The 57,671-nt window shown below is 42.3% G+C and carries 45 protein-coding genes (2 of these 45 cut by a window edge); 30 read left to right on the top strand and 15 right to left on the bottom strand.

The window, feature by feature from the left end:
• Positions 1–70, top strand: partial view of a winged helix-turn-helix transcriptional regulator gene (locus tag ZX61_RS03180; RefSeq protein ID WP_049843261.1) — the end only. Its footprint begins 269 nt before the window's first position; the window shows 70 of its 339 coding nt (coding positions 270–339); its start codon lies off the left edge, out of view; the stop codon is at positions 68–70.
• A gap of 98 nt (positions 71–168) precedes the next feature.
• Here the strand turns inward: ZX61_RS03180 and ZX61_RS03175 are convergent, their stop codons facing one another.
• Positions 169–1,071: a LysR family transcriptional regulator gene (locus ZX61_RS03175; RefSeq protein ID WP_049843260.1), complete on the bottom strand. Its 903-nt coding sequence runs from the start codon at positions 1,069–1,071 to the stop codon at positions 169–171.
• A 101-nt stretch (positions 1,072–1,172) separates the two neighbouring features.
• Between ZX61_RS03175 and ZX61_RS03170 the strand changes: the two genes are divergently transcribed.
• The 3 genes from ZX61_RS03170 (at position 1,173) to ZX61_RS03160 (ending at position 3,162) form a co-directional block, all read left to right on the top strand.
• The gene (locus ZX61_RS03170) at positions 1,173–1,781 is read left to right on the top strand and encodes a short chain dehydrogenase (RefSeq protein ID WP_049843259.1); all 609 of its coding nucleotides are present in this window, start codon (positions 1,173–1,175) and stop codon (positions 1,779–1,781) included.
• A gap of 20 nt (positions 1,782–1,801) precedes the next feature.
• The gene (locus tag ZX61_RS03165; RefSeq protein WP_049843258.1) at positions 1,802–2,698 is read left to right on the top strand and encodes an SMP-30/gluconolactonase/LRE family protein; all 897 of its coding nucleotides are present in this window, start codon (positions 1,802–1,804) and stop codon (positions 2,696–2,698) included.
• A gap of 119 nt (positions 2,699–2,817) precedes the next feature.
• Positions 2,818–3,162 carry a YajD family HNH nuclease gene (locus tag ZX61_RS03160; protein ID WP_004744035.1) on the top strand — a complete coding sequence of 115 codons (345 nt, stop codon included), beginning with the start codon at positions 2,818–2,820 and terminating at the stop codon, positions 3,160–3,162.
• 20 nt (positions 3,163–3,182) lie between these two features.
• On the opposite strand, the gene ZX61_RS03155 is transcribed toward ZX61_RS03160, so the two are convergent.
• Entirely contained in the window at positions 3,183–3,611 is a 429-nt protein-coding gene (locus ZX61_RS03155) for a winged helix-turn-helix transcriptional regulator (RefSeq protein WP_049843257.1), read from the bottom strand.
• Between the two features lie 99 nt (positions 3,612–3,710).
• On the opposite strand from ZX61_RS03155, the gene ZX61_RS03150 reads away from it, so the two are divergent.
• The 5 genes from ZX61_RS03150 (at position 3,711) to ZX61_RS03130 (ending at position 12,102) form a co-directional block, all read left to right on the top strand.
• The gene (locus ZX61_RS03150) at positions 3,711–4,361 is read left to right on the top strand and encodes a glutathione S-transferase family protein (RefSeq protein WP_049843256.1); all 651 of its coding nucleotides are present in this window, start codon (positions 3,711–3,713) and stop codon (positions 4,359–4,361) included.
• Positions 4,362–5,157: 796 nt separating this feature from the next.
• Positions 5,158–7,956 (top strand): AAA domain-containing protein, encoded by a 2,799-nt coding sequence (locus ZX61_RS03145; RefSeq protein ID WP_049843255.1) that lies wholly within the window; start codon positions 5,158–5,160, stop codon positions 7,954–7,956.
• The gene (locus tag ZX61_RS03140; protein WP_049843254.1) at positions 7,953–9,068 is read left to right on the top strand and encodes a hypothetical protein; all 1,116 of its coding nucleotides are present in this window, start codon (positions 7,953–7,955) and stop codon (positions 9,066–9,068) included. The genes ZX61_RS03145 and ZX61_RS03140 overlap by 4 nt, the downstream gene beginning before the upstream one ends.
• 3 nt (positions 9,069–9,071) lie before the next feature.
• Positions 9,072–10,673, top strand: a complete 1,602-nt coding sequence (locus ZX61_RS03135; RefSeq protein ID WP_049843253.1) for a phospholipase D-like domain-containing protein — start codon at positions 9,072–9,074, stop codon at positions 10,671–10,673.
• A gap of 4 nt (positions 10,674–10,677) precedes the next feature.
• Entirely contained in the window at positions 10,678–12,102 is a 1,425-nt protein-coding gene (locus tag ZX61_RS03130; protein WP_049843252.1) for a sigma 54-interacting transcriptional regulator, read from the top strand.
• 134 nt (positions 12,103–12,236) lie between these two features.
• Here the strand turns inward: ZX61_RS03130 and ZX61_RS03125 are convergent, their stop codons facing one another.
• Positions 12,237–13,112, bottom strand: a complete 876-nt coding sequence (locus tag ZX61_RS03125) for a WYL domain-containing protein (RefSeq protein WP_049843251.1) — start codon at positions 13,110–13,112, stop codon at positions 12,237–12,239.
• A 284-nt stretch (positions 13,113–13,396) separates the two neighbouring features.
• On the opposite strand from ZX61_RS03125, the gene ZX61_RS03120 reads away from it, so the two are divergent.
• From ZX61_RS03120 to ZX61_RS03105, 4 genes are all read left to right on the top strand, one after another.
• Positions 13,397–17,155 carry an ATP-binding protein gene (locus tag ZX61_RS03120; protein WP_160316783.1) on the top strand — a complete coding sequence of 1,253 codons (3,759 nt, stop codon included), beginning with the start codon at positions 13,397–13,399 and terminating at the stop codon, positions 17,153–17,155.
• Positions 17,152–17,793, top strand: coding sequence for a condensin complex protein MksE (locus ZX61_RS03115; RefSeq protein WP_049843249.1), 642 nt, complete (start codon positions 17,152–17,154; stop codon positions 17,791–17,793). The genes ZX61_RS03120 and ZX61_RS03115 overlap by 4 nt, the downstream gene beginning before the upstream one ends.
• Positions 17,794–19,032 carry a hypothetical protein gene (locus ZX61_RS03110; RefSeq protein WP_049843248.1) on the top strand — a complete coding sequence of 413 codons (1,239 nt, stop codon included), beginning with the start codon at positions 17,794–17,796 and terminating at the stop codon, positions 19,030–19,032. It abuts the gene before it with no gap.
• 230 nt (positions 19,033–19,262) lie between these two features.
• Complete coding sequence (locus ZX61_RS03105) at positions 19,263–19,892, top strand: DUF7281 domain-containing protein (RefSeq protein ID WP_049843247.1); 630 nt, start codon at positions 19,263–19,265, stop codon at positions 19,890–19,892.
• Between the two features lie 51 nt (positions 19,893–19,943).
• On the opposite strand, the gene ZX61_RS03100 is transcribed toward ZX61_RS03105, so the two are convergent.
• A complete protein-coding gene (locus tag ZX61_RS03100) occupies positions 19,944–21,566 on the bottom strand; it encodes a TIGR04141 family sporadically distributed protein (protein ID WP_049843246.1) in 1,623 nt (540 codons plus the stop codon).
• A gap of 305 nt (positions 21,567–21,871) precedes the next feature.
• Here ZX61_RS03100 and ZX61_RS03095 point away from each other — a divergent pair, with 305 nt between their 5' ends.
• The 3 genes from ZX61_RS03095 to ZX61_RS03085 all read left to right on the top strand — a co-directional run bounded on the left by ZX61_RS03095 (position 21,872) and on the right by ZX61_RS03085 (position 25,802).
• Positions 21,872–22,843 carry a hypothetical protein gene (locus ZX61_RS03095; protein WP_235431286.1) on the top strand — a complete coding sequence of 324 codons (972 nt, stop codon included), beginning with the start codon at positions 21,872–21,874 and terminating at the stop codon, positions 22,841–22,843.
• Between the two features lie 101 nt (positions 22,844–22,944).
• Complete coding sequence (locus ZX61_RS03090) at positions 22,945–24,633, top strand: AAA family ATPase (protein WP_049843244.1); 1,689 nt, start codon at positions 22,945–22,947, stop codon at positions 24,631–24,633.
• Positions 24,630–25,802 (top strand): hypothetical protein, encoded by a 1,173-nt coding sequence (locus ZX61_RS03085; RefSeq protein WP_049843243.1) that lies wholly within the window; start codon positions 24,630–24,632, stop codon positions 25,800–25,802. The genes ZX61_RS03090 and ZX61_RS03085 overlap by 4 nt, the downstream gene beginning before the upstream one ends.
• Before the next feature lie 260 nt (positions 25,803–26,062).
• Here ZX61_RS03085 and ZX61_RS03080 read toward each other — a convergent pair whose 3' ends face one another.
• From ZX61_RS03080 to ZX61_RS03055, 6 genes are read right to left on the bottom strand one after another with little or no spacing between them, the layout of a single operon-like run.
• Positions 26,063–26,677, bottom strand: coding sequence for a hypothetical protein (locus tag ZX61_RS03080; protein ID WP_049843242.1), 615 nt, complete (start codon positions 26,675–26,677; stop codon positions 26,063–26,065).
• A 1-nt stretch (position 26,678) separates the two neighbouring features.
• Positions 26,679–28,271: a TnsD family Tn7-like transposition protein gene (locus ZX61_RS03075; RefSeq protein ID WP_049843241.1), complete on the bottom strand. Its 1,593-nt coding sequence runs from the start codon at positions 28,269–28,271 to the stop codon at positions 26,679–26,681.
• 3 nt (positions 28,272–28,274) lie between these two features.
• Positions 28,275–29,189, bottom strand: coding sequence for a TniQ family protein (locus ZX61_RS03070; RefSeq protein ID WP_082173359.1), 915 nt, complete (start codon positions 29,187–29,189; stop codon positions 28,275–28,277).
• Positions 29,182–30,576 carry an ATP-binding protein gene (locus ZX61_RS03065; protein WP_049843240.1) on the bottom strand — a complete coding sequence of 465 codons (1,395 nt, stop codon included), beginning with the start codon at positions 30,574–30,576 and terminating at the stop codon, positions 29,182–29,184. Before ZX61_RS03065 ends, ZX61_RS03070 begins: the two co-directional genes overlap by 8 nt.
• 1 nt (position 30,577) lies before the next feature.
• Positions 30,578–32,743 carry a Mu transposase C-terminal domain-containing protein gene (locus tag ZX61_RS03060; RefSeq protein WP_049843239.1) on the bottom strand — a complete coding sequence of 722 codons (2,166 nt, stop codon included), beginning with the start codon at positions 32,741–32,743 and terminating at the stop codon, positions 30,578–30,580.
• Positions 32,744–32,747: 4 nt separating this feature from the next.
• Positions 32,748–33,593: a heteromeric transposase endonuclease subunit TnsA gene (locus ZX61_RS03055; RefSeq protein WP_049843238.1), complete on the bottom strand. Its 846-nt coding sequence runs from the start codon at positions 33,591–33,593 to the stop codon at positions 32,748–32,750.
• A 1,274-nt stretch (positions 33,594–34,867) separates the two neighbouring features.
• Between ZX61_RS03055 and ZX61_RS03050 the strand changes: the two genes are divergently transcribed.
• Both ZX61_RS03050 and ZX61_RS03045 read left to right on the top strand, forming a co-directional pair.
• A complete protein-coding gene (locus ZX61_RS03050) occupies positions 34,868–36,814 on the top strand; it encodes an ATP-binding protein (protein WP_049843237.1) in 1,947 nt (648 codons plus the stop codon).
• 134 nt (positions 36,815–36,948) lie between these two features.
• Positions 36,949–38,886 (top strand): DUF4209 domain-containing protein, encoded by a 1,938-nt coding sequence (locus tag ZX61_RS03045; RefSeq protein ID WP_200904208.1) that lies wholly within the window; start codon positions 36,949–36,951, stop codon positions 38,884–38,886.
• Positions 38,887–38,965: 79 nt separating this feature from the next.
• On the opposite strand, the gene ZX61_RS24645 is transcribed toward ZX61_RS03045, so the two are convergent.
• The 4 genes from ZX61_RS24645 to ZX61_RS03030 form a co-directional block, all read right to left on the bottom strand.
• The gene (locus ZX61_RS24645) at positions 38,966–39,097 is read right to left on the bottom strand and encodes a hypothetical protein (protein WP_268808136.1); all 132 of its coding nucleotides are present in this window, start codon (positions 39,095–39,097) and stop codon (positions 38,966–38,968) included.
• A 157-nt stretch (positions 39,098–39,254) separates the two neighbouring features.
• Positions 39,255–42,119: an aminomethyl-transferring glycine dehydrogenase gene (gcvP, locus tag ZX61_RS03040; protein ID WP_049843236.1), complete on the bottom strand. Its 2,865-nt coding sequence runs from the start codon at positions 42,117–42,119 to the stop codon at positions 39,255–39,257.
• Between the two features lie 120 nt (positions 42,120–42,239).
• Positions 42,240–42,620 (bottom strand): glycine cleavage system protein GcvH, encoded by a 381-nt coding sequence (gene gcvH / locus ZX61_RS03035; RefSeq protein WP_049843235.1) that lies wholly within the window; start codon positions 42,618–42,620, stop codon positions 42,240–42,242.
• 36 nt (positions 42,621–42,656) lie between these two features.
• Complete coding sequence (locus tag ZX61_RS03030; protein ID WP_049843234.1) at positions 42,657–43,952, bottom strand: serine hydroxymethyltransferase; 1,296 nt, start codon at positions 43,950–43,952, stop codon at positions 42,657–42,659.
• A 370-nt stretch (positions 43,953–44,322) separates the two neighbouring features.
• Here ZX61_RS03030 and ZX61_RS03025 point away from each other — a divergent pair, with 370 nt between their 5' ends.
• The 6 genes from ZX61_RS03025 to ZX61_RS03000 all read left to right on the top strand — a co-directional run bounded on the left by ZX61_RS03025 (position 44,323) and on the right by ZX61_RS03000 (position 51,750).
• Positions 44,323–44,946: a helix-turn-helix domain-containing protein gene (locus ZX61_RS03025; RefSeq protein WP_049843233.1), complete on the top strand. Its 624-nt coding sequence runs from the start codon at positions 44,323–44,325 to the stop codon at positions 44,944–44,946.
• A gap of 259 nt (positions 44,947–45,205) precedes the next feature.
• Entirely contained in the window at positions 45,206–46,324 is a 1,119-nt protein-coding gene (gene gcvT, locus ZX61_RS03020; protein ID WP_049843232.1) for a glycine cleavage system aminomethyltransferase GcvT, read from the top strand.
• Between the two features lie 109 nt (positions 46,325–46,433).
• Positions 46,434–47,396: a S1 family peptidase gene (locus ZX61_RS03015; RefSeq protein WP_049843231.1), complete on the top strand. Its 963-nt coding sequence runs from the start codon at positions 46,434–46,436 to the stop codon at positions 47,394–47,396.
• Between the two features lie 73 nt (positions 47,397–47,469).
• A complete protein-coding gene (locus ZX61_RS03010; RefSeq protein WP_049843230.1) occupies positions 47,470–48,483 on the top strand; it encodes a S1 family peptidase in 1,014 nt (337 codons plus the stop codon).
• A 149-nt stretch (positions 48,484–48,632) separates the two neighbouring features.
• The gene (locus tag ZX61_RS03005) at positions 48,633–49,301 is read left to right on the top strand and encodes a LuxR C-terminal-related transcriptional regulator (protein WP_049843229.1); all 669 of its coding nucleotides are present in this window, start codon (positions 48,633–48,635) and stop codon (positions 49,299–49,301) included.
• A gap of 160 nt (positions 49,302–49,461) precedes the next feature.
• Positions 49,462–51,750, top strand: a complete 2,289-nt coding sequence (locus ZX61_RS03000; RefSeq protein ID WP_049843228.1) for an ATP-binding protein — start codon at positions 49,462–49,464, stop codon at positions 51,748–51,750.
• A 21-nt stretch (positions 51,751–51,771) separates the two neighbouring features.
• On the opposite strand, the gene ZX61_RS02995 is transcribed toward ZX61_RS03000, so the two are convergent.
• Positions 51,772–52,035: a DUF3012 domain-containing protein gene (locus ZX61_RS02995; RefSeq protein WP_049843227.1), complete on the bottom strand. Its 264-nt coding sequence runs from the start codon at positions 52,033–52,035 to the stop codon at positions 51,772–51,774.
• Positions 52,036–52,344: 309 nt separating this feature from the next.
• On the opposite strand from ZX61_RS02995, the gene rbsD reads away from it, so the two are divergent.
• The 6 genes from rbsD to ZX61_RS02965 form a co-directional block, all read left to right on the top strand.
• Positions 52,345–52,764 carry a D-ribose pyranase gene (gene rbsD, locus ZX61_RS02990; RefSeq protein WP_049843226.1) on the top strand — a complete coding sequence of 140 codons (420 nt, stop codon included), beginning with the start codon at positions 52,345–52,347 and terminating at the stop codon, positions 52,762–52,764.
• A 24-nt stretch (positions 52,765–52,788) separates the two neighbouring features.
• Complete coding sequence (gene rbsA, locus ZX61_RS02985) at positions 52,789–54,294, top strand: ribose ABC transporter ATP-binding protein RbsA (protein ID WP_049843225.1); 1,506 nt, start codon at positions 52,789–52,791, stop codon at positions 54,292–54,294.
• Positions 54,291–55,274: a ribose ABC transporter permease gene (rbsC, locus tag ZX61_RS02980; RefSeq protein ID WP_049843224.1), complete on the top strand. Its 984-nt coding sequence runs from the start codon at positions 54,291–54,293 to the stop codon at positions 55,272–55,274. The genes rbsA and rbsC overlap by 4 nt, the downstream gene beginning before the upstream one ends.
• Positions 55,275–55,334: 60 nt before the next feature.
• Positions 55,335–56,213, top strand: coding sequence for a ribose ABC transporter substrate-binding protein RbsB (gene rbsB / locus ZX61_RS02975; RefSeq protein WP_004745594.1), 879 nt, complete (start codon positions 55,335–55,337; stop codon positions 56,211–56,213).
• A gap of 142 nt (positions 56,214–56,355) precedes the next feature.
• Positions 56,356–57,276 (top strand): ribokinase, encoded by a 921-nt coding sequence (gene rbsK, locus ZX61_RS02970; RefSeq protein WP_049843223.1) that lies wholly within the window; start codon positions 56,356–56,358, stop codon positions 57,274–57,276.
• 29 nt (positions 57,277–57,305) lie between these two features.
• Positions 57,306–57,671, top strand: the start of a protein-coding gene (locus tag ZX61_RS02965) for a substrate-binding domain-containing protein (RefSeq protein WP_049843222.1). Its footprint extends 639 nt past the window's final position; only the first 366 of its 1,005 coding nucleotides appear in the window; the start codon lies at positions 57,306–57,308; the stop codon falls past the right edge of the window.

Below are 57,671 nucleotides of genomic sequence, written 5' to 3'. Positions count from 1 at the left end.
TAAAGGCAAAGAGCTTGCTAATGTGGTTGATCTGATCGTACAAAAAGCGCATGGTTGGGATGATATGTAGTTCATGTGAGAATGGGCTTGTAACCTTGTTAGGGCGACTCGCGCATTGAGAGATTTTTACCTGCTAATTGAGTACTGCGGAGGCTAGCCTTTATTAATCTACCCCAATATCATGTATGAGTTTTTAGACTCCAACCATTGTTTTACAGCAAGATTAAAAGTGACCAGTTTCTTGGGGGTAACTCGCCTCTGTGCATATATGAGACTTAGCTTTTGAGCCTTTACAGACCACTCAGGAAGAACGTGGACAAGTTTGCCACCCTTAATAAGGTCTTCGACTTGATAATATGGCAAGCTAGCAACCCCCATTCCCTGTAGTGCTAACTCTAATATCGAACTGTATGTATTAGAGCGAAGGCTTCCTGTTACTTCAATATTATATCTTTGTTCGTCTCTGATAAGGTCCAATTGATTCCAGCACTCATTTTGGCTGTTAAGAATGAAGGAACACTGATGAATATCTTCAATAACAGCGACCCTGTTCTCTTTTTCATAATTACCGCTGCAAACTAGTACATTTCGGATGAAGCCCAAGTCTTGTGCTACAACATCGCCTGGCAATTCATCATAAGCTCGAAAAGCGACATCATAATCACCAGACTCAATTTTCTTCTTTATGGGGCCGAAATCGAGGATTAAATTAACCTTCGGGTACTGTTGCCTAAAGGGAGGGATTACATGGTGACAAAGAGCACGTCCAAACTCAATTGGAGCTGTTACCTTTAGGTCTCCAGTGACCTCTTGCGTCATATCATTTACACGCATTTCCGCCTCAGTGGCGAGTAACTGAATTTGCTTTGCCTTTGAATACAACTCTTCTCCTACTTCAGTCAGGCTGATAGAGCGAGTCGTTCGATGAAACAGTTTAGAATTCAATGCTTCTTCGAGTTTTTGTACATGGCGAGATACTAAGCCTTTCGAAACATCTAACGCTTCCGCTGCTTTGGTAAAGCTTTGCTCTTCGGCCACAGCCAAGAAAGTCTGTACATAAGTTAAATTCATGATTAGACCCATTTTGTAAACAGTGAGGTCATTTTCTGTTGTTTTTCTCGCGGGTTCAACTAGCTAAGATTCAAAATGTAAACACAAGGGAGAGAAATACTATGAAAGTTCTTGTAATTGGTGCATCGGGCACAATCGGCAGCGAGGTTGTAGAAGCTCTAGGTGAAATACATGAAGTTATCAAAGCCGGCAAAGGTAGCGGCGATGTCCAGATTGACATTACCGCCCCCGGCTCTATTCGCACGGCACTTGAATCAATAGGCCAGGTGGACGCAATCATCTGTGCTACTGGAGATGTTGCATTTAACGCTTTCACAAGCTTATCGCGTGACGACTGGGATGTGGGCATTAATAGCCGACTTATGGGGCAAGTGAACTTGACGCAGATTGCTAGTGAGTATTTGAATGACAACGGCAGTATCACTTTGACAAGCGGTATTATCGCTGATCATCCAATTGCTTATGGCACTAGTGCAGCAACGCTTAACGGCGCAATACAGCATTTCGCAAAAGCAGTATCTAACGAGCTGCCGCGTGGTATTCGCATAAATGTTGTAAGTCCATCAGTCGTCACCGAATCGCTGGGTACTTATGGAGACTACTTCCCTGGGTTCCACTCCATCGATGCAAAAGATGTAGCCAGATCTTATATTCGATCTGTATTAGGAGTTGAATCGGGAAAAACGTTTAAGGCCTTCGCAGGCAACTGAGTTAGTAAGAGGTATTTAAAATGAATAAATTAATGTTTATGGCCGCCGTCACCGCCTTCTCGATTGGCGCTTCTGCTAGCTCTTTAGTGGAAGGTGATCCGACTCTTGTGGGTGATTCTTTTGGGTTTGTTGAAGGCCCCGTGTGGGATGCAAAACACCAGCGTTTCTTGTTTAGTGATATCCCAAACAACAAAACGTATTCATATGTTCCTGATGGTAAGCTGAGTGTTTTCGACAACAACTCTGGTTATGCCAATGGTCTTGCTATTGATTTGAAGGGCAACCTTTGGGCAGCCCGTCATGATAGAAAACTATCATACCGTCAGGAAAGTGGAGAGAAGGTCATTGCAGCCGCGACATACAACGGAAATTTGCTCAATAGCCCGAACGACCTAACCGTTAACAGCGATGGAAGCGTTTGGTTCACTGATCCTCCATTTGGTATCCAAGGGTACGGCCCTGCTAAGTCGGAGTCAGAGCAACCCGTCAATGGTGTCTATCGATACCTAGATGGTGATCTAAAGCTGATGACTGGAGAGTTAGAGTTACCCAATGGTATTGCTTTTTCTTCTGATGAATCTTTGTTATACGTTGCCGATACTTCTGATGGCTGGGTATACCGATTTGATGTCAATGATCAATCAATCAGCAATAAAACTCAGTTTGCTCAGGTGAAAGCAGCCTCCGGTTCTGAGCCTATGGTCGACGGTATTGTTGTGGATTTTCACGACAATCTTTTTGTCGCAGCACATGGTGGTGTTGGTGTGTTTGATAAACAAGGTAAACAAATTGACTTCATTGCTATCGACGCGGACCATATCAGTAACCTAGAAATTGGTGGCGAGCAACAAGACTTACTGATGGTGACCGCATACAACAAAGTGTTAGTGTTCAAAATTAAGTCATCGACAAACTAATTTATGGACAAAAGCAGGGATTGGTAGATACACCAGTCCCTTTTTATTAGGCCTGATCATTTTTTCCCAACAGTGTCCATGCTAGCATCTGACTGAATCAATGCCTATGAGGTAGCAAAATGTCTTCAGATTTTTACGGAACCAGTGCTAGCTATGCACGCAAAGAAGCTGATTATCGGGAAAAAGCGTTAAAACTCTACCCTTGGGTATGTGGAAGCTGTGCTAGGGAGTTTGTTTACTCAAATTTGCGTGAGTTGACAGTTCACCACAAAGATCACGATCATACGAATAATCCAGAAGATGGAAGTAATTGGGAGCTGCTGTGTCTTTACTGCCACGATCATGAGCACAGTAAATATCTAGAGCATGATCGTTATGGCAGTGAGATAAAACCAGGTCAAGATGATCATCAAGGGGCGACCTACAATCCGTTTGCAGAACTCGCGAGTATGATGAAAAAATAATCCAACCATTTTTGTTGCACTTAATTATTTTTCGATTCTGTAGTTAAGCCTTCTCGCAACTTTTGACGCAAGCGTTCAGGCTCTCCACGTAGTGTGCGAATGAAATCAGAAGGAACTTCGGTTTTGGTGTCGTATTTTTCGGACCAATCGATCATCGCTAGCATCATAGGTAGCAAATCTATTCCTTTGTCGGTCAATGTGTAGACGAACTTAGAACGCTTAACAGTATCCCGTTTTTTACTGATTAATCCGTTTGATTCTAAATCCGCAAGTCGGCTCGCCAAGATGTTAGTAGAGATACCTTCACCTGCCTCTAAAAACTCTTGATAGTAATGCCGACCTTTAAACATCAAGTCTCGAAGAATCAGAAAGCTCCATTTATCTCCGAATTGGCTCATGCCAAAACGAACCGGACAGCCTGACCACTCTTTAGTTTTTTTATCTACCATTCATTAATCGTACTCGTTTTAAATTTAACTTGCAAAATGAAAGTTAATTTTCTAGGGTTATTTTACTTGTAAAAAGCAAGTTAAATTCAAGGAGGATATATGAAGCTATACGCAATTGTAGGATCACCCAACTCTCGTAAAGCATTGGCGGTCATCAATCATCTAGGGCTAGATATTGAAATAGAGTATCTAGATTTGTTTTCTGGAGAGCACAAACAGCCGCAATACCTGAGCTTAAACCCGAATGCCATGGTGCCAACGCTTATTGATGGTGATATTTCACTATGGGAATCTAACGCTATTATTCAGTATTTGGCTGAGACTTCAGGCATCAATGACCTATATCCAAACGATCAAAAAGTAAGAGCGGATATCAATCGCTGGTTATGTTGGGAACTTGCCCATTTCAATCAAGCCTTTGGAACTTTAGCTTTAGAAGCCGTCGCCAAATCCGAATTTATGGGTACAAAAGGAGATGATGCTGTCATTAATTGGGCCAGTCAGAACCTAGTTCGATTTGCTGGAATACTGGATCAGCACTTAGAAGGGCGTCAGTTCATGGTTGGTGATGCAATAACATTGGCGGATTACGCAATGGTGCATGTCGAGTTCTTTAAAGAAAGCATCCCTTTTGATTGGGAACCCTATCCCAACGTCAACGCGTATTTTGAGCGCATGCGTAAGGCTCCGCATTGGGCTGCCACGGCCCCAAGCAAAACTGAAGAGATTGGTAAGTCGACGAAAAGGTAATCCATTACTCGAAGAGCGCTGAGGCATGAAATAAAAAAGCGAACCATTTGGTTCGCCTTTGACTTACTGTAAATGATCACAGATAACTAAGATGGAAACTTGCCAGCTTTCTAAATCAACGAGCTGGAATACTCTTTAACGATAACCGAGTTGGAAACTCCAGTGCTTCATGGCTAATGAAGGCAGCAAGTTTGGATAACTAAGTTGGAAACTCTCTCTTTAGATTAATTACTCAGTTCGTAAAACCCGAACCGTACTTTGCGAACCGCACTTTAGGAACTGCCAATTTTCACTAAACAAGCAGTTCCCTAACAGCTTAAGATGCACTAATTTTGTCTTTCTTTTGGACAACATCTCTATCCTTAGTCACGATTTCTATTCTAACCATGCTTCACTCTGCTTGAAGTTCAATAGAACAATTCCGCATTCGAGCATGTCAAGATCGAATGACTTTGCAGGATTTTGTCTCTCAATCAACAAGCTAGCCTCTCCAGTCCGTTTGTCTGACCGATACCAGATTCTTGAGATATAGGCGAAAGTATCATGAACTGGTTATTCATCTATCAAATTGTTTCATTTGAGAAATATCAATTTAATAAGTGCGTTGTTGCATTCGTTTTGTGAAAGGTAGTATAAGTAGAAGCTAATGTCGGAAATTATCTTCCTATTTGGTGTGTATTTACCGATTGTATGGAATTTTTGTTATTAAACTACTCAATTAAATCATTGGGTTACGGTGTTGTTTTGTTGGCATGCCAATTGTAAAGGAGTATCAACACAACGATAAGGATTGGTTATGGCACTACTACACTATGCAAATCTAGAAGCGCATCGCCCAGATATTCTTCTTCAACGGACATTTAATGGACTGACTGATTTTCACAAGTATCTAGAAAATACGAAAAAATTTCTAGAAAGCTCTGAAGCTGTTAAACGACTTCGATGGAAAGTAATAGACAAAGACGTCGTGCCTGTAAATGCAGGGAAGGAAGCAAAGGGAGTTTGGATACAACTTGTCGAGGTGGATGGTTCGACACATGAATCGGTATTTAAGTCTTTTCTGGATGAAAACAATGAAGACATATATGAAGCAGATAATGCGAATTGGAAATTCGTAGGGAGCCCAGCAAGTGATTGCCCTGCTTGTACAGATCATGGCGGTAAACCGAAAATGGCATATCAGACCGAAGAACATGCACTGGAGGTTGCTTCAAACTCTCAAAAGCCATTAAAAGTTTATGAATGTGAAGAAGGATACGGTTGGCATCTGACAAAGCGGTTTGATGCCAGTCGAGTTAGGTTTAACGTAAGCAATAAGATATCCATTCTAGATAGAGACCCAGAATCAGAGCAGCTCTTAGTCGATAGAATTCCTCGCAAAGATTTTATTGTTTTACGCCCAAATACCTACACTTTGAAGTGCCAGATCGGTGCCATTCAAGCACTACAGAGTTCACCAAGTGTTTTTCATAGACCTTTACTTAGGCTATTTGAATCAAATGATCACGCGAAATGGGGCAAACTTCCGAACCTAGATAGTTCCAGTTTTGTTTCTTCGTTTGAGGCTCACTTAAATCGAACGACTTTTGTAGATAAATGGTATGTGCTTACTGATGCAAGTCGCCCAGGAACATTAGAGCAGCGCAAATTCGTTGAAATTGCGCTTGATACGCCAGATTTTGCATTTATGGAGGGGCCTCCAGGCTCAGGAAAAACGACCGCAATACTAGAGCTAATTATTCAATTAGTTTTAAGAGGAAAGCGAATCTTACTGTGTGCCTCTACCCACGTTGCTGTTGATAATGTGCTTGAAAGAATCATTGAAGAGAACAGTGAAGTCCGAGATGCCATTATCGCTCTTCGTATTGGCGATAAGTCGAATATTTCGGAAAAAGTTAAACCGTATCAATTGGAAAGATTCCTATCCACAGAAAGGAAAAGATTGCAATCCGAGCTTCAAAAGCTTTCTAACTTATCAGAGGCCCAGCAGCAACTTTTGGTTGAGCTGAATAGAGGTAATAGCACTATTCAGCGAATGGCGCTGGAGTCGGCAAATCTCATTTGTGGAACTACTATTGGTATTCTCAAACACCCTGACATTAAAGATAAAAATGCATCTACTCCCCAGTTTGATTACATGATCATTGATGAAGCGTCAAAGACCACTTTCCAAGAGTTTTTGGTTCCAGCTCTTTTAGCAAAGCGATGGGTTTTGGTTGGAGATAAGAAGCAGCTTTCGCCTTATGTTGATGATGAATCAATGGCTGTGAATATTTCCCCTTGTTTACCAGAATCGTATAAGCGTGAGGCGTGTTTAGATGTATTTAATGCCTCTGATCAAGTAGGAGCAGTAAGAAAGCGGGTTTCATCTCTCGTGCTTAATGACAGTGATATTGTCCAAGACTTTTATAGAAAACAAGGCGAAGTTAATGGTGTGTTGGTCGCTACACCCAAAACCGATAGCGAATATATTCCGTATTCGTCCTTAGTGGTCGGAGATCAGCAGTTTTTAGGGGAGCGAGAGAAAGTGTTACCTTTGGATATTATACATATCCGAGGGAACTTGAAGAATGCTCCGCATTCTGTTGGATATCGGAAAAGTGCGATTGAGTCTAAAAGTCGCCATCACCAAAACAGTGATAGTTCATGGGAAAGCGAGATTGCTTGGCGTATGGCTAGGCAGTATGAACAAAGACTAAATGGTGATGGAAATGATGAGAAGATATCCACTTCACAAAAACTATCTAACCATATAGAGGCGTTGCTACCGTTTGATGGCAAAAGAGGAAGAGATTCAGTTTATGAACAAATCAACAGAGTAAAGAAAGTTGCTCTTCCTTCTATATTGGAATCTCTCCAGTCTGGTTTTCAGAGAACTAAACGTCAGCGTAATGGTACAGCACTATCTGACGGGCTTCCTGATCATGTGCTCATGGATAGGGTTATAACCCTAAAATTTCAGCACAGGATGCATCCAGATATAGCAAGCTTCTCCCATCATAGAATTTATAACCAAACTGCGTTGAATACACCAGACCAAATGATTGAAAAGAGATTCTGGAGTTATAGACCCGATAGAAAGCGTTCATTATGGGTTGATGTGAAAGATGGCCGTGTAACGAGTGGTAATAGAAATCCCAAGGAAGCAGAGCAACTGATAGCTGAACTCGTTAATTTTGATAAGTGGGCCATGAACAACCCCAAGAAAGATGGAATACCATGGGAAGTTGCAGTGCTTTCATTTTATCGAGGTCAGGAGCGCGAACTTAGAGCTCGCTTGAGAAGATGGTCGAAGAACCCTAGAGCATTCCGTCACTTTTCTAAAGGTGATAAACGTTCTCCGTATATCGATGTTCAAGTTTGTACAGTCGACAAATTTCAGGGGCATGAAGCGGACTTAGTTCTCCTGAGTTTTATGAATTCACATGCGACAAGCTTTCTCGAAAGCCCAAATAGGCTCAATGTTGCAGTCACACGGGCAAGGTATGCACAAGTGATTTTTGGTAATCGAAATGCGATGAAAAGGGCCTCTGGTGTGTTAGCACACTTAGCCGAAGATACTAAATGGTCACGTACTGTCGAGGTGATGCAATGAAAATTATGAAAAATGATCTAATTCTAGAGAGAAATGTTCAACTAGAAACGTGGATTGTCTCCGCAACAATTTTAAAAGCAGAAAAGCGTCCTGAATATGATTTGGTTTTGAAATGTATTCGTGATGGTGTTTGCTCTGAAGAACAAGTTGCGCAGCACCTTTTATTTGACGATAGAGCACGTTTAGGGATTGCTCAACGCCTGCTTACTAGAGCGCTAGACCTAAAGTTGGCTGACAAAAAAGCAGGAAAATATGCGTTAACCAATGAGGGGCATGAGGCAATTAGAAAGCAACAGATTTTTGTTCCTGAAGAGGGGAACTGGATGATCACGTTTAGTAAAGATCCGCTGCTGCCGTTTCCCATTATTGCTATTGAAAAGCATCTTGAGCCAAATGCTATGGATGAAGCAATGCAGCGCAACAGGCAAGAAAGTGAAAAGCGAGCGGCTAATTTTAAAACCATTCCCAATTGGATAAAAAAGCGAGTTCAAGGTGAAGCTGGTCAGCCATGTACAGGTGGAGAGCCAATTCATATAGATGAGATTAAGCCGAAGGGAGAGCATATTGCCTCGCCATTTAGTCTCTCGGTTAAGTGGAACGTTATGAAACGATCTTTAACTTTATACAAAGGCAATAAAGAAGTTAGTAGGTTTAAAGCTCCTGATCGAGATATTGACGCTGTTTGGCATGAATTGTTGCTGGGGAGTAGGAAGATCGACTCATGGAGAAAAGATACATCAGAATTTGAGGAGTATTTCGATAACATTCCAGATAGCTCTAAAAGTACTATGCGGATTAACCTTGAGTTTCCTAGACCATCTGTAGAAGGATTACAGCGGTTTAATGCCGTTACGGCAAAAGGTGTTCGTTTACGGCCTAAAACCGAAGAGTGTGCTCAACAATGGTCTGAGTGGTTACTACTTTCACACATTGAAAACTATGCCACAACTGAAAAATTTGAAAAATGGCGAGAGGAGGCAAAGCAGCCATTTCGCGACTTTGACATAAATCTTCCGTCCAGAGATGAACTGGCAAATAACGTAAGTGCAGAACAGAAAAAACGCTCTAAAAGAGATTGGCATATCGTGGCCGCAGCAGATTGGGGATTATAAAAGATGGGTAATATTCAGAAGTACACAAAGCATGTTAGTAAAATTATCGACCAATCAAATGTTCAATTGCCCCCAGTGTGGAGTCGTAACAATGTTGTGAGCCGTGGAGTCGTAGCGGAAACTCAAAGCGAACTGTTTGTTTCAGGAAAAAAGCGAGAGTTGGCTAATTATGTTATAGAACTCATAAATAATGCTAGGAATACCATCGTTCTAAGCAGCTTTTTGTTAGCTGATGCCGCTTTGGAGGATGCAATCTTTGAAGCAACGACAAGAGGTGTAAGAGTCTATTTGATGTTAGCTTGTGAAACGAGGCTAGAAGGTGATGTTCCTGATGATGATTTTGGTAAGGAATGTCTAAACCAGCACACTAAAATGCTTAAGAGATTAGGCGGTAGAGTATTGATCCGCTCTGCTCCCCATTATCACTCGAAGGTGGTTCTAGTTGATGCACTGCAAAGCAGCGATCTACCTTTTGCTAAAGGGATCTTGTTGACAGCAAATCTAACCCGAGAAGCATTTGAAAGAAATGAAGAGCTTGCGGTCTGCCTTTCACCTGAAGAAATTGTTGAAACAGTTAAGCTTGTTAAGTGGGCGATGTTTGAGTATGCAGAGCATGAAATGTTGGATAATGTCGAATTCTCGACGACCAGTAAGCAAGATCTGATAGCTTATCCAAATGAACTAAATCGCATCGTTTGTACCACTGATAGCCACCATTCTTTAAGAGAACATGTACTGAACTTGATTAATGAAAGTTCTCAAGAGTTGATTATTTCAAGCTTTGGTTGGCAAGAAGATCATGAAGTCATTGAGGCTATTTGTTCAAGAGCCAAGCAAGGTGTTAGCGTGACCATCTTATCGAGAGTTAGGCTAAGTTCGATGCCTTCTCTGGTGAAAATGGTTGAAGCTGGGGCTAAGGTGTTTGGATTTAAATGGTTACATGCCAAAGCAATTTGGAATGAGCATAATCATGGGATGATTATGTCCGCAAATCTACAGGAGCATGGACTTGATAGTGGGTTTGAGCTTGGTGTGTTATTGAATGGGGATCGAGCAAAGCAGCTAAAAGAATGTTTAGTCGCGCTTTCAGCTAACTCAACTAGTGATATCAAAGAGTTGGTGCTCAACAGTACGCTTTGCTCACACAAAGGTGAAATACAATATTGGCAGGGAGGGACGCTCCATACTGCTTCGGTCTCAGACTCCATGACAAAAGAAGTGCCAGCATTAACGGCTGAATGTTTGACTGATTTAGATCTAGAACCAGTGTTACCTAAAACAAATTGGAAAAATACTCCTAGTTGTCAAGTCGAGTACAAGTGGCAGGTTTTGCCCCCTGAACTACCAGCCAATTGTAAGGAAGTAATGTGGGAAGAAAAACAAGAAGTCCCTGATAAGGCGGAAGATTCAGTGAGTAACAAAGCTAATCGCAAAAAGAAAAAACCTAAAGTAAATGTGATTAAGCACTCATACGATCCGAAAGTCTATCAAGTTGGAAATCGTAAGCTAATTGCGGTAACCGAAAGCGATAATTTGTTAGGGGCTATACAACTTAAAGCGAAAAGCTTCCCAGGGGCTTGTATTGTTCTAAAGAAGGCGGGGTAAGAAGATGAAAAGGGAGCATGTACTTCTATGTTGGCAATCAGTTAGAGCTGGTGATGACGTTTTGATTAATGCCGTCAAGAAGTTGGAATCAAAGTTTGATACTCGGATTAGCAAGATCATGCTCCTTCAACAGCAGGAGCAACCGCGCAACATTAAGGGAGACCTTACTGAACGAGTCAACACTGAGTTGATCGAACTCTCTGACCCGACCGACCATACTGAGGTGTATCATAAAGTCGTCGAACAAGTTTTACCCCAAGTTAACGGTATTGCGAACCTGCATATCAATATTTCTCCTGGTACACCAGCAATGCATTCCGTCTGGTTAATTTTGCATGCTGGTGGACGCTTCCCGCCAACAACAAAACTTTGGTCGACTCAATGGAACCCTCACACCAAAAGAACCAGCCTGAAGCGAGTCGACTTTAATATTTCGACTTACATGTCAGAAATAAGGGCACTGTCTTACTGTGAGCCAAATTTGGCTATCTACGAAGTAGAGTCAAAATCAAAAGCGAGAAGAGAAGCGTTTGAACAATTAAAGCGGTTCACGTCGATTCCCAATGTTCCTTTGTTGGTCTTAGGTGAGAGGGGGACGGGGAAAACTAGGCTGATTGAGACCTTTGTGAGAGCGACCAAACAAAAGGAAATTGTCACCCTTGCATGTGGTGGCCTTGATTCTTCTGTAGCAGAAAGTTTTATCTTTGGTCACAAAAAAGGCGCTTTTACTGGAGCGATATCTGAGAGGGAAGGCATCCTCAAGATAGCGAATGGAAAGGTTTTGTTTCTAGATGAAATACAAGACTTACCCCAGACTGTTCAGCGCAAACTAGTGAGGGTATTGCAAGACCATCAACATCGTTACAGGCCTGTAGGTGCGGATACGGAGGAAACATCAAGCTTTGAACTTGTGTGTGCATCGAATAAGAGTTTTTCGGAGTTGGAGAACGTTTTGGATGCTGATTTCCTAGACCGCATTTCAATGCTAAAAGTTACAGTACCAGCTTTGCGCAATTGTCGCCCAGATCTGCATTCAGACTGGCAACAAGTGTGGCACGAGCTAAATACAGGAAGCCAATACCCAAAAGTTGCTCCAATGAGTGGCGATATTGAAGCATTATTTCAATCTGATGAATTAGCGGGAAATATCAGAGATCTTCAAAAGCTAGCCGTTCTAATTATGGCTTACTGGGAAGAGTCTGATGCACAGAATTGTATAAAAATCGGCATTAAGCACTGGAAGAAAGACAGAACCCGTTTTGTTGGGCATCCTATCAGTGACAAGGCTTCTTTATCAAGAGATGAGCATTTAACTCAGTTTAAATATGACTTAGCAAATTGGGCAAGGGAAACCTACGGAACCTGGGAGAAAGCCGCTGAGCATTTAGGTTGTACAGAAAAAACTTTGCGTAATGACGTAAAGATATGACACAGCTTAGGTCAAAAACTCAGTTCGTAAAACCCGAACCGTACTTTGCGAACCGCACTTTACGCACCGCGAATTTGTAATGAATCAGCCGCTTGTTTGTGTAAACAACTCAATATGCTCAGGGCTCACTTACCTCAAGCTTTATCATCTTTGTTCTGTATAAATCCAGGTACTAGGGCTCGAATAGAGTCAACATGCTCTAGCTCGTGTCTATTCATCAACTGCAAGTTGAAGGCATGCGGCGGCAAAGAAGCATTAGGCGTGCAGTCTACGTGGAGGTCATTGAGCACGTAACCAGCTAACGCTTCGCTGGTTGTAATGTTTCGCACATATTGACCCTCCATACCAAGATCAATAGCTAAGTCATTTCTATTTTCATGTTTAGAGTGCGGTGCAACACTTAGGACAACGTCACGGTTCCAAAGAGTATCGTCCTCTATAGTCTTGTCGTATGAGCAGTCGGTTTGCTGAGCCTTAAGAATTCGACTAATTCTAAAGCACAGGAACTTACGTCTTTTACTGTCCCAAGCACGGATGTGCCACGCCCCTAGTCCTTTGAACAGAGAATGAGGAGTCAGTGTTCTCGTCTCAGTACTGGTTGAGGAACTATACAGGACAGAAATACAGTGCTTATTAAGGATCGACCTTGTGACTTGAGAGACGATATCAATGGATAGTGAATCCAACACTGTCGCAAAGCTGCTTACACCATAAGTTGTTACTGGAATGGAGTTAAGCTCCTGACCCCATGCTATTAACCTCAGCGCTGCTTCTGGGTCATGCTCAAAAGCTGGGCTAAACGATGCTGACCTCATGTATGCTCGCAAGCTTTCGTTGAAAACCGTGTTGTCGGGAAAACGTTCTTTGTAAGCATTAAAAGAACGGCTTGCTGTAGCAACGGCAATATCACCATGCTGAATAAGGTCGGAGCGATTCACTTTCCCAAAGAAGCAGAGATAGAAATCAATAAGCCTTAGTCGTTTGGTTTGCGGAGATTCGACACAACGCATAATGATTACCCTTATCAAAATGAACTGTACTAATTTACTCTAACGAATCATTTGATTCCAGTGTAATATGACACTAGTTGATTCTTTGACCACTAGTAGACACGACACACGTGGCTCTTTTGGGTGGTGAGGCATTTCTATTTTAAATGCAGCCTCTTAACTCTGGTGGAAGTTAGAAGCACAAATAATGGATTTACTTAGTGGCAGCCGAGTCAGTAAGTTTGTTGTAGATCATTCACTAACCGAGGGGTTGAGAATATCTCTACCGCACTGTGATGAAAGAAATGAATAAATCTGAAACAAAAAGTTCAAAACTACTAGGGATCGTACTTTTTCACTCATTTATCCCTGGGAAACTATTCAAGGTCAAGGCTATCGGGCATAGCAACAATACGGGTGATAACGGAGCTGGTAAGTCCACTTTGTTAAGTTTACTTCCAGCGTTCTATGGAGCCGATCCGAGTAAGCTGGTGGATAGACAAGCGGATAAAGTTTCCTTTGTTGATTACTACTTGCCCACCCCAAAATCTGTCATCGTGTTCGAATATGAAAAGCTTGGTGAGAGAAAGTGTTCTGTAATGTATCGAAATGGCTCCAGTGTCGCTTATAGGTTTTTGACAGGAACCGCTGAACAATTGTTTTCTCAGCATTTGTACGACGAGCTAATTAAGCAAGGAAGTGAAACTCGAACATGGCTTAAAAACCTTGTGTCTCAGTCAATGTCAGTAAGTTCGCAAATTGAAACTAGTGTCGATTACCGCTCAGTAATTCTAAACAATAAAAAGCGTTTGGCCCAAAGACGTAGTACGGGTAAAAACTTAGTTGCAATCGCCCATGAGTACTCGCTGTGTTCTGCGAGCCATAACATGAATCATATCGACATTTTGACGGCGACAATGATGCGCCACAAGAAAATGTTGAGTCGTTTTAAGACGATGATTGTGGACTGTTTCTTGAATAACACATCGATGGACGACGTTCCTTATAAGAAAGAGTATAGCGAGTTAATAAACAGCTTGGATGTCTTTGTTCAGCTAGAAACTAAAAAGAGTAAGTTCGATGAAGCAGTTGCCAATAAAGATAGCCTTGATGAGTACATCAAGCAATTAAACTCGTACCGAGCCCAAATCTCTTCTTACCTGCGTCAACTGGCATTTAGTGACACTCAGTTATCAGACAAGATTCGCTTGCAGAAGGAGCTTTACAGCTCTTTGGTTAGTGAGAGGAAAGGTCAACTGCACACGCTCAACACTGAGTTAAGCATTCATCGGACTGAGTTTGAAAGGAAATCCAAGGTTATTGATGCTATTTACAATAAGCGTGACAAGTATGAGAACGAAGATGATATTTTAGGGAAAATCACGCTTTACAATAGCTTGAGCGACATACTGAAGGAAGCGGAGTCTGCAAAGAAACATTACGACAATTTACTGGAAGATGTAAAAACAGAAGAAAGTACATTTAACGCTCAGGTACAAAAACTGGAGCTCGAATGTTCTGATTTCCGCTCTCGTAAGCAGCAAGAAATCAATAGCATACTTAAAACTAAGGAAGAGATATTAGAGCACAAGTCCGACCGTTTAGAGGCGATGCAGAGTGACCTCAACCTTGAAAAGAAAAGGTTGCAAGATGGGTTCGATGAGCAGTCTGAGAAGATAAGACAAGAACAGCTTCGACTTGCAATTCTTGAAGGACAATCTCTTGAGTTCACACCAGAACAAAAGGGGGAATTACGCAGTCTGGAAAATGATCTTGAGAGTAAGCGCCAAGACTTTAATGCTTCGCAAAGTGCTGTAATTCATTTGAATGAGCAACTACGTCAGGCAACGAAAAATCATGAGACCAGCCTTTCGGCTTACCATACATGTACGTATGAGTTGAAAGAAATTTCAGATGAAATAGCTTCTGTAAGTCGTGCATTGTTACCAGCAAAAGGCTCGCTCAACGAGTATTTAGAACAAAGGGTGCCTGATTGGCGTTGCAATATAGGCAAAGTAATCGATCCTAGTTTGTTAAATGCGAAGAATTTGAAACCATTTTTCGACCTAGATGCTATCGAGTCGATTTTTGGTCTCCATTTGGATCTGGATTCAATCGCACTTCCTGATTTTTGTCTCAGCGAAGAGAAGCTTTCAGAGCGATTAGATACTCTAAAAATTAAGGAGTTAGAAGTAGAAACTCGTGAAGAAAAAGCTAAGAGTCGAGCTAAAAGTGATGAAAAAGAAGCAGACAGGCTGCAAAAACAAGTAAAAATTCAGAGTCAAAGGTCGAAAGTTTTTGAGGATGAATTGGCCAAGCTTAACCTCCTAAAAGATCAGAAAATTGCCCAGTTTGAAAGTGACGCTAAAGAGCGTGCATCCGAAGTTAAGGAACAGAAAAGCAAACTAGAGTCAGAGGCTTTTGTACTAAAGTCCGAATTGAAATCAAAACTTGAAAGCGAAGAGCAACGCCACCAGCATGAACGTGTACAGGTGAAAGCTAATTTCGATTATCGCTTGTCAGAAGAAGATGCTAAAAAAAGTGCTATCGAGACTTTGATTAAAGACAAAGGAAAAGTCACTTCAGACCGAATCAACGATTATAAGTCAGCCTTCAACCAAGCGCTGATGAATAAAGGTGTGGATCCAGTCAGTATAGAAAGGGCTAAGTCGAAGTGGGAATCTCTCGATACACAGTGTGAAGAAATAAAAGCTTTTCAAGCTTTAATTCTCGACTACGACACTTGGCTAGAATCAGAATGGAAATACATTGATACCTATAACTCTGAGAAGTTGGCTTTAGAGCGGCAGATCACGAGGGGTGAAGCGAAGAGAGACGACTATGATAAGTCGGTGAGCAGAAAAATAGATGAAGTATCGTCTTCAATCAAGTTGGATGAAGCGGAGCTCATTACAGTTAACGAGGCTAAAGGGCAGCTTACTACTTGTGTCAATAACTTGGAAAAAGCAGTCGATGAATCAGATTTAATGAGCTTAGAAGATACCTCTATAGAATTTGAGTTTCATTCTGTCGAGCATGCCGTGAGTCTAGTGAGGGATAAAATCACTGCTATTAACACGCTCAAAAAAGAAATTGTTAGTAAAGTTAAAGATGTAAGTAACACAATCTTAGGGTTGGATGACAACAATGAAATAAAGATAATGTGGGAACAGATGCGCTCTGCAACCATGACGAAGCTTTCAGAAAAATATGACTATGCTATCAACTACGATAGTCCTCAGTTTTCTCTCGCTTGCTTGGGAGATCTTGAAGAACTTGTCCTCAACGTCATTCCAGATGTTAGGGACGTTAAAATTGAAACACTTCGTTCAATATCGACTCAAATATCTAACTATCATCAAACTCTTAAACAGGTGAATAGTAAGGTCGATTCAGTTTCAACCACTCTGGATAAGTCGATTGAAACGGGCAACCCTTTTCCTGCTATCGACAGCATACACATAAAGCTATCAAGCAAGATCCATACTTTTGACCTTTGGAAAGACCTCAATCTCTTTAGTGTCGAATTGGATAGATGGTCAGGCGAAACCTCAAGAGGCCTACCTTCCAAAGCGTTTCTTGTTTCTTTCAAGCAATTGTTGGCTTCATTTAAAGAAGCACAGATATCTAAAAACCTAGAGTCTTTGGTCGAGATGGAGATAACGATTGTTGAGAATGGACGCCCAGCAGTGGTTCGAAATGATGAGGATTTGGAAAAGGTCGGTTCCGAAGGGATTTCCAAACTAGCGATTATCGTAGTTTTCTGTGGGATGACTCGATTCTTGTGTCAGGACGAAGATGTCGCGATTCACTGGCCGCTAGACGAATTAGGGAAAATCTCTATTTCTAACCTAGCAATATTATTCGACATGATGGCTCAAAAAGGTATTTGCTTGTTTACTGCTCAGCCAGATCTACATCCAGCCACTTACAAGTACTTTGCGACTAAGAATCACATAGTGAAGAATGTAGGTGTTAAATCATTTATTGGAGGACGTAGAAGCAGAGTCAATCCATTGCTTTCTGAGTCGAAGCAAAATCAGTCTACGGAGGTGGTTGAATGAATAAGTTTGAATCGGTTTTCCGACTGCTCATGAGTAAAAAAGTGATCTGTGAGTATGCTACTCCTATAGAGTACACATATTTATCCGATGCTAGAAATCGAAGTGATATGAACCAATACCTGTCTCGAATAAGCATGACAACAGTCAAAACACAAGATGGGCTAGGTTTTTACTGTGGATACGAGAACATAGATAATACTCGCAAGAAAAACGAAGTTCTCAAAGACTTTGAAGCTTTTTCACAGACAATGGAAGGGATAATCGCTTGGCTAAAACTAGCCCGAAATATTGACTCAGACTCAAGACCTATAATGGCTGGTGGCAAGCTCTCGGAGTCAGAGTTACTCGCAGCAATAGAGGAAAGTAACTCTCTTCAAAATCAGCTTGACCATATTGCACACAAGCTTAAAAGAGCTCATAAAAGCAAAGAGAGTAAAACGAAGCTGAGGTCGATCTTAGATTATCTTGTCCAAGAAGGATACTTTGTGTCTCCATCCTCAACTGGTTCTCTGTTTATCGCTACGGCGAAATGGTCGTTGCTGTATGAGACCTTAGAGTTTATTGCTGCTAGTGAAGGGATGCTGGAAATCGAGGTCGATGCCGAAAATCAACTAGATACTCAAATGGGGTTAATTTAGATGTCTCGACAAGTGGAGTCAAAAGAAGCTGTACGAGCTCTAAGTACTCATACTGAGGTAGTCGACGAGGCTTGCTATGAGCAAGCTGGAGTACTTCATCATAGTGAAAGCAATAAAGCTGCAATCGCTGCGCTTACAAAGCATCAGTTGGCCTATCACTTAGATGATGAGCATGGAGTCCAAATCCATTCGTCTGTTAAACGTTTACTGGATAGGGTGACTAGCCGTTATAGATTCAGAGAACGTCATGGTGAGTTTTCTAATCAGATTGAAAACTTAGACTATGCCGTTGATAGTTACCGACGAGTTAAGGATTTCAATGATGATAAAAAACAACACTATTTAGATGAAATTCGAGAGATAACCGTCGAGATAAATGACGCCTTGGTTGAGACTGTGTCTTCTTTTCATCGGATCGTTGCGGATGAATTTAGTATGGTCACGGATGTTGATGACAAAATTCGCCAAATCGGTCGATGCAAACGTGAGATCGGTAGAATCAATGATATCTTCGAGCATTTAAGTGTTAAGAAGCTCAGGGAGTGGGTACAAACTGACGTTGATCTTGAGCGAATCCTTCTGAAGATACTTAAATCTAAAATCGATCTAGCATTGAAGGACTTAAATGTATCAAACAAAAAAATGGTCGATATGTTGGCAAAGCTTCAGCGAGATAAGAAATCGTCCAAGCTTAATCGCATTATTGATGTGTTTGCAGCTAAGTTCCAAGATGACAAAACCTTTTCTCCATCAATAGATTCAATTGAATGTTTGCCTAACTGCTTATCTCAGATGTCAGCGACGAATGTCCGAGCGTATGGAAATACTAACAGTGAGATCCAAGCCGATGACTTAATCGAGTTAGCTGTGAGGGCTCTTGCTAGCGGCGAGCGGAAGAAAGGCAAAGCCTCCGATTTAGATAGTATCGAAGTCATGGATGTCCGTGAAGATGAGGAAGAGTTTGAACTTAATGAGGTAGACGAAGCGTTGGAATTAATGTTTGAGGCAATAAAAACTGATCCTAACATTCTCCCTCTGTCTGCTGCGCAAAGCTATACGATGTTTGATCTTGATATAGAAGTAGAGGACTGGCTTTTATTGGTAGATGGATACATTAGTGCGCAAAAAGTCGGTTTGAAGAGCATTGTCCAAATTAAGGAAGAAAGAGAAGTAGTACTTCCTTATGACGGTAATGTGATTATTAGTGACATTGTTTTTGAAGCAATCGGTGGTGCTTAATGATGCTATCTCTATCGCTAATTAATGCAGCTAAGAGGATTGTTGCTAATTCAAGGGAGAGGATACCTGCCAACAAGTCCAATACTGAAGTTTGCAGACTCGTGGAAGTTGGGTCTGTTAGTGGCAATTCAATTCTTTTATCCCGATCAGAATTGAGGGAAATTGAAAAGTATTTTACTTCTGCATTGGGACAAAATCTGCTGACCTTTCAACAGAGTAGCAACTCTCGAATGGACGCAGCAGGCCCTGGTATTAGTGAGAAGTCAGCCAAAGGTGGTGTGTTTCAGCAACTTATTAGCTTAGCTGGTAATGTGGATATCCCTTTAAAGAGCCAACCAGATGTACCAAAAGAAGCCAGATATGTAGCTTCTGTAGAGTTGGATGACCTAGATATCCAGCGTTTTAGTCGAGTCCTCATTATCGAGAATGGTGAGCTTATGGTTCGATGGAGAGATGTCGTACTATCTTTACCTGAGGAATGGCAATCCGCAGTGCTCGTCTACCGTGGTCACGGAAAGAACCAAAAAGACCTACCTACTTTGATTGAATGCTTTGACAACAATGATGTTGAGGTGGGGTTTTTCTATGATTACGATCCAGCAGGCTTAGATATGGTTGAGCAGCTAAGCAATGAGAAACACTATTGGATTGTCCCTGTCCAAAATCTGGAGTTGTTTCGAAGTATCAATAAGCTAGATGAATTTTTGAAGCAACTAGAGCTGCTTGATAGGCTCAAGAACAGAGCTGTCAGCGCATCAATACGAGAGCATTTGACCTTTATTGAGGCCAATACACTGGCTATAACGCAAGAGCACTTGATTAGAAACCAATGCTCCTTGGTTATCGAAAGGCTTATGTAATACACATCTGTTTGTTGAGTCTCGGTCGGATAAATCAAACATGCACCAATGCTAAGCTACTCGTTTCTTAGGAGGCTTTTGTGGTTTGCCTTTACCTAAAAGTTTCGCTCCATTGTTGATATCAATTTTCGCAATGGACACATTGTAATTCATTGCTTTGAGGCTTTGATATGCATTCTTTAACGTTATCTTCGAGAAAAATGGCAATTCATCAGGTAATATTTTGTCCGTATAGATTGCATAAACTACTTCATACATGGTTGAGTCAGGTGTAATAGAGGTATCCTGCAACGAGATAGAGGTGGGTAATTTCTTGTTTAAGTCCACCCTAAATTGTTCGCTTTTTTTGAATGCTTCGGCTGAAACTAACCCCTGAGAAAAGAGGTGAGATAATGTACTTGAGCCAGAGTACTTTTTGACGTGTATCAACGTAAACTCGTCTTTTATTAGGTCACAGAACTCAACTCTACTAGAGCCCGTACCCAGAGGGATAAGCTTTTTATCCATCAGGTCAAACCCATGGGTTTTGGCCACTGATTCGTTGTAGTCACCCTCATCCGAGTGATTGAACTGGGGTAAAGTGCCACTATATAATGGGATTTGTGCGACTTCTAAATCAATAGATTTAACAAAGTTGTCGTCAACTTTGTACCAAATGGAATTTCGCAGTATATACGTTTTCCCGTTTACCGTGATTTCAGCAGCTAGGCATCGGAAACCACTCCAAGTCATCTGTGTTTCATGGAGCGCATTTCTTACGTAGATAGAACTGCCTTTGAGATCATCAATATCAATAGTTGTTTTGCTAGTTGTTAGGAAGTCATAGTATTTATCAATACAGAGAAACTGATAACGAGCTGCTTTCTGATTCCCAGCGAAGGAGTAACCATCAACTTGAGAATAATCTACTATTTCAGGCTCTATGAGTGCTACTTTAGAGAAATTCTTGAAGTTGATGTGGCTGACTAGTTCATCGTTGAGATCTGCAATGAGGTTGGGATCTTTAATTTTTCGTACATTGTCTACCCACTTGAAGTCATTGGGTAGAGGAGTTCCATAATAGACGAGTGCTTTGCGTAGAATGTTTGGAAGGTCAGAAAGTGAAGCTTTTACGTTAATCTGAAATGAGTCCCTTCCTGTTACAGATGAGCCAAACGTTCCCTCTGTACTTTTGCCTGTGATGGCGTAGAGCAGGTCTTTATCAGGATCAACAAGCATTTCGTACAAATCAACGCCTAGTCCACTTTGAGTTCTTGAGCTTAAAGGTGTTCTCTCGTTTGTTGCTTTGTCCAAACTATGGATGTCCTCTGGAGCAATCGAGTTTAACGCGACTCTAAGTCCGAAATCTCGTTCAATAGCTTCATCATTCATTAAGTGAAAGCCTTGCCCCAAAGTAACTAAAAATGTCGATTCAGGTAAATTTATGACAAGAGCTGCACCAGTACTTCTGCCAAAGCCTATTTGCTCATTAGATACCTGTCCCGTTGATGTGAGGAGAGACGCCCATTGCGGTGGGTTATCTTTCTGCTTTTTGATGTAAAGGGAACAATTACCTCCAGCTAGCTCTAGGCTTATGGGTTCTTCTGCGCTGCCAAGCCCGATTATAGAGGAATGCTTGGCATTCTTGTCTTTAACTAAATAAATAGTCAACTTTACTGTCTTTGCCTTGTTCATTATATTCAACATTAAGATTAAATTGATTGCATATACATTACATTTTACGTGGTTATGATTCAATCAGTTGTGTCATGGAGTAGTTATCCTTGCCCTAGATATAGCTATTTTCAAACTCTCGCCATTTGCGAATGTTATACAAAGTGGTTGTAAAGTTAGGTGGGAATCGTGTTGTGAGTAACATTGGGAGTACTCAGAAATCATCAAGTTGAGGTATTAAAATGCGACTAGAAGAAATGCCTGGATACTCATTACCCACACTCGCGGTATGGCCCCAGCCTTGGTACGAAGGGGACAGATGGCAGATGTATGACCTCAAACTTCAAGACGATACTTCACTTAAATGGTACAAGAGCTTCGTAGATACGGAATCAGGTCATGTGAAAGCCGAAGTTTATGACAGTTATAGCTTGGCTAAAAGCGCTGCGGAGGAGAGGAACAAAGGCTTAAATACAGTTGGTGAACAAGTTCACTTAGCGCAAATAGAGCGAGATTCGTTGCGCTTAAAGGTTGAAAAAGCAGTAGTTCGACAAAGTCGTTTGTTTGCTGAAGAAGAGTTGATGTTGTTGGAAGGGAAGCGTCGCAACAAAAACTATCCCAAGCCAAATGAGAAGGAGATTGTTTTACCTCCGAACTCTCAAGCACTCCTAGCGCCTTTGCTAGATCTCTTAAATGAGATGCCTTACCTAAACTTTGTTCGATTAAAGCATCATGGTGTCAGCCTTAAAAGAAAAGGTGATAGTGATTGGTCAACAAAGATCAAGGATAACAAGCAAACTGCAAAATACTTTTACCGAGAACAAATTGCATCTGCTTATCAGATGAAAGGAGAGTGTCATTGGGGGAAAACTAAAGCTAAGATTCGTAAGTTGCTACTGCCACAAGCAAATAAATTACTTCAATTAGCGAGTGTTAAAAGAATGCTGGCAGAAGCGGAGTTAAAAGGCAATAAGGTAGTTGTTGTATCAGGGTTCGTGTTTTGGTTTGAAGATAAAGATGACATAGGGTGGGTAGTCAAAGAGGCCAGCTATAACAAGGTTGATGAGAATGGTAATACACTTTGGAAAACAGGGAGTATCCTTTCTAAAAACCATGGTCGCATCGTTGTCTTACCATATATGAAGGAAAATGGAGAGTTCGTGCAAGGGCACACTAAGAATGCTCCGTTTGATGGAAAAGCAATTCCTCGGCACCCTAAGGAATATTTAGAACTCCCATATGAAATTCTCGAAGATGATTTGATGATAGGTTTATTTGGTGAACTAAAGTATGATTAGTAAGTACTTTAATTGTTTGATTTTACTTTAATTTTACTTTGATTTGCTGGCTTATGTTCGCCACAGATCTGCAATAGCTAACTCTAGCAGATAGAATAATTATGAAACTAGCTTATGTGTACGTAGAGCAACACAATGTCCTTGAAGATATCGGGGTAAGTTTGTCAAACTCACACCGAATAACTTTCGAGCATGGAAAGCTTTGCCTTAGTAGTGTTGAGAGTAATCTAGATTATTACTATGGAATTCAAAGCACTGCGATTGTAGGTAAAAATGGTACTGGCAAAAGTACCTTACTGGATTTCATAGAGTCCTCGTATGAAGCTACAGACTCATCTGGGTTCTTTGTGTGGTTCAATGAAAAGGAAAAAATCTACCACCTTTGTCCTATTAACTATGACATTGATTCTATTGAGGTTGAGTCTTTAAACATAGTTAAAGTAAGCAGCAACTATCGAAGGTTTCTTAATTATCATAAGGTTAGGTTAATAAAAGCGAATAATCTGTCAGGTGGCGAATCAAGTACTATTTCTAGAAGGGCAAGAAAAAATGTGTTCTCACATGATTTGTCTTTAGCGCAATACAAAACAGGCAGTCCGACTAAACTTGCTCAGAGAATATCACGGTTGATGAGTTTTTTTGCAAACAGTTCTTGGATGGCAAAAGAAAAGAATATTAAAGTAGAATTTGAGTTTTTCTTTAAATCATCTTCGACAACTTATTTGAAAAACTTGTTGTCTAGGGAAAATATCAAGGAGGAGTTTAGCCTTTCTGATAATGAGTTTGAATTGCTAAATCATATGCTTCTACCTAGACCAGTATTCGTCTCAGATTCAATTGCAGATCCACGTGTGTCATTAATATCCGAATTGACCCGCGCTAATCTCCTATCGCTATTAAGGCATGCTACGAAGTATTCAGGGTTTCGCCCAAAGCTACAAGACTTCATGTTTTTGAAACTATTGGCGGGGTTCTTGTCTGGAAAGCCTTGTCTGTCAAATCCCGACGCAGTGCATGAACTTCTAGTCAATAGCGATTTTTATGAACATTCTGACTTGAAAGGAGTGTCTAGCGCTGATGCTCTCATTGTATTGAAAAAATTCCATGAAGCTTCAAGTGTAATTGAGGAGATATCCCAAATTATCATAGACCACAGTTCAGATATTAGTGTTAAAGACAAGGACAGAATCGCGTCTTATCAGGCTGCTTTCATTATTGATTTAATGATGTCTATATCTAAACTGCCAAGTAACGTGGTTTCGAACTTTCACTATGGCTGGAAAGGTTTTAGTACTGGAGAATTTGCAAAGCTAAACTTGTACGCGGAGCTTTTTTATTACATCAAAGACGTTAAGCGAACTAACAAAGAACATCACTTGATAGTGATGGATGAAGTTGACTTGTACTTACATCCTGACTGGCAAAGAGAATTTCTATCTGATACGTTGAGTTTTCTGAAAGTTGAATACCCAACCGATAGTGTTCAACTAGTTGTCACATCTCATTCACCGATTATCATCGGTGATTTCCTGCCTGAAGACATTGTGTCTTTGTATCGAGAACCGACTCAGTCTCCTCAACTTGGGGATTCTTTTGGTTTTGGTACTCAGATTTTGCAACTTTATATGGATGGTATGCACCTCAGTTCGACATTCGGTAGCCATTCTAAATCTCACATCGATAGGATTGTGCGCAACAAGATTACTGATAGTCAAACAGAGTTTGATAAAGAGCTGGTAAGTAAAATAAAAAATTCCAATATTAGGCGTATGTTGGGAGCTGATGAATGATCCAGTTAAATACACTATATTCCGCTGAATTTATTGGAAGATATCTGAATTTTTGTCTTAGCTATATGCGCCCAAGATTAGATGCAACTTTCGAGGGATTGGAAGGTGAATTGCGGCTGAAGCTTGATTTGTTTTTTGATGACGCTGGTCTTCGACTTCTTCTATCTTCCGATGCTTCGGTTCTTGAAGTCGCATGCGAAGAAATTTTTGATAGTATCCCAACTCTGGCAGAGCGTTTTAATCCTAGGTATTTTTTCAGGTCTTTGAATGTAAACACTAATTGTGATCATTTAAACCTACAAACAACACAAGGCAAACGGGCGATCGAAACCATCAAGAGAGATGTGTTAGTTCATGTGACCGATTTTATTGCCACAAAACCTTCGATCTTACTCAGTGAATTTGTTGAGAACATGAACGGAACAACTAGAGCTGGTGAAATCAAAGCTCTGCTCCGAAAGCTCGACAGTATGGTCTCTGGGACAGTTCAGGCTAACGACGACTTCAAGGCTAAGTTCCCTGTTTGGTTTGAAAATCTAGCTAGTGCCTTTAATTATGATCATGTTATAGGTAGTTTTGGTCGTGAGATAGTTAATCTGATTGATTTGCATTACTGTCCATATTGTGGCGACGAAGGTATTGAGCCCATGACACGTTACAGGCCCGCTATCGACCATTACTTTCCTCAGTCTAAGTTTCCTTTTTTAGCGCTATCACTTAATAATTTTGTTCCGTCAGGAGATAGGTGCAATAGCCGATTCAAAAAAAATAATGAGATGATAGGGTATTTTAATCCTGCCCTTGATGAATTACCCAACGAAGCTCTCTTTGGCTTTGAGCATCCTTTAGGATGCGACTTTTCTGAAGATGATATAGTGGTGACTATAAATAATGTATCTGAAAAAATACATGCAAACTCAACGTTGTTTGATCTCGAAGATGTATACAATAAATTCGGAACACGTAGGGAGTTCAAGACTCTCTACGATAGAGTTAGTATGTTAGAGGGGCTTGGGGGAGATACAGTGTTAAATGATCCTGAACGAACAAGGATTTTGCTGAATGTCGACTTAACTTTGAGCCAGAAAAAGGTTAGATATCAGAAATTCCTTGTCGACTCTTTAAATTTCTTGGCAGGAAGCGATTTAGTTGTCAACAAGAGTGGGTAACTATCCGATCAGGCCTGAAATAGTGCAATTTAGAGCCAAGCGAACTGCCATCTCTTGGTTTTAATCATTTTTAGACCTCAGCCAATCCTCAACTAATGGTTCATTGACTAAATTACAGGGCTGGTGGTTACCCATATATGGTGTCTAATTTTTTCTGAAATCAATTTGGCGTAACTTTCTAAATCATTGTTGTATACGCACCAGTGCTGGTGGAGCAACAGCTCGCTCCACCAGAACCAACTTTTCTCAGGTGGCCCGCGCTACTGGTAATGTCGATTGTAGAACACATCATTTTCATCGTCGTATTCATCTTTGATGATATTGCTGTCAGCGATAGCCGCTTTATGCTGTCTCTGCTTTTTCTTGTATTCTTCAGTCTGTTGATAAATGCGGGACACCTCAGCAAACCAAACAACCCACTCAGTAGTTGGTATCTCTCTGCTCTCAATGGAAACTGCGTTAAACGTGCACATGTAATCACAGTACATGTTGAATAGTTTGCCGTTGTCATTTTGTTTGAGGAGTGATTCAGGGCTAGCAGTTAGATAGTTATGGCTTTGCTCAAACAATTCTAGTGCCTTTAGATGGTGGTTAAGCCGCTTATCAATAAGTTCTTTATAGTCAGGGAGCACTTTATAATCCCAAACCTGGTAAGTTTTGGGGGTAAGGAACCACTTTACCGCGTTATGACGCTTAATTAACTTTATGAGATTTAGGCGTGGCGCTAGATAAGGGTGAATGTCTCCATTCTCATTAAACTGCTCTCGTGGGTAGAGCTTTGCACCATTTAGAGTTACAAACATTGAAATATCACGTAAGTGAGGTTTAACTGCGTGAGTTTCATAAACTGGTCGGAATGTACCGAATAACGTCATTCTACTGTTCCTTATTTTTTGAATTAGTAACGATCTGTTCTGCCTGCCTAATTGATAGCGGCAGGCGTTTTCTGTTTTTAATTAACGAATGCTGTGAGTCCATTTGTCTCTCGACATGCGACACGGAGCTAGCGCTCTTTACCTGCTTCCTAATTTGTTTAGCGAGCTTTTTGTCCACCTGATTCCAGTCGATAGATGGGTGAAACGTGGGAGCTACTCTTTTTGGTAGGTGCTGGCTTAGCCAATCTTTGTCATATCGAAATAGCCAAATGTAGCAACTGCTGAGGTGCTTAATCTCTGTTCGAGTTATTGCTGGGTTCTGGCAAATGATCGATTTGAGATCTTGTCGGCATTGATATCTCTTCTTACAAAACCAGAGTCGCTTTCTCCAAGTGGCTAAGCCTGATATTGAGTTGATTTTTTGTTCTACGGTTCCAACGCTAACATCACATAATTTCGCGATATCTCGTCGGTGAAGTCCACGGAATGCGAGCCTTATTATCCTATCGACTAGCGAGTTGCTTAGTCGTTTGAATCGATGATTAACCGTTATCCCATTTCGCTGCGCTAGGGCTGCTAGATAGCCCATCGAATAGCCCGTCGCCTTGGCGACAGAACGAAGCGAGTTTCCTGATTCAAGTTCTGATAGATGGACGCGAGGTTCGTGTAGTACCCGTTTACAAGGTTGCGCCACCTGTTTAAATTGCTCAAAGTAGCAACTGGCATTTTCAGCAAAGAACCCACCAAGTAGTGCATGTTGAATGTAATGACTGTTGTGATGGCTGCTCAGGAGGTTTCTTAAAAAATTGAACTGATAAAGTTTTGAAGGCAGCAGCGTTGCGTCAGCAAATAGAGGAACCCAAAACTCTTGTAGTCGGCTTATTGCTTCTACCTGCCTAATGTGTCCATTAGGAGTTAGGAGGTGAGCCTGACTCATCCAAAATGAGTGAGTTGCGGCAACATCATGTCCGCTCCTAAGTTGGCGTTCATAGTCATGCCAACTACTGATGAATAACGCTAACCTCAATGCTCGCTCTAAACAGAGTTCAGAACCATGGAAATTGGTGGCGTAAGGCGTAGGAGGGAGTTCAATACGCTTGTTAAGACCATCAGCATCTGTCGTTGCGTATTGCAACCAACATGCATGCTTTGGGCAAACGAACATACCGTGATATTGGTGGATGGTATGCCAAATGGCATGTCCCCTGTTACGCAAATCTTCCTCTAGACACTGTCGACAGCACTTTAGTCCACTGTTAAACCTTAGCCTAGAAGCGGTAGCTCGTGATAGAGCCGCGATATGACTGCCATCATTGCTTAGCATGTGTAGTTTAAGCATGGCCGTGCTTTCACTACGTTGGATAGAAGCCGCAACGACTGGGTAACAAGTACCGTAGTACAAAAGATTATCCACATCTATCGAAGTTTGTTCTGAAATTTGTTTGAGCATGCATGGAAGTTGTGGGTTAATTCGAACATCGGTGCGTCCAAGAAGAGCTCGGTTTTTTTCGCGTAGCGAGCGTCTCGGTGAGGCAAAGTGGCATCGTGCGACTAGGCTATAAACAGCTTCTCCTGCGATATGGTGGAAGTACATAGCTTAAAGCTGGCCTGTGGCGACCAGCATCAGAATGTAGATTACTGGAGGACTAAATCTGTTTGTAGACGTCGATAAAAATAGACGTGTAGTTCGCATAGTGGGAGACATCGTGTAGCCATTCATTTTCTTCGTGTTTGAGAAGTACTGCTTTAGAGCGTCCTTACCTACAGTCGTAAAAATGTCTTTGTACCAATCGGCACAGGCTCTTTTGAACGCTAATGTTTCAGTTTGCTCAAGCGTAAAGCCCATATGAGTTAAGGTGCTTTGTTGTATGTGTTCAAGGCTGAGGGCAAGCTTTCCATTGTTTAAGGCAATCATAAGCCGTTCAACCTTCAACATTGTTTCATCAAAATACACTTCCTGATCTGTCATTCTGGAATCACAATTTGGACAATCTAACGTTGGTGTTGGCATTCGGCTGACGTTCTTCAAGCGGTAATCACATGAAGAGCAGGCGTTGATAAGTCTCGAATCGTGCTTGTAACAGTGAAACACACCTTGCAGTTGGTGTGGTTGGTGGAAGTACGTTACACCATACGTGTCTTGATCTTCTTCTATGCAGTCTTTGCAGTAACGCCATGTTCGGTTGTGCACTGTTTGCGAGTGGATAAATTCAATGTCATACGGCTTTCCTGTAAGAAATAACGGTATTTGCTGATTCTCATGTTCGTTTAGGAATGGTTCTATGAGGTTACCGTTCAAATGCATTTTCCAAACTGCACGATTGTCAGTATGGAGTGTGTCCATCAGCGAGTGATCGAGTTCAGACAAGACCGTGACTGGAGAAGCACTAAAGTTAGCCAGCCCTATACGTCGCGCTGTAGTACTAAAAGTACCAAATGGAGACATAGTATGAATTCGATGAAGGTAACTTCTCAGATGTTCGTTAGGAAGCACATTTAAGATGTTATTCATACTTGCGAGCCTGTGCCAATAGAGCTTCAGGAGTAAGGTTATCAAGCATTTCCTTATCTTTTTCAGTTAGATTCAATTGTGAAGATGAATTTTGGGTTGCTTGTGCTTTGATCGCTTTGCCGCCAGCATCGACATTGTCATATGAAAACAGATCTTCTTGAACCGAGTGCAAATGAGATAAAGGATTACAATCTTCATATTTGTAGAATTGGCCTCGCTTAAGGGCAGTTAGCGCTCCTGAAACCAAAACAAACTGCTCTTTAAATACATGATCTAATGCAGCTATGCTCAGGTCTTGATTGTTTGGCGTTAGATAGGTCAGATAAGACATCGTTGCTTTAATTAGACTGCTTGCGATAGCAGGAATACCTGCTGATAAGTAGTGAATATGGCGCGTTAAAGTATCTGTGTCAGTTGTCTGATTCTTAAGCAACTGAGTAGGGCACATTTGCTTAATGAAGCGTTTCCAAAACGAGCTTTCAACATCACATTGTTCTAAGATTAGCGAACCTGTTTTTCCGATACGCCTAGCGGCAGTCATCTCTTTGGAAAACAGATTGAGTGTTGATAATGTCCCGACGAGTAATAGCGGAACACCCACCTTGTTAAACAACTCTTCCACGAACTTTAGTGTGGCGTTCTCGTTGTTACCGACTTTTTCATATTGTCGAGTCTCCGATAGGTTTTGAGCTTCATCTAGAACGATAAGCCCAACGCCATGAATGAGCAGCGCTTTACGAACAGCAATCATTAGCGCCGTAACTGAGCTTTTCTGATGTGATTCGTAATAATTCTCGCCAGTTACACTATCAATAGACTCAAGGATCCTCCAGAGCAATGCCCGTTGGCCTCTCGCTGTTGGGATATCGACCTTAAGCCAGACAATCTGTTCGTAGATGAACCTTTGCCCTTGATACTCTTGATGAGAAATGACTTGAGGAATGGCTGACAAGATGCTTTCAACCATCGCAGACTTGCCACGACCAGATAGACCCGCCACCAAGAAACTCTGCTGATTAGCTGTTTGCTTTAGAGTGCGCTCTTGCCCTTCAGGTATTTCAATAGAGTCGGCGAATTGCAATTGTTTAATATCACCATACACCAAAGGGTTTCGGTAGATGTAACCACGTTCCATCATACGGAAGATAATGTCATATAGGCGAGGAGCTTCATCCTGAACTACATAGCACTCAGAGAGATTATCGATGAGTGTTCTTGTGTAGTAGCCTTGGTGCTCAGGAGGAATTGCATCTACGTCGAGCGACAATTTTGGCGATTGTGTTGTCGCCTGAATAAATTGCTTGGGTAGCAGTGGAAATCCAAGTGCTTCAATCAGCGGGTTTCCAGCCATCTGAGAGTTAGGGTGAGGAATATAGTTAGCTTTCATATTAGTCGTCATCACAGTCGAAAAAGTCAGGTGATTCCAAGTTTTGGGGTTTAAGTGTGCTGCTTGATTTAGCGCTTTCTTTAGAGTTTAAAGTGGCTGCAATTCGTTCTGATTGCTTGCTACGTTCGATGGACGAAACAATACTCTTACGCTCTTTGATACCTTTCTCGATAGACTTAGCAGAGGATGTTTTTAGGAATCGAGCGTCAGCTTTGGCTTTTTGGTCGATTTCGTCCATTTTGTTTAAGAACTCGATTTTGTTTGAAAATGCACGCTCTTGATGATGGCTTTGCTTTTCTTTAGTCAATTCGATTTCATGCAAAGTGGATTGCCAAATCTGATTGCGATATTTCTCGGAACGGTCTGTAAGTTCTAATGTAATCAGTTCATTAGTTTCAGGATCTTTACACCAAATCCAATTGGTTAAATTTTGGTCGTATCGAACCTCTACTGTATAGCGTCCAAAGTTTCGAGCATTATCTAACCATTTTTCTTGGATGATTTTGTTTGAACTGTAATAAAGTCCCCTGAAGTGAATCCCTTCCATTCTTACAGTCGCCTTGTCTGCGGGTAGTAATGCGAAGCGAAGTTGTGCTTCGGGAATCTGAGCTGGAGGGAGCATCATTTCTTCTAGCCCATAGACGTATAGATCTCTAGGAGAATAACCAACGTCATCGCGTGACATTTCAAAGGTATGGTTGTTGATACGCATACGATTATTATTTGTGTACAGAATTGCTTGAATTAGCCTTTCCATAAACAGTTCGAAGGAAATTGAGGCTTTTCTAGAAGCGTGTTGTTCTTCCTTGTTGGGTATTTTCATTACTTGACCAGGTACAAACTGAACAGCATTTTTATGAAAGATATCAAACGCTTTCTCCACCGTACCTTTACAATCACCGCGATGGTAGGGAGCGAAACTAGCAACCGATAAGCCTATTAACCCCTTAAGCATGCTTTCGATATTACGGTCTGTATATTCTGAGCCTCGATCCATCACGAGTTGAGAGCAAACATGATGACAAGGCCATTCGTTCTCTGTGATTTCTACACCATAGCGTCTTGCAAATTCCACCTTATCGGTAAATGCGTTGAAAAGGGCCTGCGATGCGCCAGTCCAGTCTGGCCCATGAAAACATGCATGTGTGCCGACGATCATACCTGACCAAGTATCTACAACTAAATAGATAACAGGTCGACCTGTCGCTAGTTGATTGGTTTTGTCATAGGGGTAGCGGATGTACAGGTCGACTACTGTTGCATCTATTTCATACCGACTAGTGGGGCCTCGTACACCTTGGCGAGCGAGCCCTGAACGACCTCTGTGGTCTTTTTGGTAATTGATTGTACCAACGGATTTTCGAATCAATTCAAGCTGATCAACGTTCTTCATGAAATGATATCTAAAGCTTGTGGGTGAAATCAGCTTGGCTCTTGGAACGGGTAATGAAAGTTCTTGAGCGCCCTCTAACATAGGTTTGATCTGTGCATACATAAATTGGCGCGTAAATAGGCCGTAAAGGTCACTTAGTCTCGCTTTACTGCCATTTGGAATGCCTTTAGAAAACAGTTTGATGTTGGCAATATCTTTCTTAGTAGCTCCTCGGTATGGATTACCATATTTGGTTCTAGGCCCGTTTTTCCCAAACTCTGGATCTTGAACTGATTCAGGTGAGTCAGGTAGGGATTGGTTAGTACCGCAGTTTCGCCATAGCGGTAACAATGCATTGATGTGAGAGCCATAGTACCAATAACGATTTAAAATTTTTGCCACATAGCTACGGCTGCGACCCGAAGCTTCAATCAAGCTATGTAGGATTGAATTGCTATCCACAAATAGATAGTTGTAACGCAGCTCGTCATTATCGATTAGTGGGGCAATTATGTTGTAGCTGTTGTCTCTGCGTTGTAGCCATTTGCCACGCTTCTTGTCCGTCAGTAACTCTTCGTCCGACATAAAAAGGAAAGGGCTAAAGGAATGCTCTAGCACTTTCAATTTGCCCAGTCTTATTTGGCTCAGCGTATCTGTCAGCACTAGTGTTTGAGGTCTTTTAGGACGCTCAACGTTGAGCTGAGTGACTGCAATTAAATCGAGTTCATAGCACATATCTACGATGAGGTATTCCATACTTTCAGTGCCATCGACTAACTTCTGATTAATTCTCATCGCGTTATGGAACCATTTTTACTTTGCGAAAAACTTCAATGCGTTCATTCTGGTCGACCTGTAGCTGTCCAGAATACGCTGAGTGTTGAAATATCCTTAACGCAGCTAGTTGAGTAATGTTGTGCATTCTTGCTGTATCACTCAAATGTTGCTTGAGAGTGAGCTCTGGGGACTTTTGCAGCCTCTGACTAAGAGTCAATCGAATGCGTTGAAATTGACTTTCCTCAAGCTTGTTTTCTTGGGCATGATGATAAGCTTCTCTAAGCCACTGAAGGTTATAAGTTTTGTTAGGGTGTAGTTCGTTCTCCGTAACTTGTACTAGCTGATAGTCATGTCGTTCCCAATACATTTGCTCAATGCGAAATTTCTGTTGAGTTCGAGATACTTTTCGCGTCGACTCCAACTTAGGGTCAAGAGACGAACTAGGTTTGTAGTTGAATGGCTGTAAGAACAGTTGGCCGTTGGCATCGCGAAGAGTAGCTACAATGTCAGTTGTCATCGTCGCAGCAGGAATTTCACGTCCTTTGCGTTCTTTGTATTTTGCAGGGTGACGAATATTTAACTCTACAGCGCATTCGAGAGTCTCATCTAATGGCAGCGGGTATTGTTCATGGATATCAATAACATCTGGGTTGTGTTCAAGGTGCAAAAATAGCGCTAACTCTCCAAGGCTTAATAGATGATGGCAACGGTTTGTTTTGTGACTGAAAACAATGTGAGACAGACCAACGCTGTTTGATTGTCTAACGGTAATGAAAGGTTTGTGTGCGCCATTTGAACGATCTCTTATGTATTTCGAGATGCGATTTAATTCTCTTTTGGTAATTAATGGTTGAGTGGCTACTTTCATATGTTTAATCCTCAGTGATTAATATATTAGTAGCGTCTATTTTGTACGTTGTCTAGGTGTTTTTATTCTAAGGTATTGTATTTAAAGGGATATATTATAACTTATATAAATCCTAAATTTATAATTCAGTATAGGTAATGCCTTAATTTTCAATGTAATTATTAAAAAATGACTGTGGTTTTTATTTTTTAAGGTTTGGATTGTATTATTACTTATAAAATTACGTTATTAATTTATATCTATATTTATCTGTCACTTACGTGGCTCTAGTTTAATATTTGAGCGTTTGAACAAATTCGATAAAAAATTTAGATAAAAATCTCATTGATATTAGTGCGGTTGTATATTTTTAGCGCGGATCTATACGAAATATAATTCTCTAGGACGATGGCTGAGCTATACGATTAGTTGGAATGAATTCATTCGTAGGATTTTACTGTGAGACACTTAATGGGAGAGCAATCGAATAAAGGTTTCTCGAAAGTGTACGCTTGGTTCGGATAAGAATATTTAATGCAAATCTTGATTATTAGTTACCAAAACTACACTTTTCCCCGTGAATAAGTGTACTACCTCTACACTTTTTCCCACGAATAAGTGTTGGACATCCAGACTTTTTGCCACGAATTTATGTACCAATGAAATGAATTTTGATTCTATTCATTTGATCTTAAATGAAAATTTAATACTACTTGTAATTTGAATTCGTGAGGAAATTAAAAAGGTTGCCAAGCATTAAATAAAGTAATCTCAAATCTTATGCGTAGCTCATATCTCGGACGTTCGAACTATTTGAAAGTAGCTTGCATATGATTGGTTGAAGGAAAAGAAGAGGCTATGTAGCTGTTTGCGACTTTGGAACATTGTAGACGCAAAACACTAGTCATCTTTGAAGGAGCTGACGCGCTAGCACCTTTGGAGTGTAATGAGACGTTCTGGCTGAGGGCATGTTTAACAGTTGGTCAGGATAATCAGTTAGTGACGATTTTTTCATCAGACCTTTCCAGCACGTTAGCTTTGTATAAAAACTATTTAGCGCCATTTTATGAATCTGCTTTATTATTAAATTGACATCACTTTCAGTGCTCTTTATCAAAATAATCGCATATGCGAATATGAAAACAATACAGTATAGGTAAACTGTGTATTGTAATACGAACAAGGACTTGCAGGTTACGACTGTGCGTTTGTTGTTTAACTATAGAATTTTGCGTACCTGCCAGACTTAGTCAGGAAAGAGTATGCTCAGATAAATATTGTTGGCTGGAAAACTGATGGTTAAGTCCGTAACTTATGAAGAAGATTTCTTGGTTAGAGAAATTGGCTCCATTGCGACTAAAGCAGATGTCGCAATTACTGAATTGATAGCGAATGCTCATGACGCTGGTGCGACAAGGGTTAAGATAATAATTCCAACTGAAATTAATCAAAACTTAGTGGTGGAAGATAATGGGGTTGGGATGACTAACGAACAGTTTGAAGCCCGTTGGATGAGACTAAGATACGATCGTCATCGTCACCAAGGGCGGTTTGTAGATGTACCAAGTGGAGCAAAGTTAGCTAAGCGCCGCCATGCGTTTGGTAGAAATGGAGTCGGTCGTCATGCAGGGCTTTGTTTCAATGATGGTTATGAAGTCGAAACCTGGAGAGACGGTACATCAAATATCTACGAGTTAAGAATAGCTTCTGGTTCCCAACCAATACAAGTTGTTAACGAGTCATATTCAGACAGAGAAGGACATGGCACAAAGATTAAGGTGCTAGTAGAAAAGAATTTGCCTGATGTTGAAGACATTAGAAATATCATATCGGCTCGATTTTTGTTTAACCCTGAATTTGTAGTAGAAATAAATGGTAAACAAGTACAGTTAGCTGAACACCCAGGCTATGTCAAAGAGACAACAATAACGCCAATGCCGAACATCAGTATTAAGCTGACATTAGTTGATTCATCTGCTACTTCTCGCACTGCTGGTCAACACGGTGTTTCATTTTGGCTTGGAGGCAGGTTATTGGGAGACCCTTCATGGTCAATAAGCGGACACCAAGTAATGGATGGGAGAAAATCTTTTGCTAAAAGATATACATTAATTGCTGAATCAGAAGACCTGTTTGATTATGTTCATCCTGACTGGTCAGGTTTCAAACCAGACTTTTCTACTGTCGAGCTTATAGCAGATCAGATTTCTAACTTCGTAAAGGCAACATATCTTGAAGTTTCTCGTCAACAAATTGAAAGTAGAAAAAGAGAAGTAATTAATCACCATAAGCGAGAAATAAAGGATTTACCCACGTTAGCTAGACAAGAGTTATATGCATTCATCGATCAAATATTGGAAGAAAGTCCTGACATCAAGATTGAGTTACTAGAGTTAGCCTTCAGAGCTGCTTTAAACCTTGAAAAATCTCGCTCAGGAGTATTGTTGCTCTACAAGCTAACCCATATTTCAATGACTGATACTGCCGCGCTTAATCAGTTTTTGGAAGAGTGGAGTGTGAGCGACGCAATGGAAATTCTTTCTGAGATAGATTCAAGACTAAAGGTTATTGAAGCAATAAGTCGATTATCCAGCGATAAGACTGTAGATGAGCTTCATACACTACATCCGTTGATCGAAAAGGCTAGATGGGTTTTTGGCCCAGAGTTTGATACTCCCGAATATGCAAGCAACAAAGGGTTAGTAAAAACGATGCAAACGGTTTTTAAAAGAGATTTCGAAGCAAAGCAGTTTGAGAATCCCCGAAAGAGACCAGATATCGTAGTCGGAGAGCGCTCGACAATTAGCGCATTAGGTCTAGAGGGCTTTGAAGGGGAAATTAAGAAAACCCAAAAAGTGCTTATTATCGAATTGAAGAAAGGTGGATTTGAAATAGGTCGAGATGAAATGCATCAGGCTAAGTGCTATGTAGAAGATATTCTACATGCGGGAGTAGGATCAAATAAACCATTCATAAAAGCCTATGTTGTAGGCGATACGATTAATTCACGAACGAGCAGCTATCAAAGTGTTGGTGACAATCCAGAATCTTTAGATGGTGAAATACGTGCAATGACTTACGGTGAATTGATTAGAACCGCAGAGGCAAGGTTGTTTGCTCTCAGAGAAACAGTTGAAAACCGCTATGAAGGATTGGAAAAAGATGATTTGTTGTGTGAATTACTAAATTTACCAGATCAACAAAACACTTTTAATTTTGATCAAGAGAAAGAAACTGCTTAGCAGAGTCAAGAAAGTTTTGCTCCGTAAGTCGTGGGCTGGTTTTTCTCTGCATTCCGCTGTGCGTAAGAGGCCATAGTTGAGTCATGGGTAAACTTATTAAGAGACCCGTTAGTAACATTAAGCGAAGACGGGATGTGAAAAGAAAACGTACAAGTAAACTTGAAGCTATGAAAAGGTTTGAGAACACCAGTCATATTCGTCGCAAAAGACCTAACGAATCGATGGGAAGTCACGTAGTGAACAACTCAAGTCAATCATATAGTTACAATGCATTTATTGACTGTGGATGGACTTACGACCTCACCATTGACAAGCACTACGGGTACTCATCTATAACGCAAAGCTTAACAGCACTAGAGAGAGAAAAAGCTAAGTTAGGTTATTCAGACCAAGCCCGAGTACTTAACTTGTTAAGTCGCTCTGCATCTATGATGCTAGTTCCACATAGTGTAAATGAGCCTTTTAAACCATATTTTCAAGACTTTGAAAGAGGCAGGCGTTCAGCTATGCCCGAAGACTTTACTGAGGAAGAATTAACTTTTCTTGAAGAAATTTTGAGTGACGTTGCGGAACCGTGGTTAAAGTCTAGGTTATTAGATCTTCTATGGCTTTGTAAAAAACCAAGGAATCCAGAACATGCAAGACTTTCAGTTGATGTATATATCTCTCATGGAATTGACGCAGAAAGCTGGAATCGAGGGGTAAAGGAATGTTGGGAACGTGCTGCTAGATTATGTATGCAGATTAGAGATTTTGACCGTTTAGATGGAATTAAAAATCAACTCATAAGTGCGTTTCATCTGGAACATCCAGCGAACAAATTCATGACGTTATGGCTTTCAAAGTTGATGGATTGCTTGAAGATTGATTCTGAATTTTTGGATGACATTGCTAATAAGCTATTTGACTGCGGTAAAACTTTATCTGGCTCTTCCGATTTTCCTGCTGCCAGATCGTACTTCGAACTGGCATCTCAAAAATACAAGCAATCTGGTGATGAAAGAGCTTGGCTGGACTCTTTGGTTGCTTTAGCTGCGTGTTATGAGAATGAAGCCGATGTGCGCTTAGAAGAAAGTAGTCTGGTTGCGAATTCGTTATTTGAAAATGCCGTTCAAGCTTATAGGCTTGTTCCTACTAAGTTTCGTGACGAATATGACGTTAGTAAGACAATAAAAAGGATAAGAACGAAAATATCTGAATCTGGGAGAGCATCATTAGATGAAATGGGTGTGATTCGCTCCCCTGCTGTAGATATTTCGGATGACGTAGCTGCATCTAAAGCTCATGTTTCAGGGAAACAGACTTTAGAGAGAGCACTGTTGTATTTTGTTGGACTATACTCTGGCCCCAATAAACGTATCTTGGAATCAAATGCCCAAGAGGTGATGCGAACGAGCGGTATTGGTAGCTTTTTTGGTTCGACACACATGAGTACTGATGGGAGAGTTGTCGGAATAACGCCTCCTCTAAATCTACATTCAGGTGAGGATGACCCTGCAAACCAAGCAGTTGTTAATCGACAAGTTCAACAACACTTTGATATAGAGATGCAACTTGTTGTCGAAGGTAAAATTATTCCTGCTTTGCGACAGATACTTATGGAATATAGAGTTACGAAAGAACTAATGGTCAGTCTCTGTTATCAGTCACCAATTGTTCCTGAGGGACGAGAACAACTTCTTGGGAACGCACTATGGTTTGGCTTTGAGTATGATTTTGGAGTAGCTATCCATTTACTTTGTCCGCAAGTTGAGCACATCGTACGTACTAAACTTAAAGAAGTTGGTGCTCATACTAGTAATATTGATCGTAATGGCATAGAAAATGAGAATGGTCTGAGCACATTGATGGAGTTACCAGAAGCGATTGAAGTTTTTGGAGAGGATTTATGTTTTGAGGTAGGTAGCATTTTTACGGACTCTCTAGGAGCGAATTTGAGAAATGAGGTCGCGCACGGTTTATTAAGTGACGATTCAGCTTCATCGATTTCATCTATTTATGCATGGTGGTTGGTACTAAGATTAGTCTTGCACTCATTTTATCAACTAAGTAGTGCAGGAGAGTCCTCATGAGTATTAGTTTAATGTCACTCAGATTGCTTTTTATCTCATTATCTACGTATTTTACTGTTGGCTTTTAACGCATCTTCATTTACAACATGGTTAGGTTTTTGTGTTGGTTGCGTTCAACTTGTTTTGCTGCTGCGTTAGCTGCTTTAGCGAAAAGAGCAGCTTTCTCTGGATTGTAAGCCATCTGAGTTTTCCTTGATTTCACGTTAGTCATAGCTGAGCTCCTAGCACCGCAAATATGACACCATACTAGACTAAAAACTGTGCAAAGAGAAAAGGCGAACCAAATGGTTCGCCTTTTGTTTTTCAAGTTAGTTTCCAACTCGGTTATCACAGTTTCCAACTTGGTTATCTGTGATCAGTAAAGAAACTTAATCTTCGTAGCTGTCGATGCTTGGGCAAGAACAGATTAAGTTACGGTCACCGTATACGTTGTCTACGCGGTTTACTGTTGGCCAGTACTTCCAAGACTTAGTCGCAGGTGATGGGAAGCAGCCTAGTTCGCGAGAGTATGGGCGATCCCATTCATCTTTCGCTAGGTCTACTTGTGTGTGAGGTGCGTTGACTAGAGGGTTGTTCTCTAGTGGCCACTCACCGTTTTTCACCTTGGTCATTTCTTCGCGGATAGCAATCATAGCCTCACAGAAACGATCGATCTCTTCTAGATCTTCAGATTCTGTTGGCTCAACCATCAGCGTACCTGCTACTGGGAACGACATGGTTGGTGCGTGGAAACCGTAGTCCATTAGACGCTTGGCGATATCTTCTTCGCTGATACCTGTTTCTTCTTTCAGTGGACGAATATCAATAATACATTCATGAGCCACACGGCCGTTAGTACCACGGTAAAGAACAGGGTAGTGAGGGCGCAGACGCTCCATCATGTAGTTCGCGTTCAGGATAGCGACTTTAGTTGCTTCTGTTAGACCTGCTTCACCCATCATCGCGATGTAAGCCCATGAGATTGGCAGGATAGACGCACTACCAAGGTCTGCCGCTGATACCGCAAAGTCTTCACCTTCTACACCGTTTTCGATGTGACCCGGTAGGAAAGGTGCTAGGTGAGACTTAACACCGATAGGGCCCATGCCCGGACCACCACCACCGTGTGGAATACAGAAGGTTTTGTGTAGGTTAAGGTGTGAAACGTCAGAACCAATCAGGCCAGGAGAGGTTAGACCAACCTGAGCGTTCATGTTTGCGCCGTCTAGGTAAACCTGACCTCCAGCCGCATGAACCATTTCACACACTTCTTTCACTTGCTCTTCATATACGCCGTGCGTAGAAGGGTAAGTGATCATGATGCTTGAAAGATTATCAGCATGCTTTTCAATCTTAGCTGCTAGGTCTGACATGTCGATGTTACCGTCGTCGTCACACTTAACAACAACGACTTTCATTGACACCATAGATGCCGTCGCTGGGTTAGTACCGTGCGCTGAGCTTGGGATCAGACAGACGTTACGGTGACCTTCGCCACGGCTATCGTGGTAGCGTTGAATCGCGATAAGACCCGCGTACTCACCAGATGCACCTGAGTTAGGTTGTAGCGAGAAATCATCGTAGCCCGTGATTTCACATAGCTTCTCTTTAAGATCTTTCGCGAGTGCTGAGTAACCAGCCGCTTGCTCGATTGGCGCGAATGGGTGGATAGAACCAAACTCAGGCCAAGTCACCGGGATCATTTCAGCGGCAGCGTTGAGCTTCATTGTACAGCTGCCCAGTGGGATCATACCGTGAGTCAGCGAGAAGTCTTTATTCTCAAGCTGTTTCAGGTAACGCATCATCTGCGTTTCACTGTGGTGAGTATTGAATACTGGGTGAGTCAGGTACTCAGAAGTGCGGCGAAGTGCTTCTGGGATCGCTGCAAATTCGTTGCCTGCGATCTCTGAAGATAGAGCGCTAACTTCTTCTTTCACACCAAAGACAGCGAATAGTGCTTCAATATCATCCGTTGTCGTTGTTTCGTCTAAGCTCACACCTAGTTTGCCTTGAAGTAGGCGTAGGTTGATATCAGCCGTTTGCGCTTTTGCGTATAGCGCTTCAGTTTTATCAGCAGTATTGATAGTGATGGTATCGAAGAAGCTATTGTGAGCGAGCTCGAAACCAGACTTAGTTAGGCCAGCCGCTAGAATTGCCGTCATATGATGTGTACGACGAGCAATCGTACGCAGGCCTTCTGCGCCGTGGTAAACCGCGTAGAACGACGCCATGTTGGCTAATAGTGCCTGAGCAGTACAGATGTTAGACGTCGCTTTCTCGCGGCGGATGTGCTGTTCACGAGTCTGCATTGCCATACGCAGTGCTTGGTTACCGTTAGTATCGATAGAGACACCGATAACACGGCCAGGCATAGTACGCTTGTGTTTATCACGTGTTGCCATGAATGCTGCGTGTGGACCGCCGTAACCCATAGGAACACCAAAGCGTTGAGCTGAGCCGATAACTACGTCCGCGCCCATTTCACCTGCAGGTTTCAGTAGCGCTGATGCTAGAAGATCGGTCGCCACGGTAACCAGGGTTTTGTTTGCTTGCGCTTTCGCTATGATATCCGTTAAGTCGCGAACTTCACCTGTTGTACCCGGGTACTGAACAAGTGCACCAAACACGTCTTGCTCAGGTAGAGATTCTAGCGAGCCGACTTGAACATCAAAGCCGATGTATTTAGCACGAGTTTTTACAACTTCCAGCGTTTGAGGGTGAACATCGTCTGCTACGAAGAAGACTTTACTCTTGCTCTTACCAGCACGCTTACATAGCGTCATCGCTTCGCCAGCCGCTGTTGCTTCGTCAAGAAGTGATGCGTTAGCAATGTCCATTGCTGTTAGGTCCATCACCATCTGTTGGAAGTTAAGCAGCGCTTCTAGACGACCTTGAGAAATTTCTGGTTGGTAAGGCGTGTATGCTGTGTACCAACCAGGGTTTTCAAGTACGTTACGTAAGATAACGTTCGGCGTGAAGGTGTTGTAGTAACCCTGACCGATGAAAGTACGCTTAAGTTGGTTTTGGTCGGCAAACTCGCGCATTGCAACCAACATGTCTGCTTCGCTTTTCGCTTCCGCAAGAGTCATTGGCTTTTCTAGGCGAATTTGCGCTGGAACGGTTTCTTCAATCAACGCATCTAGGTTTGCTACGTTGATTGCTTCCAACATTTTCTGTTGGTCTGATTTGTTTGGGCCGTTGTGGCGAGCAACGAACTCGTTTTGTGTGCTGAGGCTTTGAAGTAATTCAGTCATTGTCCTTTACCTACTCCGTGTCCGGGTAACGACCTTCGTTACTGATAATGTTAATTATACGTCCGAACTTAGAAAAAAAGCTGCCACCCGAGTCGGGGGCAGCTTTCTGCATCTTCCTAATTACTCATCTTCGATTGAGTTTAGGTACTCTTCTGCGTCTTTAAGGTTGTCTAGCTCAGATGCATCAGACATCTTCACTTTAACAATCCAGCCGCCTTCAAAAGGTTCTTCGTTAATAAGCTCTGGGCTATCTTCTAGTTCTTCGTTGATCTCTACGATTTCACCTGTGATTGGCGCGTAGATGTCTGAAGCTGCTTTTACAGACTCAACCAAAGAGAAGCTTTCACCTGCCTCAACTTCGTCTTCTACTTCAGGTAGGTCAACGAATACAACGTCACCTAGCATTTCTTGAGCATGCTGCGAAATGCCGATAGTTACTGTGCCGTCACCGTTGTCACGTACCCACTCGTGGCTATCTGCAAACTTCAGTGTTTTGTCCATTGCTTTATCTCCAAAAAATAACTTTGATTAATTTGTTTATTGGTAAAGTGGGAAGCGAGCACACAGTGTTTTCACTTCTTTGCGAACGCGCAGTTCTACTTCTGCGTTACCTTCAGGGTTATCGACTAGCCCATCTAGTACGTCGCCAATCCAATTACCGATGAGTTTGAATTCTTCAGCGCCAAAGCCGCGGCTTGTACCCGCAGGCGTACCCAAACGGATGCCCGATGTAATCATAGGCTTCTCTGAATCGAATGGGATGCCATTTTTGTTACATGTGATCCCTGCACGCTCTAATGCTTCTTCAGCTTTGTTACCTTTCAAGCCCTTAGGACGAAGGTCAACCAACATTAGGTGCGTATCTGTTCCGCCAGTCACAATGTCACAACCGCGAGTTTGCAACACTTCAGCAAGAACTTTTGCGTTATTGATCACTGAATCGATATAAGTTGAAAATTCAGGACCTAACGCCTCGCCGAATGCAACCGCTTTTGCTGCAATAACGTGCATTAGAGGACCACCTTGAAGGCCTGGGAAGACTGCCGAGTTTATCTTCTTAATGATGTCTTCATGGTTGGTCAAAATCATACCGCCGCGAGGGCCGCGCAGTGTTTTGTGCGTTGTGGTTGTTACAACATGCGCATGTGGGATTGGGCTAGGGTGTGCACCTGTCGCGATTAGGCCAGCAATGTGCGCCATGTCAACCATTAGGATTGCATCAACTTCATCCGCGATTTCACGGAACTTAGCGAAATCGATAGTACGAGGAATTGCACTACCACCTGCGATGATCATTTTTGGCTTATGCTCAACAGCAAGCGCGCGAACATCTTCGTAGTTGATTTCCAGAGTTTCACGGTCAACGCCATATTGAACGGCATTGAACCATTTACCCGATAGTGCAGGGCGCGCGCCGTGAGTAAGGTGACCACCCGCATCGAGAGACATACCTAAGATAGTATCACCAGGTTGAAGTAGAGCCAGTTTCACAGCGCCGTTTGCTTGTGCGCCTGAGTGTGGCTGAACGTTTACGTATTCACATTTAAACAGTTGCTTAGCGCGTTCGATAGCAATCGCTTCAACTGTATCTACGTGTTCACAACCACCGTAGTAGCGGCGGCCTGGGTAGCCTTCTGCGTACTTGTTGGTTAGGCAAGTGCCTTGAGCTTGCATTACCGCTTTAGAGACAATGTTTTCTGAAGCGATAAGTTCAATTTGTTCGTTTTGACGCGTGAATTCAGCTTGGATTCCAGCGAAGACAGCATCGTCAGTAGCAGCAAGGTTAGTAGAGAAAAAGTTCTCTAGGCTGTGATTTTGAAACGGTTTGTTCATGGTAGATGACCTTCCATTCATGCCAACGAGATTCTTATGTTGTTCATTATTCTCGTCAGTTCTACTTCTATTACTACTCTTCTCTATATAAGAGCAGGGTGAATTTCTAACCCCAAAATGGTGGGGGAAACCGAAACTGAGTGTTAAAACAGTCATACACAAAGTTCGGAAATAACATCTCTACAACTAACAAGTTGGTAACATAGCGGTTGTAACAAGAACAATCAACCAAAAATTTCCTATTGGAAACAAGGTTTCTGATTTTGTTAACAAGAGCACGGTTTATTTCTTGTTCGACGCTTTCTTCCACTATCTGCTTCGTGCACAATGAAAATGAAACAGGAAGTCGCAGTAATTAGTAGAGGGAAGCATGCCCGAAGATATCTATGATGAGTATCCATCTTTGACTCTTGCCAAAGAGTCGGTGGATGAGAATATTGAGCCGTTAAAGCTAGGGCAACGAATTAAAGATATTCGTGGCAAGCTCGGAATTACTTTAGAAGAAGCAAGCCAACGAACCGGATTAGCACGTTCTACTTTAAGCAAGATTGAGAACGAGCAGATTTCTCCAACCTTTCAAGCTATGCAAAAACTAGCGCTGGGTTTACAGATAGATATGCCTCAACTCTTTGAACCGCCGAGAAAAAAGGTGGCGACGGGGCGTCGTGATATCACTAAAGCAAACCAAGGAAAACCTCACCCCACTCCGACCTATGAGCATGAGCTTTTGGCTACTCAGCTATCTAATAAAAAGATGATGCCATTTAAGAGCCGAGTTCACGCACGTAGCTTCGATGAGTATGGGGACTGGGTAAGGCATGATGGCGAAGAGTTTTTGCTTATCATATCCGGCTCAGTGATGTTTTACTCTGAATTTTACGAACCCGTAGAAATGAATGAGGGCGATAGCGTTTATTATGATGCGAATATGGGTCATATGTTGATATCGACCAGTGAGCAAGATGCACACATTCTTTGGGTGACTGCGAAATAATGTAAATTCGATGTGAATTTCTTATAGTGAATGCAACCGTTTGTTTTTGTTTTGTTTGAGTATGCTTAAGCGCCATTTTGGATAGTTTATGTCCGAAATGGCGTTTTTGTTTTTTCCTGTTTGTTGTGAATATGATGTTAAATGTCACATTTTGAATGCTCATCGTTAGGTTAAGAGTGCAAAAAATCCTCACTCGTGTTTATTATTGGAAACAAGGTTTCCTCGAACGGAAAACGAACCTGATTAAATGGAGACAACAATGACTCAAGATTTACTAAAAACCCCTCTACACGCGCTGCACGTTGAAGCTGGTGCGAAGATGGTTCCTTTCGCTGGCTACGATATGCCTGTTCAATACAAGCTTGGTGTTAAGAAAGAACATCTACATACACGAGATGCGGCAGGCTTGTTTGATGTTTCGCACATGGGGCAATTGCGTTTACACGGTGAGGGCGCAGCAGCATTCCTTGAGTCATTAGTTCCTGTAGACATTGTTGATTTGCCACAAGGTAACCAGCGCTATGCTTTCTTTACCAATGAGCAAGGCGGGATTATGGATGACTTAATGGTGGCTAATTTGGGCGACCACCTATTTGTTGTTGTCAATGCTGCATGTAAAGAGCAAGACATCAATCATCTAGAAGCGCACTTGCCATCAGGTGTCGAGCTAGAGATTATAGATGACCGTGCATTATTAGCACTTCAAGGCCCTAAAGCGGTAGATGTACTTAAGCGTTTCAATGCTGAAGTGGCTGACATGCTGTTTATGGATGTGATGAAATTAGAGATCCTAGGTGTTGAGTGTATCGTTAGCCGCAGTGGATACACTGGTGAAGATGGTTACGAGATCTCAGTACCAAATTCACATGCGCAAGAGTTGGCGCAAAAACTAACTGATGAAGAAGAAGTTGAATGGATTGGTTTAGGCGCTCGTGATTCGCTCCGTCTTGAGTGTGGTTTATGTCTATACGGTCATGATCTCGATACGACAACCACTCCTGTTGAAGCAAGCCTTTTGTGGGGGATTCAGAAGATTCGCCGTGCAGGTGGTGAGCGTGAAGGTGGCTTCCCGGGCGCGGACATCATTCTTAAGCAGATTGAAACTAAAGACGTTTCACGCAAGCGCGTTGGTCTAGTTGGCCAAACAAAAGCACCAGTACGTGAAGGTGCGGAGCTGTTTGACGCTGAAGACAACAAAGTTGGCGTAGTAACAAGTGGTACAGCAGGACCGAATGCGGGTAAGCCAGTATCAATGGCGTACGTACGTGCCGACTTAGCGGCGGTTGGTACAGAACTGTTTGCTGACGTGCGTGGCAAAAAACTACCTATGACTATTGAAAAAATGCCATTTGTTCCACAGCGTTATTACCGTGGCTAAATATGGTATGACATAATATATTTATGTGTGTTAAAACCTCTCTCTGGAGAGGTTTTTTTTGTTTGTATAATTCTGTACAATTACATGGATTTGATGAATAGGATTTATTATGAGAAAGATTTCAGTGGTACTTTCTTGCCTTTGGGCAGCGAGTGCTTATAGCTTGGATGTTAACCCATATATAGTTAACGGATCACCTGCCAATGTAAGTAGCTTTCCTTCGTTCGCTAGTTTGTACTTTAATAATGGAAGCCAATACGGGAACTACTGTGGTGCAACGGTGATTAATTCACAGTATATTCTTACTGCAGCTCACTGTATTTATCAAGATAACAACCAGAATTTACATACTTGGGTTGTTCCTCAGTTAACAGACCTGTCTCAATACCCAAATGGCAGTTACCAATCTGCTCGCGCAAAAGAGTTTTATTTCCCTGACGATTATGTTGACTCTACTGCCCAAGGTTTACCAAACGACATAGCAATTATTAAGCTAGAGACACCACTCAATATTTCTGATTATCAGTATTTGTTGAATACAACAGAAAACGACACTTATGCCCAGAACAATGGTTCCAACTCATTTAAAGCCATTGGACATGGTTTAATTGAGGGCAACGTCTCTTCTAGCGGGGTTTTGTTGGAGACAAGTTTAGAGTTAAAGAATAAGTCTGTATGTGGCACCACTGACAAGCAGCTTTGCTTTGATGGTGCGCAAAGTGGTTCTTATAAGAATTCTACCTGTAACGGTGATTCTGGAGGACCTGTTTATACGTGGGACGGTAGTAAGTATGTCCAAATAGGAATAACAAGTTACGGACCGACAAAGTGTGGAGACCCAGCACAGCCAGCAACATCAGTTTTTACGGAAACTTATGATTACAATGGTTGGATTAATAGTGTGATTTCTGGTGGCCAATCACCAAAGTACTATGTTTCAACTGCCACCAACGGTAGCCGTTCATTTGTTGACACTACTGTTCAGACTAGTGCTGGTGGTGGAGGCGGCGGCTCTCTAGGCTTAGCATTCCTAACCTTATTAGGCTTTGTTGGTTGGAGACGCAATCAATAATATCTCTATGAAATGACGCACTTTCTACATCGTAATCTAAACTTAAAGAGTGGTTACGATGTAGGAAGAATGTATGAAAGCGTCAGTTCGGTTACTTTGCTTACTACTGTTTACTAAACTCTGTTATGCCGTTGAAGTCACTCCCTATATTGTCAACGGTAGTGATGCCAACATTGTCAATTACCCCTCATTTGCAAGCCTGTTTTTCCGCAATGGCAATGTCTATAGTTCGTCATCTTATTGCGGCGCAACGATGATCAATTCGCAATATGTTCTTACCGCTGCGCACTGCATTTACGGTGATGATAATCTGATGCTTAACACCGTTGTTGCACCTCAGTTAGATGATGAAAGTAATTTTCTCTCTAATCAGCAAGCCAAAGCTTTAGAGTTTTACTACCCAGATACTTATATTGATTCATCAGCAGAGCTTTGGCCCGATGACATTGCCATCATCAAGTTAGAAACACCGTTGGCAGTCTCCGACTATACCTCACTGATAAACACGACTATTAACAATACTTTTTCAGTCAGTGATACCTATAAGGCGATTGGGCACGGCTTAATTGAAGGAAATGTTTCTGGTGGGACTAACTTACTAGAAACGACGCTAACCTACATGACAACCTCAGCTTGCCAAGCGGAATACGGAAGCAAACTGACCTCAAGCCATCTTTGTTTTAGTGGACCAATTAGCGGTAGTTATCGAAACTCTACCTGTAGTGGCGATTCTGGTGGGCCAGTGTATTGGTTTAATGGCTCTCAATACATACAAGTTGGGATTACGAGCTTTGGTCCTTCATCATGTGGAGACACGAGTAGTGTGGTAACCTCTGTTTTTACTGATGTTCACGACTATCAAGCATGGATAGCACGTGTGATTAATGGTCTCGAAATCCCGAAAGCTTATGTCGTCACAACTAATGGTGTAAGGAGCTTGGTGACTAACTCACCAATTACCACTGTTTCCCCCTCCCCTAGTGGAGACAGTGGAGGGGGCTATAATAACCTGTTGAGCCTTTTCTACCTGCTACTAGTACTTTTAGTGCGACGTTATTCAATATTCCCCATGCGCATATTCAATTAAGATTATTCTTACAAATGAGAATGCCCTATCAATTCATTGAAATTATGGTGTGTTTTTGCTGAATAACTCTTGAATGAGTAGATTACCGTGTTGACTAATTCTTTCTAAACGATAGTTTTAAGTCATCGGTAAGTCGTTTAGGGATCGCCATGATGAATAATGATATCTACAAAATTACGCTTATTTCTGATGTAACGATGCAGTCAAAACTGCTGAAAGATTCTTTGGAAAAAGGACTCTCACTTCAAGTAACCATGGTTACATCTGATGCTTTAGAAGAAGTTGAAGAGGGTAGCTCATTACTTGGCAATCTTGTTCTTATCGATTACCACTATCTTGATGAAAGTAAGTTTGAGGCGTACAACCAGGCGAAAATAGTCAGTCAATACGCAGTCAAAGAAATCGTATTCAATTGCCCAAATGAAGCGCCTTCAAGCCATTTGTTTAAGTGGCGCAATTTGGTCGGTGTTTTCTATGTTGATGATGAAGTATCCTTGCTGCTCAAGGGGATGGAAAAGATCATGAACGATGAGATGTGGTTATCGCGCAAAGTTGCTCAAGACTATATCGAACACTTCCGCTGCGCGAATACAGTGACCACGTCTCAAGCCTATGCCAATTTAACCAAACGAGAGAAAGAGATCATGCGCTTGCTAGGGCATGGAGCATCTAATATTCAAATTGCGGAAGAATTGTTTGTTAGTGAAAATACGGTCAAAACGCACTTGCATAACATCTTTAAGAAAATTAACGCTAAAAACCGATTACAAGCACTACTGTGGGCAAACAATAACATTGCGTTGGAAGAGCGGGTTTAATCGCGCTAAAAGTTAATTTTCCTTGCCAGGCCAAGCGACAATGCTTGGCCTTTTTTATTGAAAAATTTCATCTATAAACACAAATTGCCCACCATATTTGGATGGTCTAAAGAGCCTAAACTACGCTTAGTTGAGTAAGTGTATAACCATTAGGTGTGGAATGGCAGACAAAGAGCTTATTTCATTGCTCTGGTTGCTAGGGTGTACCTGTATTGCCTTGTTTATGCAGGCTGGGTTTACTCTGATCGAGACTGGCAGTGTACGCGCTAAAAACTCAGTTAATGTCGCGATGAAAAATCTCGCTGACTTTATCGTTGTGACGGTGGCTTATGTAGTATTTGGGTTTCACCTTAGTCAGGGCGAAAGTCTGTTCTCTTTTTCTACAATTTCTATGGCGCCGGAGTTTCTGCCAAAAATCCTTTTTAACGTGATGTTTGTGACCACTGCTGCGACGATTGTATCTGGCTGTGTTGCAGAGCGTATGAGTTACAAAGGCTACATTTACACCTCATTGATCATTGCGTTGATTACCTATCCCATCGTCGCCTTTTGGACTTGGAATCCAAGCTCGTGGTTAAACTCCAGTGGTTTTTATGACTTCGCTGGTGGCACAACGGTGCATGTGGTTGGAGGAATGATTGGCCTAGTTGGAACAATCATTGTTGGGCCAAGGAAGGGGCGTTTCGACAAAAAGTCGGTGAGAGAGATCCCTTCCTATAGTCATACCTTGGTCACCTTGGGTGTATTTCTGATGCTATTTGCTTGGTTAGGGTTTAATGGTGGAAGTTTATATACATTCGATCAACGAGTTCCGAAAGTACTATTTAATACGCTGGTATGCGGTGCTATCGCGGGGTGTACTACTTTGTTCTGGTTACATCATCACCGTCATGTTCCTGTGTTTGTTGTACTTAATAGTGTTCTGGGGGGCTTGGTGATCGTCACCGCTGGTGCAGATATCATGGGAATGGTCGATTTACTGTTGTTAGGCGTGTTTGCTTCTTCCTGTATCATTTTAGGTGACCGTGTATTGATTAAAGCTAAGGTCGATGATCCGGTTGGTGCTATCCCTGTTCATCTTTTTTGTGGGATTGTCGGAACCTTATACACCGGACTTAAAGTAGGATGGTTACTCCCAAACGAAATAGGCGCTCAGATTGCCATCCAAATGGTAGGCTTGGCAATGGTCATTACTTGGTCTGCCCTAAACGCTATCGCGATATTTCTAGTGTTGAGAAAAATGAGTTTAGATAGAGTCACAGAGCAAGAAGAAGCAATGGGTCTTAATGTTAGCGAACATGGTGTGAGGATGAGTTGGCTTGATACGGTAAGCACCATCGAACAAATCAGCCAATATGGAGATTATTCTCGTCGCGTGCCTATAGAATTTGGCACAGAAGCAGGGGATGTGGCGATTGCGTTCAATAAATTGCTCGATCGACTAGAAAGCAACATTGATGTACTACACCAAGTTGCCAAAGGGAATCTTGAAAACTTGGATATCACCCCAAGTAGTGATAGAGACATCATGTCTAACTCACTAAAAACTATGATTAGTGGGCTTCGTTCATTGATAGATGATATCGAAGGGCAATTACAAAAGCAGACTTCAAAGGAAGACACACATTCACTATATACTTTGATTGAGCGCTTCAAACGTACTCAAGACCAGTTAATGGAAGCAGAAAAAATGTCTGCGTTAAGTGGAATGGTTGTCGGCGTTGCACATGAGCTAAATACTCCATTAGGCGTATCCGTCACGAGTTTGTCCATATTAAATGAACGTTTGTCTTCGATTCAAACAAGTTTTAGAGATAAGACCATTTCTCAAGATGATCTTAATGAATTCTTATCCATCGCTAATCAATGCATGGAAATGCTAATTTCGAATATCAACCGCTCAGTGGAGTTAGTCAGTAAGCTAAAAAGTGTTGATCAAAAAATGACGGTAGAAGAACCTCAGTTGGTTGAGTTAACACGGTTATTTAAAGACGTTGTCACTCATACAGAAGAGTTACTCGAGGAGCATCAAGTGTCCGCGCAAATCGATTGTGATGAAAAGTTAAGAGTATACGTAGCACCCATATCGTTAGCCTGTGTGCTTGAAGAGCTTATGACCAACTGTGCTCTTCATGCATTTACGGAGTCTCAGTCTCTGAGTCGAGAGGTAAAGCTAATTGCTAGACAAGATAAAACACACACAACGATCAAAGTCGAAGACAACGGTAGAGGGATTAGTGAAGAAGGCCAATCTAAGATTTTTCAGCCTTTTTTCACCACACTAAGAGCACGAGGAGGAACAGGACTAGGGATGCATATGGTTTACAATATATGCACCCAAAAACTACGGGCAAGCATTGAACTGGAAAGCGCTCTAGGTGAAGGCACGAAATTTACAATCACACTTGAAAATAGAATTGATCTTGAGGGGCGAGCATCTGTTTTGTAGCAAATGCTCGCTAAGTGGTGTTTAGAATACACAATGCTTGGCGTAACCAGTTGCGTCGTTAGCGCTCCAATCAGCCTTTGGCTTATCTTCTAAGTCATTGCACCACGATTCACTGCCTACAGCATCTTGCAGTACACAGTGCTTAGCGTAGTCTACCGCGCCCTGAGCGTTCCACTCACTTTTGGGTTTGTCAGTCATTTCGTCGCACCAAGTTTGAGTTCCTACCTCAGCTTGGCAGGCACTAAGCGTTATAAGAGCAACGAAAGAAAAAGCGATCTTTCTCATATTAAATTCCACATATTATCCAAGCTCACATTATACCTAAACTGGGCATGCAATTTGTCATTGGCTCTTAAAATAGTATAGGACGTGGTGTGTCGAAACGTTTCGATGGGTGATCTGAATCACTTTGAAAAGAGAATAGTCACTAGCAAAGCGGATCAATTTCACACTCTATAAAATCGAGTCTCGAAATTCTAAAGTGACGGACTATTATGCTATCGAAACGTTTCGATGAGTGTTTTCTCAATAACCAACTAAATAGAGAAATAAAGACTCGCCGTACGATAAACGTATTATTGGAAGGTCGATGAGATGAAGAAAAGTACCCTAATAAATTCAGAACTTTCGTATTTGGTGGCGACATTGGGCCATACCGATGAAATCACTATTTGCGATGCGGGTTTACCTATCCCTGATGAGGTGCAACGCATTGATTTAGCACTGACACATGGTGTTCCTTCATTTCTAGAGACAGTGCGAGCGCTTTTGACTGAATCTCAGATCGAAGGTGTCATAATCGCGGAGGAGTTTGCCAAGGTGAGCCCCGCTCATCATGAGGCGCTGGTTAAAGAGCTGGCAACCGAAAGTGAGCTAAGTGGTAAGCAAATTTCGGTGACTTACATTGCGCATGAAGAATTTAAAGCGAGAACCGAACAGAGCCGAGCCGTCGTGCGCACTGGTGAATGTACACCTTATGCGAACGTTATATTTCAAGCAGGTGTGGTTTTTTAAGCCGCAGGACAGTAGGGAAGAATTATGACTCAAGCCATTCTTCAACTAAGCTCGATTGAGAAGGCATTTCCTGGTGTTAAAGCTTTGGATAAAGCGAGCCTCAATGTGTATCCAGGACGCGTAATGGCGCTGATGGGTGAGAACGGTGCAGGCAAGTCGACGTTAATGAAAGTTCTGACGGGTATTTACACCAAAGACAGCGGGACTATTCATTACCAAGCTGAAGCTGCGGCCTTCAAAGGTCCAAGAGAATCACAAGAGGCTGGGATAAGCATCATTCACCAAGAGCTGAACCTTATTCCTGAGCTAACCATAGCCGAGAACATCTTTCTAGGCCGCGAATTTACTAGTGCATTCGGCGGTATTCAGTGGGGCAAGATGTACGATGAAGCGGACAAGTTACTCGCGCGTCTGAACGTCAAGCATAGCTCGAAAACCTTGTTAGGTGATCTCAGTTTGGGTGAACAACAAATGGTAGAAATCGCTAAAGCGCTGTCATTTGAATCTAAGGTCATCATTATGGATGAGCCGACCGATGCCTTAACGGATACCGAAACCGAATCTTTGTTTAAAGTGATCAATGAGCTTCGTGAGCAAGGCTGTGGCATTGTTTACATCTCTCACCGTCTTAAAGAAATCTTTGAAGTTTGCGATGACATTACCGTGCTTCGTGACGGAAAGTTTATTGGTGAATGCTTAGTTTCAGATACCGATGAAGATGGCCTTATCGAGATGATGGTGGGTCGCAAGCTTGATGAGCAGTATCCACGCATTGACGCTCGCCATGGTGAAACCTGCCTAGAAGTCATTGGCCTGACAGGTTCTGGTGTTCAAGACGTCAGCTTTACTCTTAAACGCGGCGAGATTCTGGGTGTATCAGGTTTGATGGGCGCAGGTCGTACTGAACTAATGAAGGTGATCTACGGCGCGCTACCTAGTGAGCGGGGCGTGATTAATCTCGATAGCAAAACCATTAACCCAGTCAGCCCGCAAGATGGGCTCGCCAATGGTATTGCTTATATATCTGAAGACCGTAAAGGAGATGGCTTAGTGCTGGGGCTTTCGGTCAAAGAGAATATGTCTCTGTGCGCGCTCGATAAGCTGACCAAAGGTGGACGTATTCAGCATGGTGAAGAAGTGGTAGCCGTTGAAGACTTTATCAAGCTATTCAACATCAAAACACCAACCCGTGACCAAATTATTGGCAATCTATCCGGTGGTAATCAGCAAAAAGTTGCGATTGCTAAAGGGCTAATGACCAAACCAAAAGTGCTGATTTTAGACGAGCCGACTCGTGGAGTCGATGTCGGTGCGAAAAAAGAGATATATCAACTGATAAACAAATTTAAAGCCGATGGCATGAGTATCATTCTTGTCTCATCGGAAATGCCAGAAGTGTTAGGCATGAGCGACCGCATCCTCGTTATGCATGAAGGTCGAATCAGCGGCGAGTTTGATGCAAAAGACGCCGATCAAGAAAAACTACTCGCCTGTGCCGTAGGCAAAAAGATTAATGAGGAAGCAGCATGAGTACTAATACCATGAGCAAACCAACGGAAACACACAGCAAGAAACTGTTTAGCAAAGAGTGGTTGATTGAACAAAAATCACTGATAGCACTCTTGTTCCTGATTGTTGTCGTGTCATTCTTGAATCCCAACTTTTTTACGGTCGATAACATACTCAACATTCTGCGCCAGACATCGGTTAACGCGATCATTGCAGTCGGTATGACACTGGTTATCTTGACCGCGGGTATCGATCTTAGTGTTGGCTCAGTGTTGGCGCTGTGTGGCGCATTTGCTGCAAGTTTGATTGCAATGGAAGTGCCAGTGCTTATTGCGGTGCCAACTGCTCTGCTTGCGGGTGCCGCTCTAGGTGCAATTAGCGGCATTATTATCGCTAAGGGTAAGGTTCAGGCCTTTATAGCGACTTTGGTTACCATGACGCTTCTACGCGGTGTAACTATGGTTTACACCGACGGTCGACCAATCTCAACGGGTTTTACAGATACCGCTGATGCATTTGCATGGTTTGGAACTGGCTACGCTCTAGGTATTCCAGTTCCAGTCTGGCTGATGGTGTTTGTCTTTGCTGCCGTATGGTATTTACTCAACCACACTCGTTTTGGCCGATACGTATACGCTCTAGGCGGTAACGAATCTGCCACGCGACTATCTGGTATTAACGTTGACCGTGTGAAAATCGGTGTCTACGCAATCTGTGGTCTTCTCGCTGCATTGGCAGGTATCATCGTGACATCACGCCTTTCTTCAGCACAGCCAACCGCGGGTATGGGCTACGAGCTAGATGCGATTGCAGCGGTAGTACTTGGTGGTACCAGCTTAATGGGTGGTAAGGGCCGCATCATGGGCACACTGATCGGTGCGCTGATTATCGGCTTCTTAAATAACGCCCTAAACCTACTCGACGTTTCCTCCTACTACCAAATGATCGCTAAAGCAGTGGTAATTCTACTTGCGGTACTGGTAGACAACAAAAACAAGTAAATCATAACTAAATCGAGCCAAGTGACGTGTCTTGGCTCACCCTACACAAGGACTGAGAAAATGAAAAAACTAACGACTCTTATCTCTGCTGCACTACTTTCGTCAACCGTTTCTGTTTCAGCGCAAGCTCAGGACACGATGGCAATCGTACTGTCTACGCTGAACAACCCTTTCTTCGTTACGATGAAAGATGGTGCTGAAGCAAAGGCAAAAGAGTTAGGTTATGACCTAATCGTACTAGACTCGCAAAATGACCCAAGCAAAGAGCTGTCAAACATTGAAGACCTGACTATCCGTGGCGTTAAGGCAATTCTAATCAACCCAACGGATTCAGATGCAGTATCTAATGCGATTCGTATGGCAAACCGTTCTAACATCCCAGTACTGACTCTAGACCGTGGTGCGAGCCGTGGTGAAGTGGTGAGCCACATTGCTTCTGACAACGTTGTTGGCGGCGAAATGGCGGGTAACTACATCGTTGAAAAAGTGGGTATGAAAGCGAAAGTTATTCAACTGGAAGGCATTGCGGGTACTTCAGCGGCACGCGAGCGTGGTGAAGGCTTTATGAATGCGGTTAAAGGAAGTGAAATGGACGTTCTTGCGAGCCAACCTGCGGACTTCGACCGTACTAAAGGTCTTAACGTAATGGAAAACCTGCTAGCGGCTAACCCAGATGTGCAAGCGGTATTTGCTCAGAATGATGAGATGGCTCTAGGTGCTCTGCGCGCAGTTCAAGCATCGGGTAAAGATGTGATGATCGTTGGCTTCGATGGCACAGATGACGGCATCGCAGCGGTTAACCGCGGCAAGCTATCTGCAACTATCGCTCAGCAGCCAGATCTTATCGGCGCACTTGGTATCGAAACTGCTGACAAAGTACTGAAAGGTTCTCAAGTAGAAGAGTACATCCCGGTACCGCTGAAAGTTATCACTAAGTAGTGAGTTAGCCAATTTTGTCCTTCTCCCCGTTTATGTCTGTCGTTTAGGGGAGAAGGGCGAATAGCCATGCGCTTTTTTACAGAGTCCATCGCTATTACTCCTGTTCACATATAAGTGGCTCTAGCGAGCCGAGGATTACCTTATGAATAAGTTAGTGGTTTTAGGTAGTGTTAACGCTGACCATGTTCTTCAAGTGCCTTCTTTCCCTCGCCCTGGCGAGACGTTACATGGTCGAAGCTATCAAGTTATTCCTGGTGGTAAAGGGGCAAACCAAGCCGTAGCGGCTGCAAGATTAAATGCGGATATCGGCTTCATTGCTTGTGTCGGTGATGATGCGTTTGGTATCAACATTCGCGAAAACTTCAAGATGGATAACATCAACATTGCCGGCGTTAAAATGGAGCCAAACTGCCCAACCGGTATTGCAATGATTCAGGTTGCCGATAGCGGTGAAAACAGCATCTGTATTTCTGCAGAAGCGAATGCAAAACTGACCGCTGATGCGATTGAGTCAGATTTAGAGCAGATTCGTTCGGCAAAGTACCTGCTGACGCAATTAGAAACGCCGATTTGTGGTATAGAAAAAGCGGCCAAAGTGGCCAAAGAATCGCGTACCAATGTGATTTTAAACCCTGCACCGGCTCGTCCACTTTCGGATGAACTGCTCGCCTGTGTCGATGTTATTACGCCAAATGAAACAGAAGCGGAAGTGCTTACTGGGATTACCGTGACGGATAACGATAGTGCGCAAGAAGCGGCGAACGAATTACATCGTAAAGGGATCGAAATCGTCATGATTACCCTTGGCGCGAAAGGGGTATGGCTGAGTCAAAATGGCCGCGGAGAGTTAATTCCTGGCTTTAAGGTTGATGCCACAGACACAACCGCAGCAGGAGATACCTTTAATGGGGCATTGGTCACTGGTCTGCTCGAAGATTTACCTTTAGAATCAGCGATCAAATTTGCTCATGCAGCAGCGGCTATCTCTGTGACGCGTTTTGGTGCTCAGACATCCATCCCGTCGCGAGAAGAAGTCGATGCCTTCTTAGCAGAGCAAAGCTAACGTCTAGCCACAAGCAAGGAGAGAATGACATGGCGACAATGAAAGATATCGCAAGAGTTGCGGGTGTATCGACCTCTACGGTGAGCCATGTCATCAATAAATCTCGTTTCGTCAGTGAAGAAATCTCTGAGCGCGTCAATAATGCCGCCCGTGAGTTAAACTACCGCCCGTCTGCATTAGCTCGCAGCCTTAAAGTCAATCGAACTAAAACCATCGGCATGCTGGTGACCACCTCGACTAACCCGTTTTTCGGTGAAGTGGTAAAAGGGGTGGAGCGCAGTTGCTATCAACAAGGTTATAGCCTGATCCTGTGTAATACAGAGGGCGATCACGAACGGATGCGTGAGTCGATCAATACCTTGCTGCAAAAACGTGTCGATGGCTTGATCTTGATG

The sequence above is a fragment of the Vibrio sp. VPAP30 genome (assembly GCF_001188205.1).
Taxonomy (GTDB): domain Bacteria; phylum Pseudomonadota; class Gammaproteobacteria; order Enterobacterales; family Vibrionaceae; genus Vibrio; species Vibrio bivalvicida.
The sequence above is the reverse complement of the archived record's forward strand: the minus strand, read 5'-3'. Positions and strand labels throughout refer to the sequence as shown.

Excerpts from the sequence above, each read along its gene's own strand:
- ZX61_RS03125 (WP_049843251.1), bottom strand. The coding sequence starts at position 13,112 with ATGCGTTGTGTCGAATCTCCGCAAACCAAACGACTAAGGCTTATTGAT.
- rbsB (WP_004745594.1), top strand. The coding sequence starts at position 55,335 with ATGAAAAAACTAACGACTCTTATCTCTGCTGCACTACTTTCGTCAACC.
- ZX61_RS03050 (WP_049843237.1), top strand. The coding sequence starts at position 34,868 with ATGGTTAAGTCCGTAACTTATGAAGAAGATTTCTTGGTTAGAGAAATT.
- ZX61_RS03130 (WP_049843252.1), top strand. The coding sequence starts at position 10,678 with ATGAAAAGGGAGCATGTACTTCTATGTTGGCAATCAGTTAGAGCTGGT.
- ZX61_RS03170 (WP_049843259.1), top strand. The coding sequence starts at position 1,173 with ATGAAAGTTCTTGTAATTGGTGCATCGGGCACAATCGGCAGCGAGGTT.
- ZX61_RS03075 (WP_049843241.1), bottom strand. The coding sequence starts at position 28,271 with ATGTACTTCCACCATATCGCAGGAGAAGCTGTTTATAGCCTAGTCGCA.
- rbsC (WP_049843224.1), top strand. The coding sequence starts at position 54,291 with ATGAGTACTAATACCATGAGCAAACCAACGGAAACACACAGCAAGAAA.
- ZX61_RS03160 (WP_004744035.1), top strand. The coding sequence starts at position 2,818 with ATGTCTTCAGATTTTTACGGAACCAGTGCTAGCTATGCACGCAAAGAA.
- ZX61_RS03080 (WP_049843242.1), bottom strand. The coding sequence starts at position 26,677 with ATGACGTTATTCGGTACATTCCGACCAGTTTATGAAACTCACGCAGTT.
- gcvT (WP_049843232.1), top strand. The coding sequence starts at position 45,206 with ATGACTCAAGATTTACTAAAAACCCCTCTACACGCGCTGCACGTTGAA.
- ZX61_RS03105 (WP_049843247.1), top strand. The coding sequence starts at position 19,263 with ATGGACGCAGCAGGCCCTGGTATTAGTGAGAAGTCAGCCAAAGGTGGT.
- rbsA (WP_049843225.1), top strand. The coding sequence starts at position 52,789 with ATGACTCAAGCCATTCTTCAACTAAGCTCGATTGAGAAGGCATTTCCT.
- ZX61_RS03165 (WP_049843258.1), top strand. The coding sequence starts at position 1,802 with ATGAATAAATTAATGTTTATGGCCGCCGTCACCGCCTTCTCGATTGGC.
- rbsD (WP_049843226.1), top strand. The coding sequence starts at position 52,345 with ATGAAGAAAAGTACCCTAATAAATTCAGAACTTTCGTATTTGGTGGCG.
- gcvH (WP_049843235.1), bottom strand. The coding sequence starts at position 42,620 with ATGGACAAAACACTGAAGTTTGCAGATAGCCACGAGTGGGTACGTGAC.
- ZX61_RS03150 (WP_049843256.1), top strand. The coding sequence starts at position 3,711 with ATGAAGCTATACGCAATTGTAGGATCACCCAACTCTCGTAAAGCATTG.
- ZX61_RS03100 (WP_049843246.1), bottom strand. The coding sequence starts at position 21,566 with ATGAACAAGGCAAAGACAGTAAAGTTGACTATTTATTTAGTTAAAGAC.
- ZX61_RS03000 (WP_049843228.1), top strand. The coding sequence starts at position 49,462 with ATGGCAGACAAAGAGCTTATTTCATTGCTCTGGTTGCTAGGGTGTACC.
- ZX61_RS03145 (WP_049843255.1), top strand. The coding sequence starts at position 5,158 with ATGGCACTACTACACTATGCAAATCTAGAAGCGCATCGCCCAGATATT.
- ZX61_RS03120 (WP_160316783.1), top strand. The coding sequence starts at position 13,397 with ATGAATAAATCTGAAACAAAAAGTTCAAAACTACTAGGGATCGTACTT.
- ZX61_RS03155 (WP_049843257.1), bottom strand. The coding sequence starts at position 3,611 with ATGGTAGATAAAAAAACTAAAGAGTGGTCAGGCTGTCCGGTTCGTTTT.
- ZX61_RS03065 (WP_049843240.1), bottom strand. The coding sequence starts at position 30,576 with ATGAAAGCTAACTATATTCCTCACCCTAACTCTCAGATGGCTGGAAAC.
- ZX61_RS03030 (WP_049843234.1), bottom strand. The coding sequence starts at position 43,952 with ATGAACAAACCGTTTCAAAATCACAGCCTAGAGAACTTTTTCTCTACT.
- ZX61_RS03110 (WP_049843248.1), top strand. The coding sequence starts at position 17,794 with ATGTCTCGACAAGTGGAGTCAAAAGAAGCTGTACGAGCTCTAAGTACT.
- ZX61_RS02995 (WP_049843227.1), bottom strand. The coding sequence starts at position 52,035 with ATGAGAAAGATCGCTTTTTCTTTCGTTGCTCTTATAACGCTTAGTGCC.
- ZX61_RS03010 (WP_049843230.1), top strand. The coding sequence starts at position 47,470 with ATGAAAGCGTCAGTTCGGTTACTTTGCTTACTACTGTTTACTAAACTC.
- ZX61_RS03090 (WP_049843244.1), top strand. The coding sequence starts at position 22,945 with ATGAAACTAGCTTATGTGTACGTAGAGCAACACAATGTCCTTGAAGAT.
- ZX61_RS24645 (WP_268808136.1), bottom strand. The coding sequence starts at position 39,097 with ATGACTAACGTGAAATCAAGGAAAACTCAGATGGCTTACAATCCAGAG.
- ZX61_RS03015 (WP_049843231.1), top strand. The coding sequence starts at position 46,434 with ATGAGAAAGATTTCAGTGGTACTTTCTTGCCTTTGGGCAGCGAGTGCT.
- ZX61_RS03005 (WP_049843229.1), top strand. The coding sequence starts at position 48,633 with ATGATGAATAATGATATCTACAAAATTACGCTTATTTCTGATGTAACG.
- ZX61_RS03025 (WP_049843233.1), top strand. The coding sequence starts at position 44,323 with ATGCCCGAAGATATCTATGATGAGTATCCATCTTTGACTCTTGCCAAA.
- ZX61_RS03060 (WP_049843239.1), bottom strand. The coding sequence starts at position 32,743 with ATGAGAATTAATCAGAAGTTAGTCGATGGCACTGAAAGTATGGAATAC.
- ZX61_RS03055 (WP_049843238.1), bottom strand. The coding sequence starts at position 33,593 with ATGAAAGTAGCCACTCAACCATTAATTACCAAAAGAGAATTAAATCGC.
- ZX61_RS03070 (WP_082173359.1), bottom strand. The coding sequence starts at position 29,189 with ATGAATAACATCTTAAATGTGCTTCCTAACGAACATCTGAGAAGTTAC.
- ZX61_RS03175 (WP_049843260.1), bottom strand. The coding sequence starts at position 1,071 with ATGAATTTAACTTATGTACAGACTTTCTTGGCTGTGGCCGAAGAGCAA.
- rbsK (WP_049843223.1), top strand. The coding sequence starts at position 56,356 with ATGAATAAGTTAGTGGTTTTAGGTAGTGTTAACGCTGACCATGTTCTT.
- ZX61_RS03140 (WP_049843254.1), top strand. The coding sequence starts at position 7,953 with ATGAAAATTATGAAAAATGATCTAATTCTAGAGAGAAATGTTCAACTA.
- gcvP (WP_049843236.1), bottom strand. The coding sequence starts at position 42,119 with ATGACTGAATTACTTCAAAGCCTCAGCACACAAAACGAGTTCGTTGCT.
- ZX61_RS03135 (WP_049843253.1), top strand. The coding sequence starts at position 9,072 with ATGGGTAATATTCAGAAGTACACAAAGCATGTTAGTAAAATTATCGAC.
- ZX61_RS03115 (WP_049843249.1), top strand. The coding sequence starts at position 17,152 with ATGAATAAGTTTGAATCGGTTTTCCGACTGCTCATGAGTAAAAAAGTG.
- ZX61_RS03095 (WP_235431286.1), top strand. The coding sequence starts at position 21,872 with ATGTATGACCTCAAACTTCAAGACGATACTTCACTTAAATGGTACAAG.
- ZX61_RS03085 (WP_049843243.1), top strand. The coding sequence starts at position 24,630 with ATGATCCAGTTAAATACACTATATTCCGCTGAATTTATTGGAAGATAT.